This window comes from Bradyrhizobium sp. CCBAU 45394 (assembly GCF_028128655.1).
GTDB classification, from domain to species: domain Bacteria; phylum Pseudomonadota; class Alphaproteobacteria; order Rhizobiales; family Xanthobacteraceae; genus Bradyrhizobium; species Bradyrhizobium diazoefficiens.
In genome coordinates, this window is record NZ_LBIX01000160.1 from 55,565 (window position 1) to 101,701 (window position 46,137).

43 protein-coding genes, 1 tRNA gene and 3 pseudogenes (1 of these 47 running past the window's edge) are annotated in these 46,137 nt (G+C 60.8%); 23 read left to right on the forward strand and 24 right to left on the reverse strand.

Annotated features, from left to right (window positions below):
* The 3 genes in view from WN73_RS19335 to WN73_RS19345 are tightly spaced (at most 20 nt apart) and all read left to right on the forward strand, a layout consistent with a single transcriptional unit that may run on beyond the window.
* Window positions 1–772, forward strand: partial view of an NRAMP family divalent metal transporter gene (locus tag WN73_RS19335; RefSeq protein ID WP_271554355.1) — the 3' portion only. 524 nt of this gene lie to the left of the window's left edge; 772 of the gene's 1,296 nt are visible here — the last part of the coding sequence; the start codon falls outside the window, past its left edge; it ends in the stop codon at window positions 770–772.
* 20 nt (window positions 773–792) lie between these two features.
* Window positions 793–1,134 carry a DUF3147 family protein gene (locus tag WN73_RS19340; RefSeq protein WP_271554357.1) on the forward strand — a complete coding sequence of 114 codons (342 nt, stop codon included), beginning with the start codon at window positions 793–795 and terminating at the stop codon, window positions 1,132–1,134.
* A 5-nt stretch (window positions 1,135–1,139) separates the two neighbouring features.
* Window positions 1,140–1,574 carry a DUF3147 family protein gene (locus WN73_RS19345; RefSeq protein WP_271554358.1) on the forward strand — a complete coding sequence of 145 codons (435 nt, stop codon included), beginning with the start codon at window positions 1,140–1,142 and terminating at the stop codon, window positions 1,572–1,574.
* Here WN73_RS19345 and WN73_RS19350 read toward each other — a convergent pair.
* A complete protein-coding gene (locus tag WN73_RS19350; RefSeq protein WP_271554359.1) occupies window positions 1,571–3,022 on the reverse strand; it encodes a carbohydrate porin in 1,452 nt (483 codons plus the stop codon). The genes WN73_RS19345 and WN73_RS19350 overlap by 4 nt on opposite strands.
* 179 nt (window positions 3,023–3,201) lie before the next feature.
* Here WN73_RS19350 and WN73_RS44695 point away from each other — a divergent pair.
* From WN73_RS44695 to WN73_RS44415, 7 genes and pseudogenes are all read left to right on the forward strand, one after another.
* Window positions 3,202–4,089, forward strand: a pseudogene (locus WN73_RS44695) (PAS domain S-box protein); the annotation flags it as partial.
* Between the two features lie 48 nt (window positions 4,090–4,137).
* Window positions 4,138–4,948, forward strand: a pseudogene (locus WN73_RS44700) (PAS domain-containing protein); the annotation flags it as partial.
* Between the two features lie 2 nt (window positions 4,949–4,950).
* Entirely contained in the window at window positions 4,951–5,493 is a 543-nt protein-coding gene (locus WN73_RS44705; protein ID WP_442870115.1) for a sensor histidine kinase, read from the forward strand.
* The gene (locus tag WN73_RS19360) at window positions 5,490–5,972 is read left to right on the forward strand and encodes a response regulator (RefSeq protein WP_271554363.1); all 483 of its coding nucleotides are present in this window, start codon (window positions 5,490–5,492) and stop codon (window positions 5,970–5,972) included. Before WN73_RS44705 ends, WN73_RS19360 begins: the two co-directional genes overlap by 4 nt.
* Window positions 5,973–6,673: 701 nt before the next feature.
* On the forward strand, window positions 6,674–7,261 hold the full coding sequence (locus WN73_RS44405) for a DUF2934 domain-containing protein (protein ID WP_333937976.1): 588 nt from the start codon (window positions 6,674–6,676) through the stop codon (window positions 7,259–7,261).
* A 439-nt stretch (window positions 7,262–7,700) separates the two neighbouring features.
* On the forward strand, window positions 7,701–8,126 hold the full coding sequence (locus tag WN73_RS44410; RefSeq protein ID WP_333937977.1) for an alpha/beta fold hydrolase: 426 nt from the start codon (window positions 7,701–7,703) through the stop codon (window positions 8,124–8,126).
* The gene (locus WN73_RS44415) at window positions 8,102–8,587 is read left to right on the forward strand and encodes an alpha/beta fold hydrolase (RefSeq protein ID WP_333937978.1); all 486 of its coding nucleotides are present in this window, start codon (window positions 8,102–8,104) and stop codon (window positions 8,585–8,587) included. The genes WN73_RS44410 and WN73_RS44415 overlap by 25 nt, the downstream gene beginning before the upstream one ends.
* Before the next feature lie 437 nt (window positions 8,588–9,024).
* On the opposite strand, the gene WN73_RS19380 is transcribed toward WN73_RS44415, so the two are convergent.
* Complete coding sequence (locus tag WN73_RS19380) at window positions 9,025–9,207, reverse strand: zinc ribbon domain-containing protein (protein ID WP_271554365.1); 183 nt, start codon at window positions 9,205–9,207, stop codon at window positions 9,025–9,027.
* Between the two features lie 225 nt (window positions 9,208–9,432).
* A complete protein-coding gene (locus WN73_RS19385) occupies window positions 9,433–9,591 on the reverse strand; it encodes a hypothetical protein (protein ID WP_271554367.1) in 159 nt (52 codons plus the stop codon).
* Window positions 9,592–9,763: 172 nt separating this feature from the next.
* Here WN73_RS19385 and WN73_RS19390 point away from each other — a divergent pair, with 172 nt between their 5' ends.
* On the forward strand, window positions 9,764–11,677 hold the full coding sequence (locus WN73_RS19390) for a diguanylate cyclase (protein WP_271554425.1): 1,914 nt from the start codon (window positions 9,764–9,766) through the stop codon (window positions 11,675–11,677).
* Between the two features lie 232 nt (window positions 11,678–11,909).
* On the opposite strand, the gene WN73_RS19395 is transcribed toward WN73_RS19390, so the two are convergent.
* From WN73_RS19395 to WN73_RS19420, 6 genes are all read right to left on the reverse strand, one after another.
* Window positions 11,910–13,409, reverse strand: a complete 1,500-nt coding sequence (locus WN73_RS19395; protein WP_271554369.1) for a CoA-acylating methylmalonate-semialdehyde dehydrogenase — start codon at window positions 13,407–13,409, stop codon at window positions 11,910–11,912.
* Between the two features lie 37 nt (window positions 13,410–13,446).
* Entirely contained in the window at window positions 13,447–14,931 is a 1,485-nt protein-coding gene (locus tag WN73_RS19400; RefSeq protein ID WP_442870116.1) for an ABC transporter ATP-binding protein, read from the reverse strand.
* A 70-nt stretch (window positions 14,932–15,001) separates the two neighbouring features.
* A complete protein-coding gene (locus WN73_RS19405; RefSeq protein ID WP_271554371.1) occupies window positions 15,002–15,928 on the reverse strand; it encodes an ABC transporter permease in 927 nt (308 codons plus the stop codon).
* 3 nt (window positions 15,929–15,931) lie between these two features.
* Window positions 15,932–17,008, reverse strand: coding sequence for an ABC transporter permease (locus WN73_RS19410; protein WP_271554373.1), 1,077 nt, complete (start codon window positions 17,006–17,008; stop codon window positions 15,932–15,934).
* Between the two features lie 9 nt (window positions 17,009–17,017).
* Window positions 17,018–18,130 (reverse strand): BMP family ABC transporter substrate-binding protein, encoded by a 1,113-nt coding sequence (locus WN73_RS19415; RefSeq protein WP_271554375.1) that lies wholly within the window; start codon window positions 18,128–18,130, stop codon window positions 17,018–17,020.
* Between the two features lie 23 nt (window positions 18,131–18,153).
* The gene (locus tag WN73_RS19420; protein ID WP_271554377.1) at window positions 18,154–19,122 is read right to left on the reverse strand and encodes a dihydrodipicolinate synthase family protein; all 969 of its coding nucleotides are present in this window, start codon (window positions 19,120–19,122) and stop codon (window positions 18,154–18,156) included.
* A gap of 173 nt (window positions 19,123–19,295) precedes the next feature.
* Here WN73_RS19420 and WN73_RS19425 point away from each other — a divergent pair, with 173 nt between their 5' ends.
* On the forward strand, window positions 19,296–20,108 hold the full coding sequence (locus WN73_RS19425) for a FadR/GntR family transcriptional regulator (protein WP_271554379.1): 813 nt from the start codon (window positions 19,296–19,298) through the stop codon (window positions 20,106–20,108).
* Between the two features lie 60 nt (window positions 20,109–20,168).
* Here WN73_RS19425 and WN73_RS19430 read toward each other — a convergent pair whose 3' ends face one another.
* Window positions 20,169–20,336, reverse strand: coding sequence for a hypothetical protein (locus WN73_RS19430; RefSeq protein ID WP_271554380.1), 168 nt, complete (start codon window positions 20,334–20,336; stop codon window positions 20,169–20,171).
* Between the two features lie 636 nt (window positions 20,337–20,972).
* On the opposite strand from WN73_RS19430, the gene WN73_RS19435 reads away from it, so the two are divergent.
* The 5 genes from WN73_RS19435 to WN73_RS19455 all read left to right on the forward strand — a co-directional run bounded on the left by WN73_RS19435 (window position 20,973) and on the right by WN73_RS19455 (window position 26,270).
* Window positions 20,973–22,409: an ABC transporter substrate-binding protein gene (locus tag WN73_RS19435; RefSeq protein ID WP_271554382.1), complete on the forward strand. Its 1,437-nt coding sequence runs from the start codon at window positions 20,973–20,975 to the stop codon at window positions 22,407–22,409.
* A 59-nt stretch (window positions 22,410–22,468) separates the two neighbouring features.
* Window positions 22,469–23,395: a carbohydrate ABC transporter permease gene (locus tag WN73_RS19440; RefSeq protein WP_271554384.1), complete on the forward strand. Its 927-nt coding sequence runs from the start codon at window positions 22,469–22,471 to the stop codon at window positions 23,393–23,395.
* Window positions 23,392–24,231, forward strand: a complete 840-nt coding sequence (locus WN73_RS19445; RefSeq protein WP_271554386.1) for a carbohydrate ABC transporter permease — start codon at window positions 23,392–23,394, stop codon at window positions 24,229–24,231. Before WN73_RS19440 ends, WN73_RS19445 begins: the two co-directional genes overlap by 4 nt.
* A 10-nt stretch (window positions 24,232–24,241) precedes the next feature.
* On the forward strand, window positions 24,242–25,345 hold the full coding sequence (locus tag WN73_RS19450; RefSeq protein WP_271554388.1) for an ABC transporter ATP-binding protein: 1,104 nt from the start codon (window positions 24,242–24,244) through the stop codon (window positions 25,343–25,345).
* A 298-nt stretch (window positions 25,346–25,643) separates the two neighbouring features.
* Window positions 25,644–26,270, forward strand: coding sequence for an SMP-30/gluconolactonase/LRE family protein (locus WN73_RS19455; protein WP_333937979.1), 627 nt, complete (start codon window positions 25,644–25,646; stop codon window positions 26,268–26,270).
* Between the two features lie 45 nt (window positions 26,271–26,315).
* Here the strand turns inward: WN73_RS19455 and WN73_RS19460 are convergent, their stop codons facing one another.
* From WN73_RS19460 to WN73_RS19480, 5 genes are all read right to left on the reverse strand, one after another.
* The gene (locus WN73_RS19460) at window positions 26,316–28,208 is read right to left on the reverse strand and encodes a TRAP transporter large permease (protein ID WP_271554391.1); all 1,893 of its coding nucleotides are present in this window, start codon (window positions 28,206–28,208) and stop codon (window positions 26,316–26,318) included.
* Window positions 28,205–29,230 (reverse strand): TRAP transporter substrate-binding protein, encoded by a 1,026-nt coding sequence (locus WN73_RS19465; RefSeq protein WP_271554392.1) that lies wholly within the window; start codon window positions 29,228–29,230, stop codon window positions 28,205–28,207. The genes WN73_RS19460 and WN73_RS19465 overlap by 4 nt, the downstream gene beginning before the upstream one ends.
* Before the next feature lie 193 nt (window positions 29,231–29,423).
* Complete coding sequence (locus tag WN73_RS19470; RefSeq protein ID WP_271554398.1) at window positions 29,424–30,434, reverse strand: transketolase family protein; 1,011 nt, start codon at window positions 30,432–30,434, stop codon at window positions 29,424–29,426.
* Window positions 30,431–31,282 (reverse strand): transketolase, encoded by an 852-nt coding sequence (locus tag WN73_RS19475; RefSeq protein ID WP_442870113.1) that lies wholly within the window; start codon window positions 31,280–31,282, stop codon window positions 30,431–30,433. The genes WN73_RS19470 and WN73_RS19475 overlap by 4 nt, the downstream gene beginning before the upstream one ends.
* Window positions 31,283–31,305: 23 nt before the next feature.
* On the reverse strand, window positions 31,306–32,055 hold the full coding sequence (locus WN73_RS19480; protein WP_271554402.1) for an SDR family NAD(P)-dependent oxidoreductase: 750 nt from the start codon (window positions 32,053–32,055) through the stop codon (window positions 31,306–31,308).
* 108 nt (window positions 32,056–32,163) lie between these two features.
* Between WN73_RS19480 and WN73_RS19485 the strand changes: the two genes are divergently transcribed.
* Window positions 32,164–33,060, forward strand: coding sequence for a LysR substrate-binding domain-containing protein (locus WN73_RS19485; RefSeq protein ID WP_097668884.1), 897 nt, complete (start codon window positions 32,164–32,166; stop codon window positions 33,058–33,060).
* A gap of 50 nt (window positions 33,061–33,110) precedes the next feature.
* On the opposite strand, the gene WN73_RS19490 is transcribed toward WN73_RS19485, so the two are convergent.
* From WN73_RS19490 to WN73_RS19505, 4 genes are all read right to left on the reverse strand, one after another.
* Window positions 33,111–34,457 carry an alpha/beta hydrolase gene (locus tag WN73_RS19490; protein WP_271554404.1) on the reverse strand — a complete coding sequence of 449 codons (1,347 nt, stop codon included), beginning with the start codon at window positions 34,455–34,457 and terminating at the stop codon, window positions 33,111–33,113.
* A gap of 12 nt (window positions 34,458–34,469) precedes the next feature.
* Window positions 34,470–35,534, reverse strand: coding sequence for a S1 family peptidase (locus WN73_RS19495; protein WP_271554405.1), 1,065 nt, complete (start codon window positions 35,532–35,534; stop codon window positions 34,470–34,472).
* 110 nt (window positions 35,535–35,644) lie between these two features.
* Window positions 35,645–36,220 carry a M12 family metallopeptidase gene (locus tag WN73_RS19500; protein WP_271554407.1) on the reverse strand — a complete coding sequence of 192 codons (576 nt, stop codon included), beginning with the start codon at window positions 36,218–36,220 and terminating at the stop codon, window positions 35,645–35,647.
* A 103-nt stretch (window positions 36,221–36,323) separates the two neighbouring features.
* Complete coding sequence (locus WN73_RS19505; protein WP_143279431.1) at window positions 36,324–37,301, reverse strand: hypothetical protein; 978 nt, start codon at window positions 37,299–37,301, stop codon at window positions 36,324–36,326.
* 394 nt (window positions 37,302–37,695) lie between these two features.
* On the opposite strand from WN73_RS19505, the gene WN73_RS19510 reads away from it, so the two are divergent.
* The gene (locus tag WN73_RS19510) at window positions 37,696–38,325 is read left to right on the forward strand and encodes a hypothetical protein (RefSeq protein WP_271554409.1); all 630 of its coding nucleotides are present in this window, start codon (window positions 37,696–37,698) and stop codon (window positions 38,323–38,325) included.
* Window positions 38,326–38,853: 528 nt separating this feature from the next.
* On the forward strand, window positions 38,854–40,071 hold the full coding sequence (locus WN73_RS19515; RefSeq protein ID WP_271554411.1) for a hypothetical protein: 1,218 nt from the start codon (window positions 38,854–38,856) through the stop codon (window positions 40,069–40,071).
* A gap of 354 nt (window positions 40,072–40,425) precedes the next feature.
* Here the strand turns inward: WN73_RS19515 and WN73_RS19520 are convergent, their stop codons facing one another.
* The 3 genes from WN73_RS19520 to WN73_RS19530 all read right to left on the reverse strand — a co-directional run bounded on the left by WN73_RS19520 (window position 40,426) and on the right by WN73_RS19530 (window position 42,600).
* Complete coding sequence (locus WN73_RS19520) at window positions 40,426–40,710, reverse strand: hypothetical protein (protein WP_245570273.1); 285 nt, start codon at window positions 40,708–40,710, stop codon at window positions 40,426–40,428.
* A 72-nt stretch (window positions 40,711–40,782) separates the two neighbouring features.
* Window positions 40,783–41,142 (reverse strand): helix-turn-helix domain-containing protein, encoded by a 360-nt coding sequence (locus tag WN73_RS19525; RefSeq protein WP_245570274.1) that lies wholly within the window; start codon window positions 41,140–41,142, stop codon window positions 40,783–40,785.
* A gap of 24 nt (window positions 41,143–41,166) precedes the next feature.
* The gene (locus WN73_RS19530) at window positions 41,167–42,600 is read right to left on the reverse strand and encodes an IS4 family transposase (protein ID WP_271554413.1); all 1,434 of its coding nucleotides are present in this window, start codon (window positions 42,598–42,600) and stop codon (window positions 41,167–41,169) included.
* Between the two features lie 765 nt (window positions 42,601–43,365).
* On the opposite strand from WN73_RS19530, the gene WN73_RS19535 reads away from it, so the two are divergent.
* Window positions 43,366–43,432, forward strand: a tRNA-Ser gene (locus WN73_RS19535).
* A gap of 273 nt (window positions 43,433–43,705) precedes the next feature.
* On the opposite strand, the gene WN73_RS19540 is transcribed toward WN73_RS19535, so the two are convergent.
* Window positions 43,706–44,191: a hypothetical protein gene (locus WN73_RS19540; protein ID WP_271554414.1), complete on the reverse strand. Its 486-nt coding sequence runs from the start codon at window positions 44,189–44,191 to the stop codon at window positions 43,706–43,708.
* A gap of 543 nt (window positions 44,192–44,734) precedes the next feature.
* Between WN73_RS19540 and WN73_RS19545 the strand changes: the two genes are divergently transcribed.
* Window positions 44,735–44,980, forward strand: a complete 246-nt coding sequence (locus WN73_RS19545; protein ID WP_097669953.1) for a hypothetical protein — start codon at window positions 44,735–44,737, stop codon at window positions 44,978–44,980.
* A gap of 15 nt (window positions 44,981–44,995) precedes the next feature.
* On the forward strand, window positions 44,996–45,286 hold the full coding sequence (locus tag WN73_RS19550; RefSeq protein WP_143279434.1) for a hypothetical protein: 291 nt from the start codon (window positions 44,996–44,998) through the stop codon (window positions 45,284–45,286).
* Between the two features lie 379 nt (window positions 45,287–45,665).
* Here the strand turns inward: WN73_RS19550 and WN73_RS19555 are convergent.
* Window positions 45,666–46,093 (reverse strand): annotated as a pseudogene (locus WN73_RS19555) (transposase); the annotation flags it as partial.
* Between the last annotated feature and the right edge of the window lie 44 nt (window positions 46,094–46,137).

The window sequence follows — 46,137 nt, forward strand, 5'->3', positions numbered from 1 at the left end:
CGCCCTTAAGGGAATATTCATCCCGAAGATCGAATGGAGCGGCGCCTTTCTGACGACGTTGGTCGCCATTCTCGGGACAACGATTTCGCCCTACCTGTTCATCTGGCAATCCTCGCAGGAAGCCGAGGAGCAACGCATCAATCCCAAGAAGAAGCCGCTTAAGGAGGATGTGCGTTCTCAAGGACGCGAACTCTGGCGCATTCGCCTCGATACGATTATCGGCATGGCCTTCTCAAACCTCATCGCGATCGCGATCATCATCACGACGGCCGCCACCTTGCATCAGCAGGGGGTGACCGACGTGCAGTCATCGGCGCAGGCCGCGGCGGCCTTGAAGCCGATTGCTGGGCCACTCGCCGAGCTGGTTTTTGCGCTCGGCATCATTGGCACGGGTTTGCTCGCCGTTCCGGTGCTGGCCGGCTCGACGGCCTATGCCATTGGCGAAGGCCGCAGATGGCCCGTTGGCCTCGCCCGCAAACCGCGGCAGGCCGCGGCGTTTTATTCGGTGCTTGCTCTCTCGGTCGGCCTCGGTGTGGCGCTCAATTTCACGCCGATTGATCCGATCAAGGCGCTTTACTGGAGCGCCGTCATTAACGGGGTGCTGGCAGCACCGGTAATGGCTGTTTTGATGCTGCTCGTCAGACTGCGTGACGTGATGGGCAAGCTCGTGGTCGAAGGCTGGCTGTACTGGCTCGGCTGGGCATCGACGGCGGCGATGGCTCTTTGCATCGTCGGCATGGCGGTCAGCATGCTGATGCCGGGATCGTCCTAGAAACGGCAAGGCAAGGAGAAATGGTCGACTACGCATTGCGCTTTCTGATTGGCGGCTTGGTCGTCTCGCTGTTTGCGGTCATAGGCGACGTACTGCGGCCTAAGAGTTTCGCGGGATTGTTTGGCGCCGCGCCATCCGTTGCTCTGGCAACGCTCGGCCTCGCCTTCTCAAAACATGGCGGCGACTACGTTGCGATCGAAGCACGCTCGATGATCCTCGGTTCGATCGCGCTGGCGGCTTACAGCTTTGCTGTTTGTCAATTGCTGATGCGGGCCGAATGGTCTGCGCGCAAGGCCACCCTCGCCGCTCTCGCGGTCTGGCTTGTGGCCGCGATAGGCCTCAAGCAACTTTTGATAGGCTGAGCGCCATGGTTGTCCATTTCAAATTTTCCGCACTCAAGCAGGGACGACCTTACGAATATATTGTGCGTTTTGCATTGGGCGGGTTGGCAACCGTGGTGGCGGGGCTTGTCGCTAACTGGGCAGGGCCGGAGGCTGGCGGGGTGATGCTGGCCTTTCCGGCGATCTTCTGCGCCAGTGCGACCTTGATCGAGAAGCATGAACGGGTGCGCAAGGAGAAACACGGCCTGCGTGGCGAGCGACGCGGAAGGGCTGCCGCAGCACTTGATGCCGCCGGAGCCGGCTGGGGAAGTCTGGGCCTTGCCTGTTTCGCGCTCTTCATCTGGCAGGGACGCGTTTTACAGGCCGCGCTCTGCCTCGCAGCGGGTTCGCTCGTCTGGTTCACGGTCGCCGTCCTCATGTGGCGCCTACGGCGCGAACTACGTTTCGGAAGTCCCTCCTAAAATTTAAGAGTCGTCCGCAAGCCGAACACGGAAGCATTCTTGAGTGGCGTTCCGGCTAGAGGTCCTGAAGGGTTCGTTGCTCCTCCACCGGGGTGAATGATGTACTGAAAATTGGGCTGCAGCGTCCAGCCGTCCCGGATCTGGTACTGATAGACGGCGGTTAGAAGGCCTTCGAAGTTTCGCATGGGCCAGTTGGGATTGACGAGAGCACGATAATCAGCGTCAAGCGCATGCGCGCGCTTTGAGACATGTGCATAGCCGGCCGCAATGCCGAACTTGTCGTCCGGCCGTGCATCGCTGAGGCCGATGAACTCGATACCGGTGTCCGCATAGAGATCGATCAGATTGCGATCAGCTGGTGCGCCGGCGACACGGGTAAAAAAGCCGATGCCACGATCGTCGCTTTTCGGTATGCGATAGAGCTTCTGCTCGAAGACCATCCAGCCGCCGATGTCGCCGGACAGCAGCAGGGGCTCGCCGCTGCTGGCGGGCGATGCCAGTGAAGCGGCGTCGGATGCGAAACGCTGGTCGGCAAAGCTACCCAAATGACGCCAGGCGCCAAATTTGATTTGGCCGGCAGGGTTTTCATCGCCCTTTTTGTTATTCCAGGCGTACTGGATCTGTCCGAGCAGCAGGGGCGGATCGTTGATGCGGAAGTTCACGCCATAGCGGTTACGCTCCTGAGGATCGCCCGGCCCAGGCCCCGCTTGGTCGCCGTCGAAAATGCCGCCGAGGACCGACAGTTGCTCGGTGACATTTACGAGCAACCTCATACCCATGGCCGCCAACGGAGGCGACGGGCCGCCGCTGGGCAAATCGAGCGAAGTAATTGCCGGCCAACCCATCGAGGCATTGGTGAAGACATCAGTGTATTTGGTGTTGAAGAACTCGCTGTCGGCTGCCAGCTGGCCGAACTTCAGCGAGACTTTCTTGTTGCCCCACTGCTTCTCGAAGTAAGCCTCGTACAATCGGGTCGAGGGCAGAGCTTCGATGCCGCTAACCACGAAGAAGTTCTGCAGATTGCTGCGCGATAGCCCATCGCCGTGAATCTGGAACATGTTGGCGTGGAAGGTGAGCTTGTCGATGCCGGCGAGCTTCTCAAGATCGACATCGACGGCAAGGTTCAACCGGCCTTCGTAGATCGCTCCTTGCTTCAGCCCGCCGGACGAATTGCCGAGGCCTTCCCCGATATAGGTCGCGGCAAACTTGACGCCGTATTTCTGAAGAGAGTTCGGCAATAAGCCGAGGGTCTTTTCCTCAACGGTGCTCTCGCCCGTGTCTGGGTCCGCCGGCTTGTCGTCATCCGTCTTTTTGTCCTCTTGTGCGAAGACATTCCCGGCTGCAAGAAGGCACGCGGCAACCAGCGTCAGACTGCAGAGGTGACGGATTTGAAGCACTGCCGACACTTGGTAAGCCCAGCCAAGGAGACCCTTTTCGAGGATGGGCATGTTCGAAGACTGGTTTCAAGTCGCCGACGCCAATTCACAACGGATGTTTTGTGCGTCGCGGCGCCCTCCTAAGGAACTCTTGTTCCAAAAGTGCGTTTCATAACGCTTTGCACAGCCTCGGCAGACCGAGCCGGCAAGGACGTCAGGCGAGATGCCGCGGCGCGGGAGGGACGACGCCAATGAACATCCAAAATCGGGCACCGTCCGGCCGTGACGATCTGGAGCCATTGGCCCACGTCGATGCACGTCTTGCCGCAACCTACGAGCATGTCGGCGCGGGCATCGTTGAAGTGGACGGGAATGGCCGCATGTTGCGGGTCAATCAGCAGCTCTGCGAACTCACGGGCTATTCAGCTGCCCAACTGCTCGGCCGAACAATTTTCGGGGAGACGCATCCGGAAGATGTGTCGGAGGATCGCGATCAATTCCAGCGCCAGCTCGCGGGCGAGTTCGAGCGTTACAGCATCGAAAAGCGCATTGCCCGCAAGGATGGCGGCCATTTCTGGGCCCAGGTGACGTCGTCGAGCGTCCGCGACGCTGACGGGCGCTTTCTTTATGCGGTTCGCGTTCAGCACGACATCACCGACCGCAAGCGGGCTGAAGAGGCACTCGCACGTCGCATGGAAGAACAGGCGGCGCTGTTTGCCTTTTCGGAGCGATTGCAGCACTGCACCTCGTCCAACGATTGTTACGAGGCCTCGCTTGATGCCATCACGCGGGCCCTGGCTTGCGAACGGGCATCAATCCTCCTGTTTGACGAGGCGCAGATAATGCGGTTTGCGGCCTGGCGCGGTCTTTCGCAAGGCTACCGGCAGACGGTCGAGGGGCATTCGCCTTGGACGCCGGACGCGCATGATCCGCAACCCATAGGCATCGATGACGTCGCGAAAGCTGATCTGCCGGACGCGTTGAAGCGGACCATTCTTGAGGAAGGCATTCAGGCAGCCGCCTTTATTCCCATTCTGCAGGATGGCCGCCTCGCCGGCAAATTCATGGCTTATCACAGGCTTCCTCATTCCTTCAGCGAGGCCGAGATTGATGTCGCGCTGGTCCTTGCGCGGCTGCTGGGCTTCAGCCTTGCCCGCCTTGCCGGCGAGGAAGCGCGCCGGGTGGCTGAACGCGATGCGCGGCAACTCGCGGCGATTGTCGAATCTTCCGACGATGCGATCGTCAGCAAAAATCTCGACGGAATTATACAGACCTGGAACGAAGGCGCTGAACGGCTGTTCGGGTATCGCAAGGAGGATGTGATCGGGCGGTCGATCATGCTGCTGATACCCAAAGATCGCGAGGGTGAAGAGGCCGACATTCTCGCTCGGATCAGGCGTGGCGAACCCATTCACCACTATGAAACCGTGCGCCGTCGCAAAGATGGAGGCATGGTCGATATCTCGCTGACAATATCGCCGATACGGGATCGCAACGGTCGCATTGTGGGGGCCTCGAAAATCGCACGCGATATCAGCGGACGGAAACTCGCGGAAGAGCGCCTCCGGGAAAGCGAACGGCGATTGCAGGAGCTGCTCGCGGCGATACCGGCGGCAATCTATACAACAGACGCGGCCGGCAAGATCACTTACTTCAATCAGGCGGCGGTCGAGCTCGCAGGCCGCACGCCGGAGCTCGGTACAGATGAATGGTGTGTCACCTGGAAACTTTACTGGCCGGACGGAACACCGTTGCCTCACGACCAATGTCCGATGGCCATTGCCTTGAAGGAAGGCCGATCTGTACGGGGCGTCGAAGCGGTTGCCGAGAAACCGGACGGGACGCGCGTTCCCTTCATCCCCTTCCCGCCCCCCTTGCGCGATGCCTTCGGAAACGTCACCGGAGCCATCAACATGCTGGTGGATTTGAGCGAGCGCAAGCAGGCCGAGACACAGCAGCGGCTGCTGCTGAATGAGCTCAATCACCGTACCAAGAACAACATGCAGGTGCTGCAAGGTCTATTGCAGGGTGCTGCGCGGAGCGCACGCAGTGAGGAAGCGCGCCAGGTTCTCGAGGAGGCCTCCCGCCGCATCGCCGCGATGGCGGCGGCACAGCGCGTGCTTTATGGCACGACGGATGCGACCCGCTTCTCCGCCGAACAGTTTCTCGGAGCGGTGGTGGAAACGGTACAGCAGACATTGCCAAACAATGCGAGGATCGAGCGCTCTCCAGCGACGGGCGTGCTGTCCAACGATATCGCCATGCCGCTCGCTCTCATCCTCAACGAACTGCTGACGAATGCTGCCAAGCACGGCATCGAGGATCCGGAACGGAATGGCATCCGCGTGACGCTGAATGAACGGGATGGAGAGTACGAGCTTGAGGTGGAGGATGACGGCCCTGGTTTTGAGTTGAGCGCCGTTCAACAGAACTCCTCAGGCCTACGTCTTGTGCAGGGTTTAGCCCGCCAATTGCGCGGGGAATTGGAGGTGACACGCGCCCCTTCGCGCGCTCGCCTGCGCTTCGCGACGACCAGCTCATGACGCCTTCGGACTCCGAGAAACATGGCAACGCGTCCAGGTCTGGCGACGCCGGTGATCAGCCGGTTGCTTCGGAGACCGGGAACGTAGCGAAAGCGGCGCAGCAAAGGCCCGCGATCCTTATTGTCGAGGATGATTTCCTGATTGCGATGGAGGCGGAGAGCACGTTGATCGCGGCCGGCTTTCAAATCATCGGCATAGCCGCCACGGCCGAGGAAGCCATTTCGCTCGCACGGGCGCATAAACCCGCGATCGCCATCATGGATATCCGCCTGGCTGGCCGTCGCGACGGCATTGACGCCGCTGGCGATCTCTACCGCGAGATCGGCGTGCGCTGCGTGTTTGCAACGGCCCATGACGATCAGCAGACGCGGGCGAGAGCCACGCCATTGTCCCCCCTCGGCTGGCTGTCGAAGCCCTACACCATGACGTCGCTGATCAATCAGGTTCGCGAAGCCATCGCGAAAGCGAGTTCAAGGTGATGTCTCTGCGGCGTCTGTCTCCGCGAACTGAATAGTTCAGGTCGTCTCAAGCCGACGCATAAGCAACTCGCGCTCGTGAGCTTGCGGTACCTTTTTCAGCCTCAGCTCGAAGGCGCGCTGCTGCTTGGTCGAGACGATCTGGAAAGAAAGGAAGTTCTTGAAACGGCGTCGCTGCGTGGCGCTGCTCCAGTTTGGGTTACTGGCGGGAGCGCAACCGGCGATCTCGTCACCGATGGAAGCCGCGGCCCGGACGGAGATGGTTCGTTAACGCGCGCATTCCCGGTCGAGTTCCGTGCGCTTGTGCACACAACTCAGGCCCACGCCACAGCCAAATTCATTGGATAATTGAGGAAACAGGGCGCTCGGTTGTCCCGATCAAGGTCAGGCATGATTGTCAGCTTTATTGCGCGGCTTTCATCTTCATCTTGCTTGGGAGAATACTGTCCCCAGCACCTTCATTTGGCGTGGTCATTGCAGGGCCGCTCGTTATAGCGAGGGTCATTCACACCGAAGCTGTCGCTCCAATCCCACGCCCGATCTGAACGATATGAGCAGCGCTGACGTTCTGCGCCCGAACGCTCCGTCGCTCGCGAGCCTTGAGGTTCATTCCGCATGCTTCCTGAGTCTTGCGGGCGGCAAGACAAGGACCCCTAAAGCGAACAATCCTCGACGTCCGGCGTCATCCATTGCGGAGCTGCGTGATGGACCACCTGGCCGAACTTGAAAGATTGCAACATCAGCTTGAATTGGCCAATCGAGCGATCGCGTTGATTGGCGACCGGGAAACCGTGGAGCGACTGGAAACGTTCGCCCGCGAGATCAGAGAGAGGCTCGCGGATTTGCGGGCGGCAGTGGCGAGGGGGAAAATCAGCAGACGCGCCCATGCGCTATGGCAGGAAGCCGGCCGGCCGGAAGGACGTGACCTCGAATTCTGGCTGCGCGCTGAAAGCGAGGGGCCGGGCGAGAGCCGCAATCTATGGGACGCGACAGCGCCCGTTTGGAACCGCTCGCGGGCCGACGACTTGAATCCGCGGGCCGGTTTTCCCGCCGATTGCCGGTCTGCACGGCCCTTGCCTCTATCCCCAAATGTCCCCCAAGGCGAGGCCGTGCTTGGTCGGGAGGTCCGCATGCCTGAAGTTTACGAGGACGCTATCCGCGCACGCGCCTACAAGCTCTGGGAAGATGCGGGCCGCCCTGAAGGGCGCATCGACGAGTTCTGGCATGAGGCCGAACGCCAGCTCAAGGAAGAGCAGGTCCGGCACGAATTGAAGACGCCCGATACTCTCTGATTCCGTTGACCGGGCGCGATTGTCTCGCGCATCTGCGGTTCGACCCTCCGCACTTTCTCCAATGCGCTCGCACGTGCAAGTGAGCAATTGTCTGCGCTGAAGGAGCTAGGCGCCCGCGCGAGAAGACTTAAGTGCGTTAGATTTGCGCAAAATCCACGTGGCGTTGATGGAAAGGCCAGACCCTCCAGTTGACCGATTAGGTCAAATAAGGGCCAAAAAAATGAAGGCATGTCGGGAAGTGCGGGCCGCCATCGTCCTTGGGAATGACTGATAGTAAACGGGGCCGCCATCCACGGAGGCAATAACGTGTCTAGTCGGCATTACCGCCCGGCAGTTCGGCATAAGGGAAGGTCGAAGGTCGCCCGATTTCCGACACTTGCGCCAATAGCTGCCTATGGCAGGGGAACTATCTGACGTGTCTCCCGGCGGAGGGTAAGTAATGTTCCTGGGATTCAGTTCACATCTGATCGAAAGTCGGACTGGCGACATTTTCGTCTTCCGAGGCGGAGCGGGACCTCCGGTGCTTCTGCTTCACGGTTTCCCCGAAACACACATGATGTGGCGCACCATTGCCCCGCTGCTCGCTGTCGACTTTTCAGTGATCTGCGCCGATCTTCCGGGCTATGGACGGAGTGCTTGTCTGCCCGACGAGCCGCGTACGCGATACTCCAAGCGCTCGATGGCCCAGGCGCTGGTCGAGGCAATGGCTACACTTGGCCACGATCGCTTTGCGGTCGTGGGACATGATCGTGGTGGTCGTGTCGCGTATCGGATGGCGCTCGACCGCAAGTTTGTCGTAAGCAAACTCGTCGTCCTTGACGTGATCCCGACAGGGATGCTGTGGACCGAGCCGATGCGCGCCTGACGCTCAGTTTTTGGCCCTTCTCGCTTCTGGCCCAGCCAGAGCCATTGCCAGAGCGGCTGATCGGCTCCTGCCCAGAAGCGGTGATCGACAATGCGCTCGCCAGCTGGGGATCGCCGCCCCACGTCTTCCCACCGGACATAAGAACCGCCTATGTCGAGGCACTGAGCGACCCCGCCCACATTCACGCGATATGTGAGGAATATCGTGCGGCAGCATCGATCGACCGGGACCACGACCGAGAGGATTTGAAAGCCCGCAGACGAATCGCTTGCCCGCTGCTCGCGTTGTGGAGCGAAATGGGAGGATTAAATAGCTGGTATCTGGACGAGGGGGGCCCGCTCGCGATCTGGAGGGCGTTGGCTGACAACGTAGAGGGTGGTCCCGTTGCCGGTGGTCACTTCTTCCCGGAGGAGAATCCTGAGGATACCGCCAATCGGTTGCGAGCGTTTCTCTTGTCCTGAACTGGCGGCGCGCTCGCCGACGTGTTCCGGCGGACTGCCGCTTGGAAGTTTGAGGACGTGCCGGACGATCTGAGCGCACTCTGACCGCCGGCAAATCCGGGTCACTCGTCGCACCGACCGACGACATCTCTCGGTTCGAACAAGCTCCGTGCGGTCTCGATCTGCGCGATCAACCTGTCGATTTCCTCGCGCTCGTTTGGCCCGGGATCGCTCGCCAGTTGCGCTAGGAGCCGTTCCTTCCTCGCAAGCAATTTCGCGAAGGTCGACATAGCGTCGCCGGCCTGATGTTCTGCAGCGGCATCATTCAAATAAGTTGGTGCGCCGGACGATCCCGCCAGTCCTGTTGCCGGCACGGATGACCCACGCGGGTTGGACGGCCACAACCCCTGAATGGAAGACGGATGGACAACCGGCCTCGGCGCCGGATTCTTCGGAAGCTACTTAGCCGGCGGGCGCAGCGGGCTGTCCGCCCATTTTTGGGCGGCGGGGTCGTACAGCGGATCCTCCTCGCAGGCGGGACAGACGTATCGCTCGCCGCCTCGGCCCGTCTCGTCGGGGACGAGCTTCATCGCCTTCCCGCAGTGCGGACACCGCTTCCGGATGAGGTGCAGCTCGGACATCTGAATTTTCCTGCCACGCCCAGCTTAGTGCCGCAACGAGCGCTCGCTCAAGGGAAATCGCGAAGCACGCCACAGCGAACGATGCCGCTTGACGCCGCCGATGTTATCAACTTCATCCGTCGGTAGCGTTGGTGGGGTGACTCGCCATGGCGCTGAAGTGCGTTGCCGTTGCGCACCGTCCCGCCGGCCACCGCCCTACCCGGATCGGGCAAGGCTTGCGGGACCTCACCCCTCCTCGTCCTTGGCGGCTTGAGCGCGCCGTTCGTATTCATCAGCCAGCGCATTGAGGCGCTCCGCGGTCTCCTGATCTTTAATCGAAGCCACCGGGCGCCGGCACCTTTGGGCCTCCGCGAGCAATCGGGTCTTCTCGTCTTCCATAGGCATCCAACCCGCTCCTGGCGATCCGGTTGCTCCTGGTTAATGGGCGCTCACCGTAACGCGTAAGATCCCGGACACCACGATGAAGCAACGCTTACCCGATGGCCGCATCCTGCCGCGGTCGCAACCAGCCATTAAGGCCTGGGTGGGACCTTGCGCGAAAAGGAGCCACGGTCCGATGCCAAGCAGCCGCCGCGAGGTCGAGAAAGCTCGCTTCCCGTTTTGGGCGGCGGCCTTCGTCGCGTTGGCTTGCGTGGCCATTCTGGCGTTGAGCGGATGGCGCGAGTGGGAGTCCCGCCAGGTCGAGCTACGCAACGCGGAAGTCGACATGGCCAATCTGGCCCAGTCGCTGACGCAGCACGCCGAAGACACGTTCGAGCTCGCGGACACCATCCTCGCTGGAATGGTCGACCGGATGGAGGTGGGCGGAACGAGCCCGGCCGCCGTCGCGACGATCCAGAGCTTCCTGCAAGCCCGCAAGTACAACAGACAACGCATCCGCGGCATCTTCGTCTACGATGAAACCGGCCGCTGGCTCGCTACGACCGAGGAGGTCGACTTCGCTGGCCTCAACAACAGCGACCGCGACTACTTTCAGCGCCATCGCGCCTTGGCAGATCGCGGGACATTGCTAGGTCGTCCGGTCAAGAGCCGGTCCGGGGGACAGTGGATCATTACCGCGTCGCGCCGCTTCAATCACCCCGACGGCAGTTTCGCCGGCGTGGTGCTGACGAGTGTCGACGTCGCCTATTTTACGCAGTTCTACCGCCGCTTCGACATCGGACCAAACGGTGCAGTCTCCCTGCTGACCGCAGACGGCATCATGCTGGCCAGGAGCCGCGACGACGACGGCGCCTACGTCGGGCGCGACATGTCGGGTTCGCCGTTGTTCCGGACGATGGGCGAGCGGCCGGATGCCGGAGCCTACTACTTCAAATCTCCGTTGGACGGCCAGAAGCGGCTGAGCTTCTATCAGAAGAGCAGCCGGTATCCGATCCTGGTTTTGGCGACCAAGGCGCAGAGCGACGTCCTCGCTCCATGGGGGCGGCAAGCGTTCATGCGCTTTGGCATCGTCACCGGTCTGACTCTGTCGATCGCCCTGATCGGTTTTTTCCTGGTGCGTTACCTTTCGAAGGGGCAGCGCATGGCCGCAGCCCTTGTCGCCAAGGAGGGGGATTTCCGCCTGATCGCCGAGCAGTGCAGCGACATCGTGATGCGCGTCGGGCTGGACGAGCGCATTCTCTACGCGTCCCCGTCATGTGCCCGCATCCTTGGCTGGGACCCCGTCAGGCTGCTGGGGACCTCGGCTCTTGCCGGCGTCAATCCGGAGGACCGACCCCGTCTGGAGCAGGTCGTTGCGGCATTGAAGGCCGGAGAGGCCGAAGAGGCGCGCATCATCTATCGCGCAAATCATCGCCAGAAGATGGAGATCTGGGTCGAGACGGCGCTGCGGGTCACCCGATCATCGGAAACCCAAGAGATCGATGGCGTGGTGGCGATCTCGCGCGACATGACCGAGCAGAAGGACCTGCAGGACAAGCTCGCCGCGCTCGCCACGTCCGACGGCCTCACCGGCATCGCCAACCGCCGCCATTTCGACGACTGTCTCGCCGAGGAATGGGCGCGAGCCAAGCGCGACGGCACGCCCCTCTCGTTGCTGCTGGTGGGTGTCGATCACTTCAAGAAATTCAACGATCAGTATGGCCATCAGGCCGGCGACGCCTGCCTGCGTGTACTGGCGCGGATGCTTGCTGCGCAGGTGCGCAGGCCGGCCGATCTAGCGGCCCGGTACGGCGGCGAGGAGTTCGCGCTGCTCCTGCCGAACACCGACGCAGAGGGCTGCGAGCTAGTCGGTGAGAATGTGCGCCGGGCGCTCGGCGACCTCGGCATGCTGCACGCGCTGAACCCCCCGTCCAAGATCGTCACGGTGAGTCTCGGTGGCGCGGCCAACATGCCCTCTCAGGGCGCGATGGACTGCGGCTCCCTGGTGGCAGCGGCCGATCGCGCGCTCTATGCCGCCAAGGACAGCGGCCGTGATCGCCTCGTGATGTCGGGACAGGTGGTAGCCTGGCCCGGCGCCAGAAGCGCCTGAGACTGCCGCGGCCTCCGGCAGTTTTGAAATGAAGCCGATAGAACCCGGCTCCCTAGCAGCGAGAGCGCGCGACCTACCTGGCCCGACCGCGACTGCTCCCGAATTCCACAAGCCATCCCGACGGAGAAAACGGCATCTCGGGCCATCTGCGTCAAAACAGATCCTAGGACGCCGCCGATCACGTGGTGCAGGCAGCGGTCCGGTTTGCGCCGACGGCAGTATCCGGGCGCCATCATGACATGGTTGGCATGACGAATTCCGCCCCGGCCCGTATTCCGGTTGGCCAACGGCTTGTCACTGTCTTCATTCGCGTATTGAAGCGGACGCCTTCCGGTCCATGCATGTGATGATCGCCGAAGATCGACGCTTTCCATCCACCGAAGGAGTGGAAGGCCATCGGCACTGGAATCGGAACGTTGATGCCGACCATGCCGACCTTGATCTGGTGAGCAAATTCACGCGCGGCATCGCCGTCACGCGTGAAGATCGATGTTCCGTTGCCGAATTCGTGCTCATTGATCAGCCGCGCGGCAGTTGCATAATCCGGCGCTCGCACGACCGAGAGCACTGGCCCGAAGATCTCCTCCTTGTAGATCTTCATGCTCGGCTTGACATGATCAAACAACGTCCCGCCCAGAAAAAAGCCGCTCTCATAGCCCTGCATCCTAAACTTGCGTCCGTCCACGAGCAGCTTCGCCCCGTCCGCGACGCCGACATCGATGTAGCTTCGGACCTTCTCCAGATGCTGCTTCGTGACAAGAGGACCCATCTCGGCCTCGGGATCGGTACCCGGCCCGACCTTCAGGCCTCGAACCTTCGGCTCCAAGGCGGCGATCAGCTTATCCGCGGTCTTCTCGCCGACCGGTACCGCAACAGAAATCGCCATGCAGCGTTCGCCGGCGGAACCGTAAGCGGCGCCCATCAGCGCATCGACCGCCTGATCCATATCGGCATCGGGCATCACGATCATGTGGTTCTTGGCCCCACCAAGCGCCTGGCAACGCTTTCCATTGTTCGCGGCGGTCGAATAGATGTACTGCGCGATGGGCGTGGACCCTACGAAGCTGACCGCCGAGACGTCTGGATGATGCAGCAGCGCATCGACCGCATCCTTATCGCCCTGCACCACGTTGAAGACGCCATCCGGCAGGCCGGCTTCCTTGAGCCATTCCGCCATGATCAGCGAGGCGGACGGATCACGTTCCGACGGCTTCAGGATGAACGCGTTTCCGCAGGCGAGCGCGACCGGAAACATCCACATCGGGACCATGACCGGAAAATTGAAGGGCGTGATTCCAGCGACCACTCCGAGCGGCTGGCGCGTGGAATAGCTGTCGACGCGGGTCCCGACATTCTCGGTAAGCTCGCCCTTGAGCAACTGCGGGGCAGCCGTCGCAAACTCGACCACTTCCATCCCACGCTGAACTTCCCCGAGGGCGTCGGAATGAACCTTACCGTGCTCTGATACGATCACGTCGGCGAGCTGTCCTGCGCGGTCTTCAAGGATCCGCAGAAAGCGATTCAACACGCGAGCCCGTCGCAAGGGCGTCGTATCGGCCCAGCCCAGCGCAGCCCGGCTGGCCGCAGCCACGGCGTCCGCCACATCGGTCGCGTTGGCGGCCGCGACAGAACCCGTCTGCTCGCCCGTTGCCGGGTTGAAGACAGGCAACCTGCGTTCCGTACCGCCTGGCACGCGCTTGCCATTGATGAAATGATTTATCTGCGTAACCACGAGCAGTCTCCTTGTACGTTCCGATACGCGCCTTAAGTCAGGCCGCTTTCATTCCAGCCATGTATTTTCCGATCACGCGCTTGTCGGCACGGTCGGCCGAAACCTCATGGACAATGCGCCCCCCGCTCATGACGAGGATTCTGTCGACCAGACCAAGCAGCTCGTCGAGGTCTTCCGAGATCAGCAGCACCGCGGCGCCGCCGTTCCGTGCCTCGACGATCCGGCGGTAGGTCTCTTCGCAGGCAACGAAATCAAGTCCGAACGTCGGATTGGACGCGATCAGCAATCGGACGTCTTGGGTGAGTTCTCGCGCCAGAAGCGCCCGCTGCACGTTGCCTCCGGACAGCGCGCTCATGCTCGCCGTCAAGCCGGGGGCTTTGACACGAAATTGCTTCACGAGCTTCTCGGCCTGCTCCGCGAGCGCTCGGTAGTTCATCGCAATACCTCGACAGAGCGGCGCCCGATCGAAGTTGCGCAGGGCAAGGTTCTCCGCCAGCGACATCCGATCGATGCAGGCGTTCTTGAGCGGCTCCTGCGGCAACCCGTAAACGCCGAGGCGGGCAATTTCTCTTCGCGTACCGTTGAACGCGGCGCCGGATACGACGATTGTACCACTGCGATTCCGCTGTCCCATCAAGGTCTCGACCAACTCCAACTGGCCGTTCCCGGACACGCCGGCAATCCCGACAATTTCGCCTTCACGAACCTCGAGCGAAAGGTCCTTCACGACCGCTAGTCCGTTGTCCCCGTTCACGGAGACCTCCTTGATGGAGAGCACAATGTTAGTCTTCGGCCCCAATCTCGGCGTGTGCTGGACGGTCTTGCTCACGGGTTCGCCGATCATTGCTTCGGCCAGCGCGTCGTCCGACAGATCGGCGACCGCTCCCGTTCGGACCGATGCACCGCGCCGCAGCACCGTGACGTCGTCAGCGTATCGACGTACTTCATGAAACTTGTGGCTGATCAAAACGGCGCTGAGATCGCCCGCCTGCGTCAGGCTGCGAACATAGCCGAGCACCTCATCGGCTTCTGCCGGCGTGAGTACGGACGTCGGCTCGTCCAGGATAAGAAGCTTGCGCCCGAGATAGAGCTGCTTGACGATCTCGGCTTTCTGCCTCTCGCCCGCAGAGAGCTGCGAAACTCGCACATCGAGCGGAACGTGGAACGGAAGCTTCTTGGTGACGTCCGCCAGCCGCTTCAGCTCGCTTTGCCAGTTGACGTAGGCCGGCAGTCTCGCGCCGCTGACAACGAGATTCTGCGCGACCGTCATGGACGGAACCAGCGTGAAATGCTGATACACCATGCCGATGCCGAGCGCGTCGGCATCCTTCGGCGAGTTCAGCCTGTGCTCGCGCCCGTTGACATGGATATGGCCATTCTCCGGATGGTAGAAACCCACGAGACATTTGACCAACGTGCTCTTTCCGGCGCCATTCTCCCCGAGCAGCGCATGGACAGTGCTCGACCGGATCAGCAGCGACACGTTGTTCAGAGCGAGATTCGCTCCGAAACTCTTCGTCATGTTCAACAGTTCGACTTGCGGAGCGGTCATCGGACGATCCTCAGGGGATGTATTCCTGTCACAGCGTTTCTCATCGGTGCAGCTTGAGTTCGCCGGGCGCATCGGCGAACGGAGCCGCGCGCGACGTCGAGGCCACCATGATCGCCAGCGTCAGGATGTAGGGAGCCGCGTTGAACAGGTAATAATAGCCGGTGACGCCAACACCCTGCAGCGCCGGCCCGAGGGCGCCTGCACCGCCGAACAGAAGTGATGCGCCGAGGGCGTTGATGGAACGCCAACGCGCAAAGATGACGAGCGCCACCGCCATGATGCCCTGCCCGCTGGACAGACCCTCACTCCAGCTCCCGGGATATGAGAGCGACAGGAAGCTGCCACCGATGCCTGCGAGGAAGCCGCCGGCCATCGTCGCGATGATGCGCACCCGCAATACCGGAAAGCCAAGCGCGCGTGCCGCATCCTCGCTGTCTCCGACGGTGCGCAGCATCAGTCCCCAGCCAGTCCTGTTCAGGAAGACATAGACTGCAAAGGCCAATAGAATTCCGACAAGGAACAGCGCGTTCACGTCCAACGCTGCTCGCACTTGCGGCATGCTCGACCAGAATCCGAGAGATATCGAAGCAAGCGCTGGCGCCTTGGGTTCGATCAGGGGTTTGCCGAAGAAGAACGCCAGGCCTGTGCCGAGCACGATGAGGCTGATACCGATCGCCGTATCGTTGACGCGCTTCACGCTGCAGAGAAGACCGTGCAGCAGGCCGAAGGTGGTTCCGGCCAGTCCCGCTGCGAGCACGCCGAGCCAGGGCGAACCAGAAAGATAGGAGCCCCCATATCCCGCCATGGCGCCCAGCATGAGCGTGCCTTCGAGACCCAGGTTGATGCGCCCCGATTTTTCGGTGATGAGCTCGCCGATGCTGACGAAGATGAAGGGCGTGGAAACACGGATCGCTCCTCCCAGAATTGCGAGTGGCAGCGTGAGCCAGCCGATTGATGTCACGTCCATGCTTTACCTCCGCGTGTTTTCTCGGAGTTGTTGCGCAATTGCATCCGCAACGAGGACGCAGACGAAGATCAAGCCCTGAAACACCAGCATCGTCGCGTCGGGAAGCTCGAGGCGCCGTTGCAGCAGGCTGGCACTTGCCTGCATGCCGCCGATCAAGAGCGCGACTGCGACAATCGCGAGCGGCTGGTGACGCGCCAGGAACGCGACAAGGATTCCGCTGTAGCCATAGCCAACGATGAGTGAGGAGTTGGCCGTCCCCTGCACGGCCGCCACTTCGATCGCGCCGGCAACTCCCGCCATTCCGCCGGCCACAAACGTCGCACCGATGACCCAGCGATTCACGGCCAGGCCGACCATCCTCGCGACCCTGGCGCTACCGCCGACCACGCGTAGCGCAAAGCCCCACCGTGTGTAGCGCAGCACGACGTGGGCGATGATGGCCAGCGCCAGGCTGACCGCAAGCCCGGCATGAACGCCAACGCCCGGCAGCATGGGCAACATGTAGGACGGATCGATCGGATGGGTCGACGGCTTGTCCAGGCTCGCCGGATCCCGGAGCAGGCCTTCCGTCAGATGGTGAAAGATCGCGATCCCTATGTAGGACAGGAGCAGGCTCGAGATCGTTTCATTCACACCGCGATATTGCCGGAGCACAGCGGCCAGACCGAACCAGAGTCCTCCGGCGAGAGCGCCTGCGGCTAACATGATGACTTGCATCGGAAGTGCGTGCGCCCCCGCAAACGGCAACGTCACGACGGCCCCTGCAAGTCCTCCGAGCACCAGAGCCCCCTCGCCGCCGATGATCACCAGCCCTGCCTGCGCAGGTATGGCAACGGCCAAGCCAACCAAGATCAACGGTGCGGCCCGCGACAAGGTATCCTGCCAGGCGAAGCTGCTGCCGAAGCCGCCTTGAACGATCAAGCCGAATACCGTGAAAGGGTTCTGCCCATACAGGGCAACGAAGGCCGCGAAGACCGCCGATGCAAGCAGCACCGCCAGGACGGGCAAGGCCACGCTGAGCTGGGCTGCGGTTCGCGGCTGGCCCGAAGGCACGGACTCGACTCCCGAGATCGAAGACAAGCTCGCCTCCTAGACTTGGCCGATGATTCCCTCGACGAGGTAGTTGATGCCGTCGAGGACACGGTCGTTGCTGTTCTGCATGACGCCGGCAGGAACAACGACGTTGCCCTTGTTGTCCTTGAGTGGACCGCTGTAGATCACGAGCGTGCCGCCGATAAGATCTGCTCTTGCCTTCTCGGCCGCAGCGCGGGCCTCGGGCGTGACGAGCTTTCCGAAAGGACTGTTCTTGACGAAATGGTCGGAGATGCCGGCACGCAGATAGTGCTCGGGCTTTTTGCCACCCCGGACGCTGCCGGCATACACAAGATATGGCGTGATCCAGTTCCATTCGGCTCCTGTGAGATAGCCGTTGGGAGCGACATCCGCCTGGCTCGAATGGTAGCCGCACGACATGACGCCGCGCTTCTCGGCCGTCTCGATCACCACCTTCGGGCTATCCACCTGGGCCGCGATGACGTCGGCGCCCTGGTCGACGAGCGTATTCGTCGCCTCCGCTTCGCGCACGGGAAGCACCCAATCGCCCGTGAAGATGACCTGCACCTGAATGGCGGGATCGACCGAACGGGCGCCGATCGCGAACGCGTTGATGCTGCGCAGAAGATTGGGCGTCGGCTTTGCAGCGACGAGGCCGATCTTCTTGCTTTTCGTCATGTGGCCCGCGACGATTCCCGAAATGTACTGCGCCTCGAAAATGTAGGCGTAGAACGTGCCGATGTTTTCGGGCATGCCCGCTGTCCAGACGCCGCCGGTGTGAGCGAAGGTGACATCCGGATATTTGGCCGCCATCTCCAGAACGTGAGGCTTGAAGTAGCCGAAGGACGTCGCCAGGATGAGCTGCGCGCCATCCTGGCGGATCATCCCTTCCATGCTGCGCTGGGCGGCGATCGTTTCGGGAACGCGCTCCTCTTCGACCACCTTGATGCCGGGTAGCTTCTTCAGCGCGGCTGCGGCCTGCGCATGAGACTGGTTGAAGCCATAATCCTGTTTTGAACCGGAATAGAGGATCCCGACCGTAAGGGGCGTTTCCGCGTGCGCAGCCTGAATATCGAGAATGAATGGTGCGGAGCCGGCAGCGGCCAGCATCTGAAGGAACGAGCGACGGTCGAAGGGTCTCAAGGTCATTTTTCTCTCCCTGGATGATCAGGCTATGACGAGGTTCGTTCGGCGGCAGAGAGCATGCCTGGCGCCTCGCATGCGACGAGGTCTGCTTCCAGTTCTCTCCGTTCGGCGGCGGACAGGGGGGTGACGGGCGAGCGCACGGCGCCACCGGCAATGCCGACCAGATCGCACCAGTGCTTGACCGCCGCGTTCGGCATGTGACCGCGCTTCAGCGGGTCCATGATCCACTTGTTGAAGACGGCCCGTTGCGGTGCGAGTGACGCGCAGATGCGCGCCGCCTCTTCCGTTTGTCCGGACGCCAGCAGCGCCACGTAGTTCGCGATCGGACGAAAGTCCCCGCGTTGGTAAAGGTAAGGCTCAGGGTCGGCATACAGGATCGACTGACCTTCGCCCTGCATGTTGACGAAGAAGTTTTCTTCCAAAGGATCGGAGACGAGCACGCCATTGCGCGCGGCTTGGCGAAGCGCAGCGTTCTCGGCTGTAGTGCCGGTCGTCTTCAGCAGCTTGAGATTGGGCAGCGAACAAAGCTGCGTGAAAACGGCAGGATCCAACGGGCTGCCTGCAGCGGTTCGGGCGTTGAAGATGACGATCGGCATCTCCAGACGTGTGCAGATGTGGTGCAGATATTCGAACTGCTGCGCAGGGGATCGCGGCCCTGAGGTCGGGACCATCAGCACGGCGTGACTGACGCCGAGTCGACGCGCGTGCTCGCCAAGCTCGATGGTCTCTTCAACCGAAGGACCCGAGATCACCACCGAGATCCCGAGACGGCCTCCGGCCTCATCGGCGATCACTTCGACGACGCGCTGCCTTTCTTGCAGCGTGAGCGACCAGACCTCGCCGATCAGTCCATTGCAGAACACCCCCGCCAATCCGGTTGCGATGTAGTGCCGGACGTTCCGACGGATCCCGGCCTCGTCGATGGCGCCGGAGTCGTCGAACGGCGTGTGAATCGCCGCCCAGATTACAGGGATTTCTCGCCCCATCACCATCATGGTCCCTCGCCCAACGATCCGTTTTATTCTATTTATCATGATAAACCGGATTTGCATGAATATGCAGACCGTGGGAGAAGTGTCAATCGGCGACTCGAATCTTTTCTTCGGCGCGCTGCGCGATCCGTGGACGGATGTGCCGCCAACTTGCTGATCGCTCTGGAGATTTTCGGATGACGACGGAACTGGAAAAAATGCCGAAGCCACCAGGCCGGCTGAAAATTCAAAAGCGCGCCGATCTCGTTACCGAGGAGATCAAGCAGTTGATCACGCAGAAGAATCTTCTCCCGGGAGCCAAACTTCCGATGGAAAAGGAGCTTCAGCGGCTGTTTTCGGTCAGCAAGAGCACCATCCGCGAGGCGCTAAAATCGCTTGAGGTCCAAGGACTGATCACGGTCAGCACCGGTCCTACCGGCGGCGCAACGATTATCGAGGTGCCACTCGCGCGCACGTTTCAACTGTTGCAGAACTATCTGTTCTTCAAGGAAGTCAGCATGGAGGACATCTATGCAGCGCGCCGATTGCTCGAGCCGGAACTGGCCGCCGGCTCGGTGCCATTTCTTTCCGACGAGCAGCTCGATGCGCTCGAGCACAACATCGAGACCTGCCAACCGACCTCGCAGGAGCCCTCTCTTCTGGTCCGCCAACGCCAGGCGGATCTGGATTTTCACGACATCCTGGCTGCAGCAAATCCCAATCCCTTCCTGCGCTTCGCATGTGAGCTGATCAACGAAATGCTCCGACGCCTGGTCGTCTTCAGCACGCAGACGCCTCCGGAAGAACACACGAAATTCGGGTGCGCCAACGTCAAGATTCATGCGGAGATCGCGAAAGCCGCTCGCGCGAGAGACAGCGAGCGCGTGCGTGCGCTCATGAAGGCGCATATGGAAGAGGCTTCCGAGTACGTGAAGCGTCTGGACGGCCGACTCGATGGACGACTGATCCTCGACTCGGAAATGGCGCCGCGCCCGCGACCGCTCTCCTAACGAGGTTTGCCGACCCAGCACGACCTGGTGAGTTCGCGCTTTTGGCACCTTGTCGAAGCGTTAGGCCGCCGTCTTGGTAATGGCTACAAACGCGAACGCCCGTACGTCGGCGCTGTCGTGATCGCCGCGAGCGGGCGGATCTTTATGCTTGGCGGCGATCTCGATCTGTGCGCTGGCACCGCGCGCGAGCAATTGACGAGTTGACTGCGACGTACGATCGACGGCCATTATTTTGTGATCCAGCGTTTGACCAGCATCGATGCGCAGTGATCGCCACAGGCGCGGCGGTGGACTAAGCCTGCTCTACGCCGCCTACATTGCAGTGGCGGTCGATGATGCCCGCGGTCTGCACTCGACAACGGCGCTGAGCCTGACGACCGATGGCGGCAGCACTTGGTTCGTATCACGCATGCTTAGCAACGACGTGCGCAGGAGCGCCGCCTCGCAGATAGAACTAGGCGGTAGAGCAAGTCCGAACTTGTCTTGCTTCTGAGAGCCGCAGGCTGGACAGGTGAATGTAGCTCACCCATGCCTGCAAAGTTCTCATTTGTCGAAGAGTTCTGCGACAACGCAGACTAGCTCAAAATCAGAGCTAACAGCGTTTTTAGGGAGGATGCGTGCTTCAAGGAAGCCAAATCGCGTTCATTCGGGAAGCCTAGTCTGGCTGATGCAGACCTGGCCGAAAGATGCCTGAGCGGCAATTCTCGCCATAGATGAATGGATTTGCCCGCAGCATCGGTTCCGCCCGACCGAGCTCGCGCTGCGGGGCGATATCCGCACCTGCTGATCAGCCAAAAGTTCACGTGAGAAGCGCTCCAAAGCCGCCTGCCGGTCTGCGGACGCCCAGGAGAGGAGGAAGATGGGATGAAGTTCAGGACGTTTCTCGGAGCGGCTGCTGTCCTAGCGCTCACTGGTGCCTCGGCGCCTGCCGCCGATAAGGATGCTGCCGACATCGCGGTCGAAGCAGCAAAGAAGTATGCGGGCACGACGATCAGCATCGTCTGGGAGGCCGGTCTCCAATCGCTCGACCCACTGAATTACTCGGGTCCCAAATGGGAGAAGCTCACCGGCATCAAGGTGAAAGTGGTCGAAGTGCCCACCGACCAGATGTTCACCAAGATCATGCAGGATTTCAAATCGGGCGCCGGAGCCTACGACGCGCTGAACGTCATTCCGTCCTGGATGCCTGATCTTGCGCGCGCCGGCGCGCTTGAGCCACTCGACAAGTATGTCGACAAATTCGGCTATCGCGACGAGTTGCAGGACATCGCGGCGGCCTACCGCGACAACCAGATGCAGTACGACGGGAAGATCTTCGGCTTTCCGGACGACGGCGACGTGATGCTGCTCTACTACCGCAAGGACATCTTCGAGGATCCGAAGGTGAAGGAGGAGTTCAAGGCCAAGTTCGGCTACGAACTTGCACCGCCGAAGGACTGGAAGCAGTTCGACGAGATCGGTCAGTTCATCACCGACAAGACGGCGCCCAAGGTTTACGGCGCCGGCTTCTTCCGCACCGCGCCATATCCGCAATACATGTTCCAAGAGCGTTTCCGCATGGAGGGCGGCAAGTTCTTCAATGCGGAGACCATGAAGGCGACGGTGAATGGCGAAGTCGGCCTCAAGGTGTTCAAGGAAATGCTGGCGGAAAACAAGTTCATGCCGCCGGGCGTGGAGCAGTGGAATTTCGTCGACAATCTCGCGGCATTCCTCCAAGGCACGACCGCGATGACCATCTCCTGGCCGCCGTACGGACGCTGGGCTGCGGGCTACGGCTCGGGCGAAGAAGCGCTGAAGTGGGTGCCGAAATCGCAAGTCGCCGGCAAGGTCGGCTACGCGCTCACGCCTCTCGGCCGTCCGGAGCTTGGCGTCGGCTTCGACTTGTCGGTGTCGGCCACCAGCAAGAACAAGGAGGCGGCCTATCTCTTCATCCAATGGCTGAACAGCAAGAAGACCAGTCTCGAGCGCGTCCAACTCCCCTATACGCTGCGCGATCCGTTCCGCCTCTCGCACTATGCGAGCGAGAAATACCGCGCGCTCTGGCCTGACGCCACGGCCTATCTCGATACGATCAAGACATCCGGTGAGAAGGGCCTGCTCGATCTCTCCCTGCTGCAGCAGGACAAGTACGACGAAGCGATGACCAAGGCGATCTCGAGCCTTTGGGCCGGCGAAGATCCCAAGGCCATTCTCGACCGCATGGCGCAACAATTCGATGCCATCACCGACAAGGTCGGCGTCGACAATCAAAAGGCCGTCTACAAGGTCTGGGCGGCCAAGCCCGGCGCCTATCCCCAATAGCTGCTTTGGACACCGCATGGGAGGCATCGTCCTCCTATGCGGTGTCGTTTCCTGGACCTATGATGACGCTTTCCGCAAGTCTCAACGGTGCCGAGCAACGCCGCCCGAGCCGCCTCGGGCGCATGCTCGAGGATCGCCTGCCCTATCTCATCGTCGCACCGGCCATTCTGATCCTTCTCCTGGTCGGCTTGTTTCCCCTGATCTACTCGCTCATCGTGAGCCTCCAGCGCATCACGATGACCGAGAACGACACGTCCTTCGTTGGCCTCTTGAACTATGCGGAGCTGTTCAGGGATGCCCGCCTCTGGGCCTCGCTCGGCCACACCGTCATCATCACCGCGGTCGCCCTCCCCCTCGAGCTGCTGATCGGTTTCCTGATGGCGCAGCTCTTCATCGATCGCATGCCCGGACGCCAGCTCTTCGTCGCGCTGCTGGTGCTTCCGACTGTGATCTCTCCGATCGTCGCGGGAGCGACCTGGCGGCTGATGTTCGACGTTCGCTTCGGTCCGGTCGGTGAGATCCTGAGCTTCATCGCGGGCGAGCCGGTGCGAATCCTTTGGACGGTCAATCCTGTCTACGTTTATCCGGCAATCATCATCTGCGAGGTCTGGCAGTGGTCGCCCTTCATGTTCCTGCTGCTGCTCGCGGCGCTATCGAATGTCGACCAGTCGCAGCTCGAGGCTGCGGAGATCGATGGCGCATCATACCTGCGCGTGCTCCGCGCGATCGTTCTGCCGGCCATCGCCCCCGTGGTCGCCGTCGCTTGCCTGATCCGGGGCCTGGACCTCGTCCGCATCTTCGACATCATCTGGGCTCTTACCGAAGGCGGTCCGGGCTCGATGACCGAGACCGTCTCGCTCTACACCTACGTCCAGGGCTTCTCGCAATTCGAGACCAGCTATACGGCCGCGATCTCGTTTTTGGTGATTGCGCTGCTCACCGTTATCACCACCCTGGTCCTCAAGCGCATGGAGCTTGCGCGATGAAGGTCGGCAGACTTCCAGCGAGAAAAGCCCGCATCCTGGCGCTTCGCTATCTCGGCGCCGGCGTCGTAACGCTGCTGTTCCTGTTTCCGGTCTACTGGCTGTTCATGATTTCGTTCAAGACGCCGGACGAGATCTATCATGTGCCGCCCTTATGGATCCCCGGACAGATCCAGTTTTCGAACTATTACGTGCTGTTCAAGGACGGTGACGTCCTGGCCATCCTGAACAGCCTGATCGTCGCCGGCGCTAGTTCCGGCATCGCGATCGTTCTCGGAACGCTGTGCGCCTACAGCCTCGCCCGCTTCGGCACCGGCGGCGAGAACCTCGCAATGTGGATCATTTCCCAGCGCATGATCCCGCCAATCGCGGTCGTCTTCCCGATCTTCCTGATCTACGTCTATTTTGGTCTCGTCGACGGCTACTTCGGGCTGATCCTGCTCTACACGGCGTTCAATCTCCCTTACGTCATTTGGATGATGCGCGGCTACATCGTCGACGTTCCGCTGGAGCTCGAAGAAAGCGCTCTCGTCGATGGCCTGAACCGATGGGAAGTGATCTGGAAAGTCGTCTTTCCAATGGTGCGCGCGGGACTCATGGCGACGTCGGTCTTCACCTTCGTCTTCGCCTGGAATGACTTCCTCTTCGCGCTGGTGCTCACGCGCACTGAAGTCATCACGTTTCCCGTCATGCTGACGCACTACTTCGGCGGACAATCGAATTTCTGGGGAAAGATCGCGGCGATGTCCGTATTGGGGACCTTGCCGATCTTCGTCGCAGTCTCGGTGATGCAGCGCTATCTCGTGCGCGGCATCTCCTTGGGAGCAGTCAAGGGTTAGGGAGAGCGGAGTGGCTGATGTCAAGCTGTCCGGGGTGCACAAATACTATGGCAACGTGCACGCGGTTCGAGGTGTCGATCTCACCATCGCCGACGGCGAATTCGCAGTTCTTGTAGGACCATCGGGCTGCGGCAAGAGCACGCTCTTACGAACAATAGCCGGTCTTGAAGACCCGGACGGCGGAACCATCACGATCGGTGGGGCGGTGGTCAACGATCTGCGCCCGCGCGAGCGCAACATCGCGATGGTATTTCAAAATTACGCGCTCTACCCCTATTTGACCGTCAACGAGAACATCGCCTTCGGTCTGCGCGCCCGCAAGACTCCAGAGATCGAGATCAGGAAGCGGGTCAGCGAAGCCGCCGACATGCTCGGCATCGGAAATCTCCTGCAGCGCTATCCGCGTCAGCTCTCCGGCGGACAGCGTCAGCGGGTGGCCATCGGACGCGCCATCGTCCGCAAGGCGGACCTGTTCCTCTTCGACGAACCGCTCTCGAATCTCGACGCTCAACTGCGCGACGAGATGCGGACCGAGATCAAGCGTCTGCATCACGAGATCACGACGACGATGATCTACGTCACCCACGATCAAGTCGAGGCTATGACGCTCGCCGACCGCATCGTGCTGCTCCGCGATGGAAAGATCGAGCAGCAAGGGGCCCCGCTTGAACTGTTCGAGCAGCCCCGTACGGGCTTTGTGGCTGGCTTCCTCGGGTCTCCGTCGATCAACCTCGTCCCGGCGACCCTCAAGACAAGCGGCGGCTGCGCCGCAGTTGTGTTTCAGTCCGGCGGTGCGCTGACGCTTCCGAGCGCAAGAGCCAAATTGCTCACAGGTGCGGATGGCCAAGAAGTTCTCGTCGGCATTCGACCCCAGCACTTCAGCCGGGCTGGCGGCGGACCTCTGCGCGACGGGGTGGTCTCCTATTCGGCCGTTGCCGATCTCATTCAGCCGACGGGGACGCGTACATTCACCACCATCAAGATCGGCGGCGTCGATGCGGTCGCGGAGCTCCAGGCTCATGACGTCGGCAGCCATGGCGAGCGGATCGATCTCGCCATCGACCTCAATCGCGTGGTGCTGATCGATCCGGCCAGCGGCCTGGTCATCTCGTAACGAGCGCCGGCAATCTGGAGAAAGGGAGGAAAAAATGGCGTCGAGACTGTTTGCCACCGGAATTGGAGCTCCGGAGGGGCCGGTGTGCCTGCCCGATGGATCGATGTATGTGACCGAAATGTCAGCGTCGACCCTTTGTGTTACACGGCTTGATCCTCGCGGCAATCGCAGGGTCATCCGGACGACGGGTGGGCGTCCGAACGGGTTGACGACTGACGGCGACGGTCGGATCTGGATCGCGGAAGCAGGCCTCCGGGCGCTGATTTGCATCGACGAAGGCGGAAACGAGATCCGGCGAATGCAGGGCAAAGGTACGGACCGCTTCCTGTTTCCGAACGATCTCTGCTTCGGTCCGAATGGGCTGCTTTACATGACCGACTCCGGCATGGCGGCTGAAGATTTCATCAACGGCCAGGCCTTCGTCGACGGTTATATGGACCTTGATTGGGACGGTCGTGTGTATGAGATCGATCCGGCGGCCATGAAGGTCGTACGCGTGCTCGATCGCAAGATCCGCTTCACCAACGGCATTGCTTTCGGTCCCGACGATCACCTCTATGCCAACGCATCCTTTACCGGCGAGATCTACCGATACGACGTGCTTGGCGAGGCCGCGCCGAAACGGGTGGTTTTCGGCAACGTCCTGCAACCGGACGCCAATCCCGATTTCAAGGGGCCGGATGGAATGGCCTTCGGCACGGACGGCCGGCTTTATTGCACGGTCTACAACCAGAAGAACGTCACGGTGCTGGACCACCGGGGTGAGGTCGCCGACCGTCTGATTCTGGACGGGCCGCAGCCGACGAATTGTGCTTTCGCGCTCGAAGGCAAGAAGCTGCGCGTCACCGAAGTCGGCAAGGGCCAGGTCGAGGAGATCGATATGCCCTGCGAAGGCTTGCCGCTGCATCTGCCGAAATTCGCCTGACGAGGTGCCTCGCGGTTTTGTCCCGCGAGGCGTCCCGCCGAGGCGTCAAAGGAAGCCGATCGATAGCCAGGGCACGGCTGCGACGATCAGTGTACCGATCAAGAGCGCGATCATGTAGCCCACGATCGGCTTCATTCCCTCGTCCGGGTTGATGCGACTGATCGCGCAGGCCGCGTAGTAGCCGACGCCGAACGGTGGCGCGAACAGCCCGATGCCCATGGCCAGAACGACCACCATCGCATAGTGGACATCGTGCACCCCGACCTGCCGCGCGATCGGGAACAACAGCGGTCCGAACAGGACGATGGCCGGAATCCCTTCCAGAACGCTGCCCAGGATCACGAAGGTCACGATCGTCACGGCGAGGAACACAGGAACGCCGCCGGGAAGGCTGGTCATGAACTTGGCAAGAGAGGCGGAAAATCCCGACTGAGTCAGCGCCCACGCCATGCCCGTCGCCGCGCCGATGATGAGGAGAATCGCCCCCGACAGCGAGGCCGTCTCGAGCAGCATCGGATAGATGCGACGCCAGTCGAACTGCCGATAGATGAAGAGACCCGCACAGGCCGAGTACAGGATGCCAATGGTCGAGACCTCCGTCGCCGTCGCAACGCCTTCGACGACAGCGGTCCGGATCACGAATGGCAGCGCGATCGCCGGTATCGCGATCACGAAGGCGCGGCCGATCTGCCGCCCCGTCGCTCGTTTGACGTGAGACAGGTCCTCGCGGCGGTATCGCCACCACACCACGGCCGCGAGCATGACCGCGAGCACCACGCCCGGAAGCAACCCGCCGGTGAACAGCGCCGAGATCGATACACCGGTCACTGAGCCGATCGTGATCAGAACCAGTGACGGGGGAATCGTCTCGGTCTGCGCCCCCGTCGCGGCCAGGAGCGCAACGAGATCGCCGGGCTTGGCCCCCCGCTGCCGCATCTCGGGAAACAACACCGGCGCCACCGCAGCCATGTCCGCCGCCTTGGAGCCGGAAATGCCTGAGACCAGATACATCGCCCCGACGAGCACGTAGTGCAGTCCGCCGCGCACGTGGCCCAGAAGGCTTGCAAGGAAGCTGACCATGGCCCGCGCCATGCCCGTCATCTCGATCAGAAGGCCGAGAAAGACGAAGAGAGGCACGGCGAGCAAGATCAGGTGGCTCATGCCCTCATCCATTCGTCCGATCATCACCACGTCGGGCGTGTTGGTTGTCAGGGCGAGATAGCCGACCGTGGCGAGGCCGAATGCGAACGCGATCGGCACGGCCGCAAAGACCATCGCGCCGACCACGAAAACGAAGAAGATCAGAAGATTCAGATTGCCAAGCGGCTTCAAGACCGGCGCCAGCAGAATGAACGTCCCGATGATGCCTGCGACGATCGCGAGCGAAGCCAGCAAGCTGCGCAGGCTCGCGATGCGGATGAGCCGGAGGACGGCTGCGATCAGCATCAGCCCGATGCCGACCGGCAGCGCCGCCGCACGCCAGGTGTTGACGATCTCGAGCGCCGGGGTCGTGACGAATGCCTCGTCGGCGGCGAATTCATAGGCCGGCCAAACGACGAGCACGAGAAATGCCAGCGACGCCGCGGCCGCTATGACATCCAGGAACGCGCGGAGCTCCGCACTGAGAACGCCGACAATGGCGGTCATCCGCATATGCTCGCCGCGCTGGAACGCAATCACGGATCCGAACATGGCGAGCCAGAGGAAGAGAATGCCGGCGAGCTCGTCGGACCAGACGATCGGCGAGCGGAACACGTATCTGCCCACGATGCCCGCGGACAGGACCGCGATCTCGGCCACCACGAGCAATGCTGCCGGGATCGCAACCACGTGGCCAAGTAATGTGTTGGCCCGCACCACCCATCTGCCCGAGATCGCCTGAGACGTGCCGGGTGTCAACCTGCCGTCGACATGCGGTGTATGGCTCACGCTGGTCATGATAGTTGGCCCGCGGCTTTTTCAAGGTGAGACCATGCCTCCTCGCCAAACTTGCCCTTCCAGTCGGCGTAAAAGCTGGTCTTGGACAGCGCCTGGCGGAAAGCGGCGCGATCGACGTCGATGAACTTGAGGCCTTTGGCCGACAGATCGGCGCGCAGGGACTGGCTGAGCTTTGCGATGTCGGCCCGCTGATCGACCGCGGAACGATCGAGCTCGCGCGTCACGATCTCCTGCACATCCTTGGGCAGGCGCTCGAAGGCGCGCTTGTTGCCCAGGATCCAGTAACCGTCCCAGACGTGCCCGGTCAGGCTGCACGTGCTTTGCACTTCATAAAGACGCGCGGTCGCGATGATCGGCAACGGATTCTCCTGGCCGTCGACGACCTTGGTCTGCAACGCGGAATAGACCTCGTTGAAGTTGATCGGCGTCGGCCCGGCTCCGAGCGCCTTGAAGAGCGAGGTCAGCAATGGCGCGGGCGGCACGCGGATCTGGAAGTTCTTGAGATCATCCGGCGTTCGCACCTCGCGGCCGGACGAGGTCACCTGACGAAAGCCGTTGTCCCAGGCCTTCGAAACCGCCATGATCGGCGTCTTGGCGATCTGCGCCCGGATGTAGGTGCCGAGGCCGCCGTCCATCGCCTTCCATACGCTGTCGTAGTCGGCGAATGCGAAGCCGGTGTTCACGATGCCCGCACTTGGGACCAGGGTGGCAAGAATCGAGGACGATTGGTTGAAGAACTCGACGCCGCCGCTGCGAACCTGGGTCAAAAGCTCGGTGTCGGAGCCGAGTTGATTGGCCGGAAACAGCCTGATCTCCAGCCGGCCGCTGGTCGCTTCGCGAATACGGTCGATGGCCTCCTGGGCCCGGACATTCACCGGATGCGTCGGATCCTGTCCGGTCGCGAACTTATAGACGTACTCTGCGGCAGACGCCGGACGGGTCAGAATCCCGCAGAGAGGTACGGCCGTGGCTGCCATCAACAGCGAACGGCGGCTGATGCTTCCGGGCTTCGATACTGTCATGTTTTCCTCCTGGTCCTTTATTGACGTTGCTGCCCGCTGCATCAGCGCACGCTGGCGTGCAGCTTTCCGGGTTCTCCGCTTGCCGGCTCTAGATCACAGACATTTGGGCAGGAGCAATCACTCGCCGCCACAACATGCGACGGGCGTAGCTCCTCACCTGAGCTTGGCTCGATTGGCGCTTAGCGCCGGTATCCTAAAGCCACTTCTTGATCTGTCGTGCGACCTCTACAGTGGAAATCCCGTAGCGGTCGTGCAGCGTCGGAAGTGCACCAGCATCAAGAAACTCGTCCGGCAATGCGATCTGGCGGAAAGTCGGATGGACGCCTGAACGCATCAGAAGTGCGGCAACCGCCTCGCCGAGACCGCCAATTGTTGTGTGGTTTTCGGCAACGACGACGAGCCGGCCCGGCCTGCCGGCTTCGCGCAAGATCGTCTCGGCGTCGAGCGGCTTGATGGTTGGCACATGCAGCACCGCAACATCGACGCTGTCGTCCTTCAAGGTCTGCGCGGCCTCGAGCGCACGCATGGTCATGATGCCGGATGAGATAACCAGGACGTCCTTCCCGTCACGGATCAGCGCGGCCTTGCCGAGCTCGAACTTGTAGTCATATTCGTCCAGCACGACCGGCACCTGGCCGCGCAGCAGACGCATGTAGACCGGCCCGTGAAGCGCCGCGATAGCAGGCACCAGTTGCTCGATTTCGTGGGCATCGCAGGGATCGATGACCGTCATATTCGGCATCGCGCGAAACAGCGCGAGGTCCTCCGCTGCCTGATGGCTCGGGCCGTAGCCCGAGGTCAGGCCCGGCAACGCGCAGACGATCTTCACGTTGCGGTCTTCCTCCGCAATGGTCTGGTGAATGAAATCGTAAGCCCGCCGAGACGCGAACACGGCGTAGGTGGTGGCGAACGGCATGAAGCCTTCGGCGGCAAGGCCGGAGGCCGCGCCGAACAGAAGCTGCTCGGCCATGCCCATCTGGTAATAGCGGTCCGGAAATTCCTTCGCAAAAATATGCAGGTCAGTGTACTTGCCGAGATCGGCCGTCATGCCGACCACATCAGGACGGCTGCGCGCGAGCTCGACAAGCGCGTGTCCAAAGGGCGCCGGCTTCGTCCTCTGCCCCTCGGCCGCGATCGAGGCAATCATGGCTGAGGTGGTCAGGCGCGGCTTGCCCGGCTGCGGTGCTGATCGGACGGTTTTCATGCCTGCCTCCCGGCTTCCAGCGCGGCAAGCGCGAGCTGCCATTCGTGTTGCTCGACGCGGATGAAATGGCTCTTCTCGCGCTGCTCGAGGAAAGGAACGCCCTTGCCCATCAGCGTGTCGGCGACGATCATCCGCGGCTTGGGCTCGGGATGGGACTTGGCCGCGTCGAAGGCGGCAACCACGGCATCGAGATCGTTGCCGTCGACGCGCTGCACGAACCAGCCGAAGGCCTGAAGCTTGTCGACCAGCGGCTCGAACGCCATGACCTGCGTCGAAGGGCCGTCCGCCTGCTGATTGTTGACGTCGACGATGCCGATCAGATTGTCGAGCTTGTAGTGGCCCGCCGACTGGATCGCCTCCCAAACCGAGCCTTCGTCGAGCTCGCCATCGGAGAACAAGGTGTACACCCGCGCCTCGGACTTCTTGCGCTTGAGCCCCAGGCCCATGCCGACGGCAATGCTGAGTCCGAGCCCGAGCGAACCGCCCGACATTTCCATTCCGGGTGTGTAGGAGGCCATGCCCGACATCGGCAACCGGCTCTCGTCGCTGCCATAAGTTTCGAGCTCTTCCTCGGGGACGATCCCCGCCTCGATCAAGGCCGCGTAGAGCGCGATGGCATAGTGCCCGTTGGAGAGCAAAAAGCGGTCGCGCTCCTCCCAAGAAGGATCTTCGGGCCGATAGCGCATCGCATGAAAATAGGCCACGGCGAGAACGTCGGAGATGTCCAGCGCCTGTGCGATATAGCCCTGGCCCTGGACCTCACCCATGCGCAGGGCGTTGCGGCGAATGTTGTAGGCGCGGTCCGCCAGCTTGGGCGTATTCGTAAGGGTCTTGGTCACGGGTTCCATCGATCTGACCTTGTCTTGCTGGCTCAGTGGATGAGCATGCCGCCGTTGACGTCGATCACGGCGCCGGTCACATAAGCGGAGAGATCCGAGGCTAGGAAGGTGTAGATCCCGGCGACGTCTTCGGCCGTGCCGAGACGATTGAGCGGAATGCCTTCCAGGATCTTTGCCCTCATCTCGTCGGTCAGCTTGCCCGCTGTGATATCGGTGCCGATCAGGCCGGGCGTGACGCAATTGACGCGAATGCCATCCGGACCGAACTCACGGGCCATCGCCTTGGCAAGGCCAAGCACACCGGCTTTCGCCGCGGAGTAGTGCGGGCCGCCAAAAATTCCACCGCCGCGCTGGGCCGAGACCGACGACATGCATGCGATCGATCCGGACTTCCGTGCTCGCATGTGCGGGATCACGGCCTGGGAGAGGAACAGAACACCCTTCAGATTGACATCCTGGATGCGATCCCAATCGGCCGCCGAAATCTCCAGGAACTTCACTGGCTGGGTGATGCCGGCATTGTTGATCAAAACATCGATGCCGCCAAAGGCTTCGATCACGCGGGCGACCGCCTGCGCGCAGGACGATTTGTCGGCGACGTCGCACCCTAGTCCGATATGGGAATTTCCAAGCGATGCCGCAGCATCCGCCGCAGCGCCGGCGTCAATATCGAGAATGGCGACCCGAGCGCCCTCGGCGGCGAACCGCCGGGCGGTGGCAAGCCCAATCCCGCGCGGCGAGGCCGCGCCCGAAATGATGGCCGTCTTACCGCTGAGCAGCATCAGTTCCTCCCGCAAGTTGTTCTTCCTTGGCGCTTAGGAATGACCAGCCGACGGCGAGCGGACAAGCGCGCAGTTGTCACGGATCGATGAATCTGGTTCACTTATGGCATGCTGTCGAATATCCCCATATCGGCAATTCGTGCCTTTGAAGCGGCTGCCCGCACCGGATCGTTTCGCGATGCGGCGAATGAGCTTCACCTGACACCGAGTGCCGTCAGTCATGCCATCCGCAAGCTGGAGGGCACGCTTCGGACTGTTTTGTTCGAGCGCAGCGCACGATCCGTGCGGCTCACGCCAGCCGGCGAGAACTTGATGCGTCACACGGGAGCGGCATTCGATCAGCTCCGCCGTGGCCTCGAGGAAGTTGCCGCGCGCGGTCCACAATTGGTGCGCGTCCATTCCGCGCCAAGCTTTGCCGCGCAATGGCTGGCGCCACGGCTTGCACAGTTTCTCGCTGCTTACCCGAAGCTCGAGGTTCGGCTGGCTGCAAGCACCGACTATGCGCGCTTCAGCAACGACGATTTCGATATCGACATCGTCTACGGTCCGCCGCGCGCGGAAGGCGTCGAAATTGTCCCTCTGCCGGAGGAGACGGTCACGCCGCTCTGCTCGCCCTCGCTCGCAAAATCGATCAGGAAGCCTGCCGATCTCCTCGATCAGACGCTCATCCGCTCCGATGTGAAGCGGGTGCAGTGGCATCAATGGTTCACTGCGAATGGGTTGGAAGCACCTGCGCTTCACGGCATGAGATTCGACCGCAGCTTTCTTGCGATTGCGACGGCTGCGGAGGGGTTGGGCGTAGCCTTGGAATCAACGCTTCTGGCCGAGCGCGAACTGGCGAGCGGACGATTGGTCGCTCCGCTGGCAGGACGCGCTGACGATATCCGCTACGTCGGTCACCGCCTGATCTACCCGCGCGCCAGCCGACAGCGATCGGCCGTGCGAGCGTTTGCAGATTGGCTCGTGGCGCAACTTGAGGGGCAAGACACGCGCTCCTCAGAGTGACTGCAACCATGGCCCAGCCTATTGGCTTAAGCACAGCCGAAGAGCCAATTTTAATAGGGATACATCCAATAAGTCGTGGTGGAATCGTCGGGCATCGATCGCAAGGTCGGGGTCCGCTGCGGGGGTTTAAGATGCGTCGAAGAAGAGATGATCCGGCCTATATCATCGAGAACAGCGCGGCTGGTTGAGTACGTACTGTGATTTAGAGCAAACATTTCGCTCCCCACCGCGGAAACATCAATCGTTTCGATACCGGGCACGAGAGTCGGCCCACTCTTGGATACGAACCCCATTCGCGAGGTGGATTGCGCTTTCTTCATGGAGGCCAGCAAGGCGAGATCCGTCGAGGAGGCGTATAGGGTGACCGCGCCTGCTGCAGATTTGATCTGGTTAGCTCTTTCCAGATAGAGGTCGCGATCAACATCCGGCGCCGCAAAAATCAGCTCGGTAATGCCTAGCGTCGTCTGGCTCAGCGCGGCTTGTTGCAAAGCTCCCAATACCACCTCGCTGCCCAAGCTGTGTGCGATCACGATAATCCTGGAAACTTTCGCTTCCTTCTTGATGAGCTGAAGGAGATCGAACAAGCCGTCCGGCGCATAGAGTGCGCTTTCGCGATCGTAGTCATAATCGAGCAGCCCGCCCTTGGACGGCCAGGAATACATCATGACGCGACCTTTGTAGTTCGCATCGAAAGCAATCTGCGCTGCCTTAAATGCAGCGTCGGAAAAACCGACGTTGTAGCCATGCACAAAGAGCATCATGCTGTCGGCGGGATTTGCGATAGCGGAAGCGAACTCTTCGCGAGACAGACGATATAGCTTCTGGATTCGGAAATGCTTTCTGTCGTCTTCCGCCTCCTTGCGTAGCCCAAACCAGTTCGTCTTCGGCGTCTCAACTTCGCCCATCTTGTGAACGACGGGAATACTGACGGTCACGTAACCAAAAGTGTTGGTGGCAGAACGAGCATAGGAGATCTGGCTCAATTCGAGACCAGGCCCGCCCGTCACCATGCGATTCGTGGCGAAGTAGACCGGCACCAGACCCTTGATAGCCGACTTGTTGACCACAACCTCGGCACCGGTGGTGCTCTTGTCAGGCGGCGCCTCCTGGCTCGCCTCACCGGTTGTCGGTCGCCACGGCCGATAGCCATGATAGTGACGGACATGATGGTAATACCCGGGGCCATAGCGATAGCCGAATCTCTTGAACGCGCTCCCATGTTTCTGCGGAGCTTTGTGGACATGCGGCTTGGCAGGCTGTGAGACCGGACCTTGGTGGGCGCAACCGGTGGCGAGCGCGCAGAACAAGATAACGAGCCCTGTCCGAACGTGCTGGAACGCGTGGCGGAGCCAATGTAACCGGTTCGAAGCGTGGGTTGGCAGGGCGAGCATAACCATCCGGTCCGTTACCTACTTCGCTAGAATCTGGGAAAGATTGACGGTCGCGCCCAGCCATCCGCGATACCTGTCGACGGCAGGTCCGCTGGTGAGCCTGTAGGTGAAACGAGCCTGTGCCCCGCTGCCGTTTATCGCGCAAGCAATATTGCCGGCACCATTGGCGGTCTCCACGTGCCAGGAGCACCCCGTGATTCGGTACCCAGGTTCAGCCGCGAAGGTCTCAGCGTAATCAGCCGAGTGCTCCGCAAATACGACCGGGTGATCGTCCTTGGTCTTGTCCACCGTAAACGACCGCTCGATCTGCTTTGGCTCGACGAGTTGCGATACCGGAACGTTCACTATCAGTCGCCGGTCCTCCGGGAGAAGAGTGTGGATCGCTCCGGCAAGAATTTCGGGAATTTTCACGCCGGCATTTGCTTGCGTCTGCACGTGCGTGGAATTTAGCCTGCTCCAGTTCTCAAACGAGATCGTCGTGTCGACCCACTTCGTCCAGCAAACAGAGGGTTGGGGAATGGCCGTGATCATACTGTAGAGCGGGCTTGCGGTAATCACAGTGGCTGGAATGATGAAGTTGACGCCAGAAACCTGCGCATCGTTCCACTTGATAATGCCGCCGACCGCAATACCTAGCAGTGCGCCGAACTCGTTGAATGCGGGTCCACCGCTGTTGCCGACGTTCATGACCGTGTCGGTCTGCCAGCGACCATTCGGGCTAGTCTGGTTGCTTATCAGACCGCTCGATATGCTGAGATCCAAATCAAGGGGGTAACCGAGCAGATAGAGCTGAGTCCCCATCGGGGCTTGCTGGTTGTCATTGATCACCGGCATCGGACAACGCGAGGTACCCCCGCTGTTGCCGGCGGGCTGCGACAATTTGAGGAGCGCCAGGTCCCTGGCATCATCGCGATGAATCGCGGTGACCTTGATCGGGTTCGCATTGCGCGATCCGAGACGAGCATTGACTTCGAAGCTCTTGTAGTTCTCCTCGCGTCCGATCACATGGCTGTTGGTCAGCACGAGGCTATCGCCGATGAGCAGCCCGGAGCCGCCGCCGACCTCCTGCTTGTCGTTGTACATGATGCCAACATACTGGACGTGAACCGTCCGGACGTTATACCGCGCAGCAATCTGCACTGCCGCGCGGTCCGCTTGCGCCGGCGGGCAGAGGAATAGAGACAGGCCAAATATCAGGAAGGATAGAATGTTCTGACAGCGGCGATATCGAGCGGGCTGAGTTGTCCGTTTCCGTTCCATGCTGGATTACAATAGTTCATGATGGAATTGGGGTCGTATTTGGTGACTTTATAATCGCCGACCGAGCCAGACGATTTCTCGTTGCGGCACTGCTCCGGCGCATCGTCGCGGTTCTGTTCATGCGTGAAACCAAGCACATGTCCGAATTCGTGGACCGCAACGGCACGAATGCAAAACTCGCGTCTATCTCGACAGCCTTTGCTCCAATGATTGAAACTGAAATTGAGAGTCATGCCCGATGGCTTGCGGTCAAGGTACTTGCCGACGACATCGGTGTGAGCGCCCTCGTCAGCGACCCGCACGTGCACACCGGGCGCGCCGTCGGTACACAACGGCCAGGTCTTCGAAAACCACACGCCGCCTTGCCCCGCAGTCTCCCAAGTCTCCGCAACCGCTTTTCGAACTAGGTCGGCATACTTTTGATCCTTCGGCTGCAGATTCTCCCAGCAGACGGGGATTTCCTTAATCTCCCATTTCGATCCGCGAATGACCGTGCCGTACAGCTCCATTTCGGACACTCCCGAAGGAAGCGCAGGCTGAGCATTCGCGCCCCAAGAGATCGAGAGCGCGTGCAGCAGAACGAGTCTGGGCAACCAGAGGCGAACCATTGTCCTACTGCGTCGGGGTTGGGGTCGGCGGGAACACAGGCACCGGCGCCACGATGAATCCATTTGTCCGGGGTCCGCCGCCCGTACGGCGTCCGGCGCCTCCCGGGAATTCCTGCGACTTCTCTCCTCCCGGCGAGGGAGCTGTGTAAATTGGATTGTCCTTTGATCCAAGCGGCGGCGTCTTCGCCGCGTAGCCGGCGGACCCGGATTTGGCTCCGTTGGCAAGCACCGCATTCGGACCGTTGATGTAGATTCCGAGATTACTGAACTGCTGAGCGGAGGCAGACGCCTGAACTGCAGCAGGCGTCCAACGCGACGACGTGAGGGAGTACTTTGCCTCGACGCCGCCGGTAACCTGGATCGAAAACGTGTAAGTCATCTGCGCCGGCTCCGCGCTCTCCGAAGGCATGGCCGGCGTGAGATTGTTAGCGGCGATGAGAATAGCATTGTCCCGCAACCAAGCCGCCAGTGGCTTGGACGCATCGACAATGATGCGCTTATAGGCGGCGCGGTCCGGGTACTTGTTCTCGGCGAGTCCCTCGAGCTCGATCAGGTCCGTAGGCGTTCCTCGATAGCAGCCACGCTCGTACGTTGCGGGTCCCGCGGCAGCCGGCGTCGAGTCGGACGCAAGCTGGGCGTTCTGCTTCATCAGGAATGACCAGATCAGGTCATAGGTGTCCTGGGCTGAAGCAGTGGGACCCACATGGGTGATCTCACTACTGGTCGCGCTCAGAATCCGCTTGTAATCGAACGCTGTACCGGATCCGAGCCCGCCCGTATCGGTCACCTTCAACTCCAGGAAAAAGGTGCCATACAGGAACGGGTCTATGTCGAAATGAGCGTACCTGTCGAAGGCCTCTTCAGGCCTGGCCTTGTAGATCTTCAGGTATTCCTTCCGCCTCTCCCGTTCGATCTGGTAAAAGGTCACGACCTCACATCGGATCGACTTGAGGAAATACGGCAGCTCACCGGCCGTGATCACGCCTGTCTGCGGATCATGAATATAGTACAGGCTGGTACACCCGCCCATGGCGAGACAAATGCCAACGCAAGCCGCGCCTCGGCTAAAATTCCACATATGACCGCCCCCGTCCGCGTCGCTAAGCACGCGCGGATCTCCCGCCCAGATTGAAAAACAGTCCGTATCGGTTCGTCAATAGCATCGTGACCACAATGCAGCTTTTCGTTGTCCCCGCTAGGTTTCGCGCAGCTTTTCCCTGCGGCCATATACTTCTAAGGAAGCGTGTTGGGCATGGCCGCTCGGCACGGGCGAAGAAGTGTGAGCAACGAACAGAGCCGATTGCAAATCGGGCGGCGCACGCCTATCGATGCAACATATTACTCCTGTCATTTGGACGAATATTTTGCCTGGGCCCGTGGTCAGCCGAGTCGAAACGTCAGCCATTGAGGCCTGGAAGAAGGAGGCGCGAGAGCTTGCCGAGCGCCAGGAGCAAATCACGAATGCCAGTCGGGATGATCTCAGGAAAGCTCTGATCGAGCTCGACACGCTGCTTCGGAATGCTCCGGGAAGCGTGCACAAGGCCTACCGAAATCTTACGGAAAAGCGAATCGAGGAGGCACGGGAGAGCTTCACCGACTCAATAGGAGACGGCCATCTCTCGTGGTCGCTGTCCGACGAGACGCCTGAGCTGGCAGCGTTGAGGATGGGCGGCCTCATACGGGAGATCGACCGGGTGCTTGCTGAGCGGCGGTCTCAGTGGCCGATCGCGCCGAGTGAGTGGCACCTCGAGCAGCTTGGATGCTGGTTCATCCCACGGCAGGGCGTGAGCGCATTGCGACCGGCTCGAAGGCTGCAAGCCTATTCGAAGCGGGGCCTGCTCTTTCATCGGATCCTGAGCGCAACGCTCGGGCCAAGGAATGCTGCCTACGCGGAGCGCTTCAGAGCATTCTACGATCTTTTGCAGATGTCGATAAACACCTCCAAGCTCGCACGACCGAGCGAGGTCACCCGCCGCCACGTCTCGGACCATCTCGCCTATCAGTGAGCGCAGCCCGCGCGAGAGCCGCTGTGTCGGCCATGTTCAACTGGGCCATCCGGGAGGGGCTGGACCTTCCGGCCAATCCGGTGCTCGGCACCAACCGTCCGCCTGCGCCGGCATCCCGTGATCGGGTTTTGTCCGATGCGGAGCTAAGAGCGATCTGGCTGGCATGCCACGATGACGACTATGGCCGCATCGTCCGGTTGCTGATCCTCACCGCCCAGCGCCGCGACGAAGTGGGTGGCATGCGATGGCCTGAAGTTGCTGAAGCGACGTGGACCATTCCCGGGGGCCGGGTCAAAAACCATCGCGAGCATATCCTCCCCCTCGCCCCTGCGGTTCTGGCCTTGATCCAAGCCCAGCCCCGGCGCATTGATCGGGAGTTCCTCTTTGGTGACTTTGAATTACCCACATCTGCCGCCTCAAGGCCGACACCGCTTTTGTCATCGAGGTCGTCAGCATCTTGTAAGCTCAGCCCCGCAATCTACCGTAATCAAAAGACCGGCTGTGACGGTTCCCAACGGGAGACGAGGCATGGATTCTATCGACCGAGCTTTGGCCGCACGCACTGTGCCAACAATGATCGAAGAAGGAGAAATCCGGCGTTCGAGTACGGAAGCTTCCCCACCAGCCGATCCAACGGACTCTCGCCAGCAGCCAAGCGCGCTGAGAATGGTCGAACCATCCAACGGGGGGGACAATTCGCTGGGCAGTATGTCCGGGGAATTCCGCGCAGTGCTGGCCGGGGTACAGGAACGTCTCCCGTATTCTCGCATGAATCGCCCCTATCGTGAGTCCGCGTTGCGTGACGGTCCTCGCTTTGTGCGCAACCCGTCGCCGGGCCGCGCTAGCGACAGCTCTGAGGGGATTCTCGACCGCAACGCCGTTTTAGACTCCTCGGGCGGTTTTGCCTCAGAGGCTGATATTAACGATTATCGCCAGTGGTGTGCTGAGCGGTTGGCCAGCAGTAGCCTGGGAGCCAATCCACTGGCCTTGTCCGTTGCTTCGGCGGAGTGGTCGCCGCTTGCGTTGCCTAACGATGCTCGCCTTGTGCCGCATGATGGGGCCCGTGAACCGACCACCCCGGGTCAGCAAACCCCTTCATCGCCTTCCATCGCGCCTGTGCGTCATCACCAGGCCCACGCCTTGGGGCGTCGAAGCGACACCGTCGACACTTTCGAGAACTACATTGAGAGCCAAGACGACACTAGCGACAGCTTGAGTTTCACTGCGTCAGAGGAGAACCTGCGTCGTCAGCGCACCCTCCTCGAGTTGGCTCGACTGGAGCCCTCCCGTGACAGAGTACGCAGCGACGACTCAACGCTGCGCGAATTCGCCCACGCATTCGCGCTTCAGCGCGACCAACGAGCTGGGCCGTCTGTCGTGGGCCCGGCCCGCGAGCCCGGCTTTCAGAATCAGGAAGCCGCCGGGCCCTCGTCTTCCGCCGAGCCTTCACGCCATCGCCAGCGACTGGATCGCGCAGCAACAGGACCAATGAATAACTCCGGGCCACCGGATTTCGGGCCTGTTGTCGGCCCGAACTGGGTCCATCGTGATCAACCGGCCCCCGATCCCCTGATTCTTCAGTTAGATCGGCACGGCTTACTGCCGAATTCGAGCGAGCCACAGAGGAGCATCGACATCTATAGCGTGCCCTATACGGTTGTGCGGGGTCCGGGAGGACCACGGGACATTCGCCTCTTCCGTAACCGGTATGTTCCGCCGCCGCAATCTCGTATCGCCACGCCGTGAGCAGCCCGCGTGCGGATTCCAATGATCGCGCGCAGTTATTGATCGGGGTAGGGGGGAGCCTAGCAGCTCCGCCCCTCCCACACGACGTTGCGAACGGGTCCGTACACGGCGGTTCGAGAAGTTGCGCTAACACGATCGGAACAATGATGTCAGGCCGAGCGATTTGAAGTATGCATTTGAGAGCCCAGTAGAGAGCGGGCGAGATACCAAGGACCGCGGCCGCTGCCGGCCGTGTTCCTTCAGCCCACTCTGAAACCCCATTTGCGATGAGTGCTGCGCAGCGGCGCCGTGGAGTTTTCCATTGGCGCCACAGAGCGGCCCGCAGTCGCGGTCGGACCCAGCGAGTGAGGGCTATCAGCACCTCGGGCGTTTCACAGAAGCCGAAATAGCCGCGCCAGCCCGCATATAGGTGGCCAGTTCTTCCATTGTCGTCTTGATGCTGGCGTCCTTTGCCTTTCGCGTGATCTCCCGGATTCGCTGTTTGAAGCGTTCCAGAGATTTCGGCGCGATCGTGCGCTTGATGCCTGGACCAGCGGTGAAGCTGAACCCGAGAAACTTCTGCTCCTGCGGTCGTGCCGCCGCACTCTTCGCCTCGTTTACCTTGAGCTTTTGTGAGATGAAGCGCGAGATGCTCTCCATCGCCCGCTGACCCGCGCGTTCGCTGCAAACGTAGATGTTACAGTCGTCCGCAATCAGCTGCGCGCGCCCTATTCAGTTGAAGCCGACACTAGCCCATAGTCGGTTCTGCAGTGCCCGCCGATCGATGATGAGATCGTTGTCGGTGACGTCGTCGGGCAACGGCCAGGTCAGCCCCGCCGCCTCGAACCGGCGGATCGTCAACCGCACCGTCGAAGGCGCCGTTCCGACCCGCCGCGCTATCTCGCGGGTCGGCATCCCGGCCGACTTCAATCTGATCACATCGCGCGCATGGCGCATCGCAAGCCTCTCTGTCGGCATCCAGGTCCCCCTTCGCAAAGCCGAAAGGCGGGACCGTATCGGAGCCAGAAGAAGCCTCATCATCCCGGGCGAGATCATCTCGGAATGGTGGGCGACATCGAGCGGAATCAGCATTTGTGTAAGCGTTTAGCCGCACTTTCAATTACCCATAGTTGTAGCCTCGATTGCGGCTCCAAGTTCGATGTCGTTCAGCCGCGATAGTCCGCGCCAGATCACGGTGTTTCCTGGAGGCGGATCGTTGGCTCGGGCCAAGTATCCTCCGAGCCGCGCGATCTTGACGACATAGTGCGAGAGCGTGCTTCGTCGAGAGCAATCACCACCCCTGTGTTTCACCAAATGATCAAGAAGCCTGATTTCGGGATCTGTCAGCGCCATTTGCGGTACGGCATTCGGCGAGGAGCGATTGAGCATCGTCATCCAGAAGACGCGCCAACTCACAATGCAGAAGACCGCGATCAGATTGACCAGACGCTCAGCAGTTCGCAATTTTGAGTCCTCTGCTTTGCAGCCCGATTTGAGGATCTTATGGAAGACTTCGATCTTCCACCTCAAGGCGTACCATTCGATTTTATTGATGGCGTCCTTGCGCGATTGGACTGGGAGATCGGTGAGGAGCTTCCACTCGATTTTCTTTCGCCGCTTCGGCCTTCCCCGCTCTTGAGCATGGATCACGGTCAGAGTGAGTGCGGGATATTTCGTCTGTTTGCCAATCGGCGGCAGGACTCGTATCTTGCGGTACCTGATCTCAAGAACGGCGTCGTCGGGGTCCCCTTTGTCGTCCTTGACCTTGATCCGATGTAGACCCTTGATCGTAACCTCGTCCATTTCATCGCCAATTGTATGATTGCCGTCCCCGGCAAGCCGATCAACACAGGTTCGCACCAGGAAATGCGTTCCAGCCTCCTGGGCCAGGCAAAACAGCTCATAGATGTCGCTCTCGCGATCACCAATATGAACGCATCGTCCAGGGGCAGCGAGAAGGTCGGTCGATTGCCGTAAGTTCTCGAGCCAGCGGATGCTCTCCTTCTGCTCGATCGGCGCCCGTGTCGGATTGATCTTTCGCTTCAGCGCCGTCGTCCCCTTGAACTTCTTGCGGGTCCAGAACTTGATTGCCGACAGTCCGAGCGGAAGCCCCTCGGTCGTCACGGCGAGACTTGAATGCATCAGGATGCCGCACTGCGTGCGTCCTGCCGTCTTGCCCGTAAAGCCGATCAGATCCGGCTTCTCGCGCTTGAAGCTGAATTCCGTCGTGTCATGGAGGACGAGGATCGGTCCCTCCGTCGCCGCTACGCGCCCGCGCGTCGCCTCGAAATGACCGCAAAGAATATCCGCCTCGTCGACCCGCTCGTTGGAGAAGAAGCGATAGGCGGCCTTCGTGTTGGCCCAATCCTGACAAACCAGCGGGATGCTTTGACCCATGTCGCTCCCGATTTGTGCGAGCAATTTGCAGAACCGGCGACCAAGCCGCTCATCCTTAAACTCGCATCCCGCAACTTCCCGATCAACCCACGTCTCGATACCGGTCGTCAATCGCTGAGCACGCGCCCCCGCGCGTTCCTTCACCAAGCCCATCGAACACCCCGCGCTTCCGAATCAGGTGCTCAACAACGAATCACAACAGATTCTACCGATTCAAGATTTCGCCCGCGGCGCCTCGCTCAAATCCGACGTCAAATGTGGGTAATTGAAAGCTTTGGTGATGGGCCTCGACGCAAAGGTGATGACAAGAAACGCGGTTTCTCCGGCTGGTCGAAGTCGAAGGCTGCGCTTGATGCGCGCATTCTTGAGGCCCAGGGCGAGGCTCTGCCCGCATGGACCGTCCACGACATTCGCCGATCCGCTGCCACGGCAATGGCGGATCGGCTCGGGGTGTTACCGCACATTGTAGAAGCCGTCCTGAACCATGTTAGCGGACATCGCGCGGGCGTCGCAGGCATCTACAATCGAGCTCGCTACGCCGAGGAGATGCGCGACGCGTTGGAGCGCTGGAGCGCTGGAGCGAACACGTGGCGGCCATTGTTGGCGATGCAAGTCGCAAGCTGCCGCCCGCTCACAAATTTGAGGCGTCGTTGGGGGTGGAAGGATCTCCCGACGGCACTTCCGGAAGTGAGCGTATGAATTGCTTCACTTCGCGATAACCCGCAAAACTCGGCGGCTCGGTCGTCTCCGACGCAAGCTCAAATCGCGGACACGCAACACCCGATTATTGCGATTGGTCGAACAGGAAATCCCCCGTCTAAGACCAACAAAAACAAAAGAGTTTGCGCTTGTTTGACGTCCTATGGCGCGGTTTGTTCACGGGATTGCAGTGGCCAATCGGTGGCTAAGCCGAGGCGGGGTGTCTTGGCCGAATAGCGGATTTCTACTCCGCGGGTTGCAGGTTCGAATCCTGCCGGGATCGCCAATAAAATCAATGCCGTAGGTCTTAAAATCTTTGAGAAGCCGTGTCTCATTTGGTCCTAGAAAAACCCTTTGATTTCAGGCTTTCCCGATTAGTCTCGCTCAGTGGTGAGACACGGATCGTACACGGCGCTTCTGGCTTTGTTCTTCGCAAATAACGAAAGCCCCGCTCAAAACAAAGCCCGCCGGCCGAAGCCGACGGGCGCTACTGCTCAGAGGTCCTGCCGCCGCACTAACCGCACGCATCGCCTTTTGACGGGCGCGCAACGACGTGAGCCTACGTTCTCGCTGGCTGGTCTGTGGCGAGCACCGTTTGAAGCGCGCGCGCCGCGGTTTGCCGAAGTTGATAATGCCATCCGTCTGGGCCGATCGTGTCGGTGTCTGGCCACTCCACGCCCTGGTCCTCCACCTCGTTGGCGTAACGAAGCAGTGCCGCGACGCCGGCAATGGAAGTCGGCATCGTGTTGGCGAGCGCCCACTCCAGATCTTGGCAAGAGTCGCATAGCTGCGCGACTCGTTCCTCGGCGTAAGGAAGGCCGATTTCTTCCCGCTTCGCCCAGATCTCAAACCTGTCGCGATCGAGATCGGCGTGTAGCTGGGCCTTGATTTTGGGGGAATGTCGGCTTCCGGCGACAAGACAATCGTCGATTTGCTTGTGAGAATGCAGATAGTACGGATTAACCCCGTCCTTCATACCCCATTGCACGCGCCCCGGCCGCCGGAACTCCTCCGGTACGATTTCCTCGAGTTCGTCGCGAGCCATCAGGGCGGCCTCATAGGCCCGCTCCTCGGCGCGATGCCGGGAGATCAACGCGAAGATTGGATCGACGTCAGGGATGCTAGGGCACCCGCTGGCGCGCCCACGGCTGCTGCTGGCGGATTTGTCGCCAGCGATAGAACTGCACCGCTGACGGCCACGCTTGCGGCGTGGGATAGGAAGCGGCGCCGCGTCGAAACTGCCGGCATAGGTGTGCTATTCTCTGGATTAACCTGAGCCATGACTTACCTCATGATTTGGGCCAGGCCTGTCGCCGTGCTTCCAACACGGTCGGCGGGCCGCTTGTTTTCCAAGCCTGAAAACGGTAAGACCGAATTGTGAAAAAGGCAATACCAAAGCGTGTCGGCGGGAAAAGGCCCGGCGCAGGTCGCCCTGCAACGGGCAGAGACCCCTCGCGCACATTCCGCCTCTCCGATGAATTCATGGCAAACCTCGATGCGTGGGCGGCACAGCAGGCCGACAAGCCCGCTCGCTCCGAGACCATCCGCCGACTGGTCGAGATCGGACTGAAGGCGAAGGGCTAGCTGGATGTCCGATCGAGACGCAGGCGCGGATACGCTCAAGAAGGAAGCGACAGTCAAACAACTGTTGCGGCGCGCGGCCAGATGCACACGCCCCAGCCAGGTCTTTTCAGTCGTACCTCATGGGCGTGAGACAGACGCGAACCGCGAGTTTGCGTCGGATCGCGATGGCGATGCGGTCGCATGGTTTTTGGGCGCGCTCCCAATATTTGTGATCATTCATGTGATCTGCGTGAAAATCGGCGCGATCTAGCCTGCAAGGAAAGTCATGCGCGATGATAGGCTTTCGCTCTCGGTGTTCACAATCGAGGTCGATCGAAAGCCGGTTGTTGCTTTCGCTGCTCGAAAATATTCGGATGCTGAGGCGATCTGTGCCGACCAAAGAATACGCGCCAAACTCAACGCGGCGCGGTCGGGCGGAAAGCCTCTTTGCGACGAATTGGCTACCTTGCGCGTTCGACTTGCCAATCCCGAAGAAAAGAACCGCTACCGAGAGCAGACTTCAGCGCGATCTGCAGATGCTGGTCTGCCAGTATATTTGGTCGATCTAGATCGGTAGCTGATTGGGAATCAGCCAAAGCGAAAGCCGTAAAGCGTCGCTCCTACGCTCATCTCCACCAAACCGCAGAATTGCGCTGTGGAAGGGCGCCCCTGACGGGGCAGAGCAGCGGCTCAAATGCGGCGGCTCCACAAATTTGTAGCGCGTCAGCTCACTTGCACTCGCGCAGCCGTTGCGAGAAGATACCGCTTTTGAGGCGGCATTTATGAACCAAGATTGAAGTTCCGAGACCTATTCTCAATAGGCCACTCCAATTCAGCTCGATCGATGAAGTGCTTCTGTTCCTGGAGAAGGAGAAGCGGCTTTGGGAGTGGACCACCAGCCAAAACATTCGAGGGCCAGCTGCGGAGCTGATCAGGGGATTTCAACCAAATACATGGCAGATCTCCTTGATCCGAGCTTCGAGGGCCGCCTGGCCGGAGCGACGGGATTTGTAGTGGTAGGTCGAGCGGTCGAACTCGAGGGCCGCACAGGCCTTACGGATCGACACCTGCCACTCACCGCAAACCTCATCGACGAGCTTGCGCTTCCGACCAGGCTTCACAGCTTTCGGCGGATCACGTCCTGCAGCATCTCCTGGTCGAGCGACAGATCTGCCACCAGCTTCTTGAGCTTGGCATTCTCGTCCTCAAGCTGCTTCAACCGGCGCATCTCGGTCGGCAGCAGTCCGTCGTACTTCTTCTTCCAGTTGAAATAGGTTGCCTGACTGATCTCGGCCTTGCGGCAGATGTCCGCAACCGCGACCCCGTCGTTGCCTTGCTTCAGGATAAACGCCTTCTGGGCGTCCGAAAATCTCGAGGCCTTCATGTCATCCGCTCCTCCCAGCCGAGGGGATTCGGCAGCGCAAGACT

Coding starts and splice junctions, on each gene's coding strand:
- WN73_RS19545 (WP_097669953.1), top strand. CDS start 44,735: ATGTCCGATCGAGACGCAGGCGCGGATACGCTCAAGAAGGAAGCGACA.
- WN73_RS19540 (WP_271554414.1), bottom strand. CDS start 44,191: ATGGCTCGCGACGAACTCGAGGAAATCGTACCGGAGGAGTTCCGGCGG.
- WN73_RS19415 (WP_271554375.1), bottom strand. CDS start 18,130: ATGACCTTGAGACCCTTCGACCGTCGCTCGTTCCTTCAGATGCTGGCC.
- WN73_RS19470 (WP_271554398.1), bottom strand. CDS start 30,434: ATGAAAACCGTCCGATCAGCACCGCAGCCGGGCAAGCCGCGCCTGACC.
- WN73_RS19420 (WP_271554377.1), bottom strand. CDS start 19,122: ATGATGGTGATGGGGCGAGAAATCCCTGTAATCTGGGCGGCGATTCAC.
- WN73_RS44405 (WP_333937976.1), top strand. CDS start 6,674: ATGGACCACCTGGCCGAACTTGAAAGATTGCAACATCAGCTTGAATTG.
- WN73_RS19480 (WP_271554402.1), bottom strand. CDS start 32,055: ATGCTGCTCAGCGGTAAGACGGCCATCATTTCGGGCGCGGCCTCGCCG.
- WN73_RS44705 (WP_442870115.1), top strand. CDS start 4,951: ATGCAGGTGCTGCAAGGTCTATTGCAGGGTGCTGCGCGGAGCGCACGC.
- WN73_RS19475 (WP_442870113.1), bottom strand. CDS start 31,282: ATGGAACCCGTGACCAAGACCCTTACGAATACGCCCAAGCTGGCGGAC.
- WN73_RS19485 (WP_097668884.1), top strand. CDS start 32,164: ATGCTGTCGAATATCCCCATATCGGCAATTCGTGCCTTTGAAGCGGCT.
- WN73_RS19465 (WP_271554392.1), bottom strand. CDS start 29,230: ATGACAGTATCGAAGCCCGGAAGCATCAGCCGCCGTTCGCTGTTGATG.
- WN73_RS19440 (WP_271554384.1), top strand. CDS start 22,469: ATGATGACGCTTTCCGCAAGTCTCAACGGTGCCGAGCAACGCCGCCCG.
- WN73_RS19425 (WP_271554379.1), top strand. CDS start 19,296: ATGACGACGGAACTGGAAAAAATGCCGAAGCCACCAGGCCGGCTGAAA.
- WN73_RS19495 (WP_271554405.1), bottom strand. CDS start 35,534: ATGTACAACGACAAGCAGGAGGTCGGCGGCGGCTCCGGGCTGCTCATC.
- WN73_RS19345 (WP_271554358.1), top strand. CDS start 1,140: ATGGTTGTCCATTTCAAATTTTCCGCACTCAAGCAGGGACGACCTTAC.
- WN73_RS19390 (WP_271554425.1), top strand. CDS start 9,764: ATGCCAAGCAGCCGCCGCGAGGTCGAGAAAGCTCGCTTCCCGTTTTGG.
- WN73_RS44410 (WP_333937977.1), top strand. CDS start 7,701: ATGTTCCTGGGATTCAGTTCACATCTGATCGAAAGTCGGACTGGCGAC.
- WN73_RS19400 (WP_442870116.1), bottom strand. CDS start 14,931: ATGACGAAGAGTTTCGGAGCGAATCTCGCTCTGAACAACGTGTCGCTG.
- WN73_RS19385 (WP_271554367.1), bottom strand. CDS start 9,591: ATGCCTATGGAAGACGAGAAGACCCGATTGCTCGCGGAGGCCCAAAGG.
- WN73_RS19350 (WP_271554359.1), bottom strand. CDS start 3,022: ATGCCCATCCTCGAAAAGGGTCTCCTTGGCTGGGCTTACCAAGTGTCG.
- WN73_RS19490 (WP_271554404.1), bottom strand. CDS start 34,457: ATGGTTATGCTCGCCCTGCCAACCCACGCTTCGAACCGGTTACATTGG.
- WN73_RS19340 (WP_271554357.1), top strand. CDS start 793: ATGGTCGACTACGCATTGCGCTTTCTGATTGGCGGCTTGGTCGTCTCG.
- WN73_RS19360 (WP_271554363.1), top strand. CDS start 5,490: ATGACGCCTTCGGACTCCGAGAAACATGGCAACGCGTCCAGGTCTGGC.
- WN73_RS19455 (WP_333937979.1), top strand. CDS start 25,644: ATGCAGGGCAAAGGTACGGACCGCTTCCTGTTTCCGAACGATCTCTGC.
- WN73_RS19530 (WP_271554413.1), bottom strand. CDS start 42,600: ATGGGCTTGGTGAAGGAACGCGCGGGGGCGCGTGCTCAGCGATTGACG.
- WN73_RS19460 (WP_271554391.1), bottom strand. CDS start 28,208: ATGACCAGCGTGAGCCATACACCGCATGTCGACGGCAGGTTGACACCC.
- WN73_RS19435 (WP_271554382.1), top strand. CDS start 20,973: ATGAAGTTCAGGACGTTTCTCGGAGCGGCTGCTGTCCTAGCGCTCACT.
- WN73_RS19445 (WP_271554386.1), top strand. CDS start 23,392: ATGAAGGTCGGCAGACTTCCAGCGAGAAAAGCCCGCATCCTGGCGCTT.
- WN73_RS19515 (WP_271554411.1), top strand. CDS start 38,854: ATGGATTCTATCGACCGAGCTTTGGCCGCACGCACTGTGCCAACAATG.
- WN73_RS19380 (WP_271554365.1), bottom strand. CDS start 9,207: ATGTCCGAGCTGCACCTCATCCGGAAGCGGTGTCCGCACTGCGGGAAG.
- WN73_RS19500 (WP_271554407.1), bottom strand. CDS start 36,220: ATGGAGCTGTACGGCACGGTCATTCGCGGATCGAAATGGGAGATTAAG.
- WN73_RS19520 (WP_245570273.1), bottom strand. CDS start 40,710: ATGGAGAGCATCTCGCGCTTCATCTCACAAAAGCTCAAGGTAAACGAG.
- WN73_RS19430 (WP_271554380.1), bottom strand. CDS start 20,336: ATGGCCGTCGATCGTACGTCGCAGTCAACTCGTCAATTGCTCGCGCGC.
- WN73_RS19405 (WP_271554371.1), bottom strand. CDS start 15,928: ATGGACGTGACATCAATCGGCTGGCTCACGCTGCCACTCGCAATTCTG.
- WN73_RS19525 (WP_245570274.1), bottom strand. CDS start 41,142: ATGCTGATTCCGCTCGATGTCGCCCACCATTCCGAGATGATCTCGCCC.
- WN73_RS19550 (WP_143279434.1), top strand. CDS start 44,996: ATGCGCGATGATAGGCTTTCGCTCTCGGTGTTCACAATCGAGGTCGAT.